This is a genomic window from Bacillus sp. NP157 (assembly GCA_018889975.1).
GTDB lineage: Bacteria > Pseudomonadota > Gammaproteobacteria > Xanthomonadales > Rhodanobacteraceae > Luteibacter.
On record CP076546.1, the window covers coordinates 2351408 to 2408296 of the forward strand.

56 protein-coding genes (2 of these 56 only partly in view) are annotated in these 56889 nt (G+C 60.8%); 20 read left to right on the forward strand and 36 right to left on the reverse strand.

The window, feature by feature from the left end:
• A protein-coding gene (locus KPL74_10845) for a type IV secretory system conjugative DNA transfer family protein (GenBank protein ID QWT22472.1) crosses the window boundary here: on the forward strand, positions 1-173 show its 3' end. It extends 1510 nt beyond the left edge of the window; 173 of the gene's 1683 nt are visible here — the last part of the coding sequence; its start codon lies beyond the left edge, outside the window; the stop codon is at positions 171-173.
• A gap of 10 nt (positions 174-183) precedes the next feature.
• Here KPL74_10845 and KPL74_10850 read toward each other — a convergent pair whose 3' ends face one another.
• The 4 genes from KPL74_10850 to KPL74_10865 form a co-directional block, all read right to left on the reverse strand.
• Positions 184-939 (reverse strand): DUF1311 domain-containing protein, encoded by a 756-nt coding sequence (locus KPL74_10850; GenBank protein QWT22473.1) that lies wholly within the window; start codon positions 937-939, stop codon positions 184-186.
• Between the two features lie 40 nt (positions 940-979).
• Positions 980-1726 carry a hypothetical protein gene (locus KPL74_10855; protein QWT22474.1) on the reverse strand — a complete coding sequence of 249 codons (747 nt, stop codon included), beginning with the start codon at positions 1724-1726 and terminating at the stop codon, positions 980-982.
• Between the two features lie 132 nt (positions 1727-1858).
• Positions 1859-2338: a hypothetical protein gene (locus tag KPL74_10860; GenBank protein QWT22475.1), complete on the reverse strand. Its 480-nt coding sequence runs from the start codon at positions 2336-2338 to the stop codon at positions 1859-1861.
• Positions 2339-2471: 133 nt separating this feature from the next.
• Entirely contained in the window at positions 2472-2882 is a 411-nt protein-coding gene (locus KPL74_10865; GenBank protein QWT22476.1) for a nucleotidyltransferase substrate binding protein, read from the reverse strand.
• 564 nt (positions 2883-3446) lie between these two features.
• Between KPL74_10865 and KPL74_10870 the strand changes: the two genes are divergently transcribed.
• The 4 genes from KPL74_10870 to KPL74_10885 are packed head-to-tail and all read left to right on the forward strand — an operon-like array spanning position 3447 to position 10010.
• On the forward strand, positions 3447-4928 hold the full coding sequence (locus KPL74_10870; GenBank protein QWT22477.1) for a type I restriction-modification system subunit M: 1482 nt from the start codon (positions 3447-3449) through the stop codon (positions 4926-4928).
• Positions 4925-6079: a restriction endonuclease subunit S gene (locus KPL74_10875; GenBank protein QWT22478.1), complete on the forward strand. Its 1155-nt coding sequence runs from the start codon at positions 4925-4927 to the stop codon at positions 6077-6079. Before KPL74_10870 ends, KPL74_10875 begins: the two co-directional genes overlap by 4 nt.
• A gap of 3 nt (positions 6080-6082) precedes the next feature.
• On the forward strand, positions 6083-9568 hold the full coding sequence (locus tag KPL74_10880; GenBank protein QWT22479.1) for a DEAD/DEAH box helicase family protein: 3486 nt from the start codon (positions 6083-6085) through the stop codon (positions 9566-9568).
• A 52-nt stretch (positions 9569-9620) separates the two neighbouring features.
• Positions 9621-10010 (forward strand): hypothetical protein, encoded by a 390-nt coding sequence (locus KPL74_10885; protein QWT22480.1) that lies wholly within the window; start codon positions 9621-9623, stop codon positions 10008-10010.
• Positions 10011-10033: 23 nt separating this feature from the next.
• Here the strand turns inward: KPL74_10885 and KPL74_10890 are convergent, their stop codons facing one another.
• A complete protein-coding gene (locus tag KPL74_10890; protein ID QWT22481.1) occupies positions 10034-13834 on the reverse strand; it encodes an SIR2 family protein in 3801 nt (1266 codons plus the stop codon).
• 122 nt (positions 13835-13956) lie between these two features.
• A complete protein-coding gene (locus KPL74_10895) occupies positions 13957-14286 on the reverse strand; it encodes a helix-turn-helix domain-containing protein (protein QWT22482.1) in 330 nt (109 codons plus the stop codon).
• Between the two features lie 162 nt (positions 14287-14448).
• On the opposite strand from KPL74_10895, the gene KPL74_10900 reads away from it, so the two are divergent.
• The 6 genes from KPL74_10900 (at position 14449) to KPL74_10925 (ending at position 20191) form a co-directional block, all read left to right on the forward strand.
• Complete coding sequence (locus KPL74_10900; GenBank protein ID QWT22483.1) at positions 14449-15216, forward strand: hypothetical protein; 768 nt, start codon at positions 14449-14451, stop codon at positions 15214-15216.
• Positions 15217-15228: 12 nt separating this feature from the next.
• Entirely contained in the window at positions 15229-15855 is a 627-nt protein-coding gene (locus tag KPL74_10905) for a hypothetical protein (protein ID QWT22484.1), read from the forward strand.
• Positions 15852-16196: a hypothetical protein gene (locus tag KPL74_10910; GenBank protein QWT22485.1), complete on the forward strand. Its 345-nt coding sequence runs from the start codon at positions 15852-15854 to the stop codon at positions 16194-16196. Before KPL74_10905 ends, KPL74_10910 begins: the two co-directional genes overlap by 4 nt.
• Positions 16197-16320: 124 nt before the next feature.
• Positions 16321-18651, forward strand: coding sequence for a YadA-like family protein (locus KPL74_10915; GenBank protein QWT22486.1), 2331 nt, complete (start codon positions 16321-16323; stop codon positions 18649-18651).
• 149 nt (positions 18652-18800) lie between these two features.
• Entirely contained in the window at positions 18801-19100 is a 300-nt protein-coding gene (locus tag KPL74_10920; GenBank protein ID QWT22487.1) for a hypothetical protein, read from the forward strand.
• Positions 19101-19414: 314 nt separating this feature from the next.
• Positions 19415-20191: a hypothetical protein gene (locus KPL74_10925; GenBank protein QWT22488.1), complete on the forward strand. Its 777-nt coding sequence runs from the start codon at positions 19415-19417 to the stop codon at positions 20189-20191.
• Between the two features lie 37 nt (positions 20192-20228).
• Here the strand turns inward: KPL74_10925 and KPL74_10930 are convergent, their stop codons facing one another.
• The 4 genes from KPL74_10930 to KPL74_10945 are packed head-to-tail and all read right to left on the reverse strand — an operon-like array spanning position 20229 to position 26232.
• On the reverse strand, positions 20229-23249 hold the full coding sequence (locus tag KPL74_10930; GenBank protein ID QWT22489.1) for a relaxase domain-containing protein: 3021 nt from the start codon (positions 23247-23249) through the stop codon (positions 20229-20231).
• Positions 23250-23302: 53 nt separating this feature from the next.
• Complete coding sequence (locus tag KPL74_10935) at positions 23303-25357, reverse strand: type IV secretion system DNA-binding domain-containing protein (protein QWT22490.1); 2055 nt, start codon at positions 25355-25357, stop codon at positions 23303-23305.
• A complete protein-coding gene (locus KPL74_10940; protein ID QWT22491.1) occupies positions 25354-25671 on the reverse strand; it encodes a hypothetical protein in 318 nt (105 codons plus the stop codon). The genes KPL74_10935 and KPL74_10940 overlap by 4 nt, the downstream gene beginning before the upstream one ends.
• Positions 25672-26232, reverse strand: a complete 561-nt coding sequence (locus tag KPL74_10945; protein ID QWT22492.1) for a prepilin-type N-terminal cleavage/methylation domain-containing protein — start codon at positions 26230-26232, stop codon at positions 25672-25674.
• Between the two features lie 425 nt (positions 26233-26657).
• Here KPL74_10945 and KPL74_10950 point away from each other — a divergent pair, with 425 nt between their 5' ends.
• Positions 26658-27962 carry a hypothetical protein gene (locus tag KPL74_10950; GenBank protein QWT22493.1) on the forward strand — a complete coding sequence of 435 codons (1305 nt, stop codon included), beginning with the start codon at positions 26658-26660 and terminating at the stop codon, positions 27960-27962.
• Positions 27963-28509: 547 nt separating this feature from the next.
• Here KPL74_10950 and KPL74_10955 read toward each other — a convergent pair.
• Entirely contained in the window at positions 28510-29157 is a 648-nt protein-coding gene (locus tag KPL74_10955; protein ID QWT22494.1) for a murein L,D-transpeptidase catalytic domain family protein, read from the reverse strand.
• A 484-nt stretch (positions 29158-29641) separates the two neighbouring features.
• Between KPL74_10955 and KPL74_10960 the strand changes: the two genes are divergently transcribed.
• Positions 29642-30505: a hypothetical protein gene (locus KPL74_10960; GenBank protein ID QWT22495.1), complete on the forward strand. Its 864-nt coding sequence runs from the start codon at positions 29642-29644 to the stop codon at positions 30503-30505.
• 48 nt (positions 30506-30553) lie between these two features.
• On the opposite strand, the gene KPL74_10965 is transcribed toward KPL74_10960, so the two are convergent.
• From KPL74_10965 to KPL74_10995, 7 genes are all read right to left on the reverse strand, one after another.
• Positions 30554-30787: a hypothetical protein gene (locus tag KPL74_10965; GenBank protein QWT22496.1), complete on the reverse strand. Its 234-nt coding sequence runs from the start codon at positions 30785-30787 to the stop codon at positions 30554-30556.
• 194 nt (positions 30788-30981) lie between these two features.
• Positions 30982-33441 carry a TraM recognition domain-containing protein gene (locus KPL74_10970; protein QWT22497.1) on the reverse strand — a complete coding sequence of 820 codons (2460 nt, stop codon included), beginning with the start codon at positions 33439-33441 and terminating at the stop codon, positions 30982-30984.
• The gene (locus tag KPL74_10975; protein ID QWT22498.1) at positions 33438-34004 is read right to left on the reverse strand and encodes a hypothetical protein; all 567 of its coding nucleotides are present in this window, start codon (positions 34002-34004) and stop codon (positions 33438-33440) included. The genes KPL74_10970 and KPL74_10975 overlap by 4 nt, the downstream gene beginning before the upstream one ends.
• 643 nt (positions 34005-34647) lie before the next feature.
• Positions 34648-34812 (reverse strand): hypothetical protein, encoded by a 165-nt coding sequence (locus KPL74_10980; protein QWT22499.1) that lies wholly within the window; start codon positions 34810-34812, stop codon positions 34648-34650.
• Positions 34813-34828: 16 nt separating this feature from the next.
• Positions 34829-35293: a hypothetical protein gene (locus KPL74_10985; GenBank protein ID QWT22500.1), complete on the reverse strand. Its 465-nt coding sequence runs from the start codon at positions 35291-35293 to the stop codon at positions 34829-34831.
• Entirely contained in the window at positions 35293-35970 is a 678-nt protein-coding gene (locus tag KPL74_10990; protein ID QWT22501.1) for a hypothetical protein, read from the reverse strand. Before KPL74_10990 ends, KPL74_10985 begins: the two co-directional genes overlap by 1 nt.
• A gap of 35 nt (positions 35971-36005) precedes the next feature.
• On the reverse strand, positions 36006-36299 hold the full coding sequence (locus tag KPL74_10995) for a hypothetical protein (GenBank protein ID QWT22502.1): 294 nt from the start codon (positions 36297-36299) through the stop codon (positions 36006-36008).
• 506 nt (positions 36300-36805) lie between these two features.
• Between KPL74_10995 and KPL74_11000 the strand changes: the two genes are divergently transcribed.
• From KPL74_11000 to KPL74_11010, 3 genes are all read left to right on the forward strand, one after another.
• Complete coding sequence (locus KPL74_11000) at positions 36806-37111, forward strand: hypothetical protein (GenBank protein ID QWT22503.1); 306 nt, start codon at positions 36806-36808, stop codon at positions 37109-37111.
• Positions 37108-37866 carry an HNH endonuclease gene (locus tag KPL74_11005; protein QWT22504.1) on the forward strand — a complete coding sequence of 253 codons (759 nt, stop codon included), beginning with the start codon at positions 37108-37110 and terminating at the stop codon, positions 37864-37866. The genes KPL74_11000 and KPL74_11005 overlap by 4 nt, the downstream gene beginning before the upstream one ends.
• 100 nt (positions 37867-37966) lie before the next feature.
• The gene (locus KPL74_11010) at positions 37967-39040 is read left to right on the forward strand and encodes a hypothetical protein (protein QWT22505.1); all 1074 of its coding nucleotides are present in this window, start codon (positions 37967-37969) and stop codon (positions 39038-39040) included.
• A gap of 66 nt (positions 39041-39106) precedes the next feature.
• Here KPL74_11010 and KPL74_11015 read toward each other — a convergent pair whose 3' ends face one another.
• The 6 genes from KPL74_11015 to KPL74_11040 all read right to left on the reverse strand — a co-directional run bounded on the left by KPL74_11015 (position 39107) and on the right by KPL74_11040 (position 42426).
• Positions 39107-39583: a hypothetical protein gene (locus KPL74_11015; GenBank protein ID QWT22506.1), complete on the reverse strand. Its 477-nt coding sequence runs from the start codon at positions 39581-39583 to the stop codon at positions 39107-39109.
• 30 nt (positions 39584-39613) lie between these two features.
• Positions 39614-40246 (reverse strand): AAA family ATPase, encoded by a 633-nt coding sequence (locus KPL74_11020; GenBank protein ID QWT22507.1) that lies wholly within the window; start codon positions 40244-40246, stop codon positions 39614-39616.
• A 173-nt stretch (positions 40247-40419) separates the two neighbouring features.
• A complete protein-coding gene (locus KPL74_11025) occupies positions 40420-41046 on the reverse strand; it encodes an ankyrin repeat domain-containing protein (protein QWT22508.1) in 627 nt (208 codons plus the stop codon).
• Positions 41036-41341, reverse strand: coding sequence for a hypothetical protein (locus tag KPL74_11030; protein ID QWT22509.1), 306 nt, complete (start codon positions 41339-41341; stop codon positions 41036-41038). The genes KPL74_11025 and KPL74_11030 overlap by 11 nt, the downstream gene beginning before the upstream one ends.
• A 117-nt stretch (positions 41342-41458) precedes the next feature.
• Complete coding sequence (locus KPL74_11035; GenBank protein QWT22510.1) at positions 41459-41920, reverse strand: spore coat U domain-containing protein; 462 nt, start codon at positions 41918-41920, stop codon at positions 41459-41461.
• Positions 41917-42426 carry a hypothetical protein gene (locus tag KPL74_11040; protein QWT22511.1) on the reverse strand — a complete coding sequence of 170 codons (510 nt, stop codon included), beginning with the start codon at positions 42424-42426 and terminating at the stop codon, positions 41917-41919. The genes KPL74_11035 and KPL74_11040 overlap by 4 nt, the downstream gene beginning before the upstream one ends.
• 447 nt (positions 42427-42873) lie before the next feature.
• On the opposite strand from KPL74_11040, the gene KPL74_11045 reads away from it, so the two are divergent.
• Complete coding sequence (locus KPL74_11045) at positions 42874-43596, forward strand: toll/interleukin-1 receptor domain-containing protein (GenBank protein QWT22512.1); 723 nt, start codon at positions 42874-42876, stop codon at positions 43594-43596.
• A 155-nt stretch (positions 43597-43751) separates the two neighbouring features.
• Here KPL74_11045 and KPL74_11050 read toward each other — a convergent pair whose 3' ends face one another.
• From KPL74_11050 to KPL74_11075, 6 genes are all read right to left on the reverse strand, one after another.
• Entirely contained in the window at positions 43752-44180 is a 429-nt protein-coding gene (locus KPL74_11050; protein QWT22513.1) for a hypothetical protein, read from the reverse strand.
• Positions 44177-44464 carry a hypothetical protein gene (locus tag KPL74_11055; GenBank protein ID QWT22514.1) on the reverse strand — a complete coding sequence of 96 codons (288 nt, stop codon included), beginning with the start codon at positions 44462-44464 and terminating at the stop codon, positions 44177-44179. The genes KPL74_11050 and KPL74_11055 overlap by 4 nt, the downstream gene beginning before the upstream one ends.
• 170 nt (positions 44465-44634) lie before the next feature.
• Positions 44635-45429, reverse strand: a complete 795-nt coding sequence (locus KPL74_11060) for a hypothetical protein (GenBank protein QWT22515.1) — start codon at positions 45427-45429, stop codon at positions 44635-44637.
• Positions 45430-45433: 4 nt separating this feature from the next.
• Positions 45434-45673 carry a hypothetical protein gene (locus KPL74_11065; GenBank protein QWT22516.1) on the reverse strand — a complete coding sequence of 80 codons (240 nt, stop codon included), beginning with the start codon at positions 45671-45673 and terminating at the stop codon, positions 45434-45436.
• 301 nt (positions 45674-45974) lie between these two features.
• The gene (locus KPL74_11070; protein ID QWT22517.1) at positions 45975-46610 is read right to left on the reverse strand and encodes a prepilin-type N-terminal cleavage/methylation domain-containing protein; all 636 of its coding nucleotides are present in this window, start codon (positions 46608-46610) and stop codon (positions 45975-45977) included.
• Positions 46607-47164: a hypothetical protein gene (locus KPL74_11075; protein QWT22518.1), complete on the reverse strand. Its 558-nt coding sequence runs from the start codon at positions 47162-47164 to the stop codon at positions 46607-46609. Before KPL74_11075 ends, KPL74_11070 begins: the two co-directional genes overlap by 4 nt.
• Before the next feature lie 655 nt (positions 47165-47819).
• Between KPL74_11075 and KPL74_11080 the strand changes: the two genes are divergently transcribed.
• Positions 47820-48740 carry a hypothetical protein gene (locus tag KPL74_11080; protein QWT22519.1) on the forward strand — a complete coding sequence of 307 codons (921 nt, stop codon included), beginning with the start codon at positions 47820-47822 and terminating at the stop codon, positions 48738-48740.
• Between the two features lie 21 nt (positions 48741-48761).
• Here KPL74_11080 and KPL74_11085 read toward each other — a convergent pair whose 3' ends face one another.
• The 5 genes from KPL74_11085 to KPL74_11105 all read right to left on the reverse strand — a co-directional run bounded on the left by KPL74_11085 (position 48762) and on the right by KPL74_11105 (position 55008).
• Entirely contained in the window at positions 48762-49628 is an 867-nt protein-coding gene (locus KPL74_11085) for an ankyrin repeat domain-containing protein (protein ID QWT22520.1), read from the reverse strand.
• 772 nt (positions 49629-50400) lie between these two features.
• Positions 50401-50688 carry a hypothetical protein gene (locus tag KPL74_11090; GenBank protein ID QWT22521.1) on the reverse strand — a complete coding sequence of 96 codons (288 nt, stop codon included), beginning with the start codon at positions 50686-50688 and terminating at the stop codon, positions 50401-50403.
• Positions 50685-51233: an adenine methyltransferase gene (locus tag KPL74_11095; GenBank protein QWT22605.1), complete on the reverse strand. Its 549-nt coding sequence runs from the start codon at positions 51231-51233 to the stop codon at positions 50685-50687. Before KPL74_11095 ends, KPL74_11090 begins: the two co-directional genes overlap by 4 nt.
• 194 nt (positions 51234-51427) lie before the next feature.
• Positions 51428-52255 carry a hypothetical protein gene (locus tag KPL74_11100; GenBank protein QWT22522.1) on the reverse strand — a complete coding sequence of 276 codons (828 nt, stop codon included), beginning with the start codon at positions 52253-52255 and terminating at the stop codon, positions 51428-51430.
• 128 nt (positions 52256-52383) lie between these two features.
• Positions 52384-55008, reverse strand: coding sequence for an AAA family ATPase (locus tag KPL74_11105; protein QWT22523.1), 2625 nt, complete (start codon positions 55006-55008; stop codon positions 52384-52386).
• 168 nt (positions 55009-55176) lie between these two features.
• Here KPL74_11105 and KPL74_11110 point away from each other — a divergent pair, with 168 nt between their 5' ends.
• Positions 55177-55806, forward strand: a complete 630-nt coding sequence (locus KPL74_11110; protein ID QWT22524.1) for a hypothetical protein — start codon at positions 55177-55179, stop codon at positions 55804-55806.
• A 21-nt stretch (positions 55807-55827) separates the two neighbouring features.
• Positions 55828-56532, forward strand: coding sequence for a hypothetical protein (locus KPL74_11115; protein QWT22525.1), 705 nt, complete (start codon positions 55828-55830; stop codon positions 56530-56532).
• Here the strand turns inward: KPL74_11115 and KPL74_11120 are convergent.
• A protein-coding gene (locus KPL74_11120; GenBank protein QWT22526.1) for a DCL family protein crosses the window boundary here: on the reverse strand, positions 56529-56889 show its 3' portion. 329 nt of this gene lie beyond the right edge of the window; 361 of the gene's 690 nt are visible here — the last part of the coding sequence; its start codon lies beyond the right edge, outside the window; the stop codon is at positions 56529-56531. The two genes, KPL74_11115 and KPL74_11120, sit on opposite strands and share 4 nt — an antisense overlap.

Consider the following 56889-nt stretch of genomic DNA (forward strand, 5'->3'; position numbering starts at 1 on the left):
AGCGCGCGCTGATGCTGCCGCAGGAACTGAAGGCCCTGGGCACCGACAAGGAGGTGTTCTTCTACGAAGGCATCCCGCACCCGGTGATGTGCGAAAAGATCAAGTACTACCAGGACAAGTACTTTACGTCGAAGCTGATGAAGAAGGTCGACGTGCCGCAGTTGGCGGTCTGATGGGAAATCGTCAACCGCTGTCTTTGCATCGCGTATCCATTGGAACACTGCCCTGCCCGGGCTTTCGGTCGAGGATGACGTACTTGTCGAACTTTCCTTCGGCACGCACGCCAGAAGCGCGATACCACGCCAGCTTTCCATCCTCGGCCGTGAGGTAGTCGGTGAAATCGCCGTAGGCCGGACAGGCGGGATAGCCACCGTCAGCGCTGTCTTCGGAGCAGAACCGCAGGAACAACCTGCCGCCGCGCCATTCGGCCTTGAACTGGCCCTGGCTGCCCAACGTCCGCGTTACGTCGGACCAGCTGCCTTCGATGTCCGGCGAGGTGTCCTTGATGTTGATTTCCGCGTAGTGGCCGAGGTTGCAGTCGCTGCGATAGGCCCAGTCACCGGCGAGGGGTGGCGGAGGAGCGGCCTTGTTGTCCTTCGGCCCAGCGGCAAGGCGCTTTTCCAGCTCATCGGCGCGGAAGCTGGTCTGCGTCGTTGTGCAGGTGTTCTTGACGACGGTGCCTGCGGTGATCCTGCATGAGGCGTCGCGCCCGGTGATCCACTTGCGCTCCTCTTCGCGCAGCGCTTTGCGGCCTGTGTCGTCGAGCGACTGCGAGAGCATCCTGTACACCGCGTTGAGGCGTCTGTCCTGCGCGTCGTAGGCGGCGTTCGTGTCTTGCGAGGTCGCCGCGGCAAACGCGGTATGCGCCATGGCAATGCCCACGATGCCGGCCAGCCACGCGCCGTGCTGGAGCATCCGTCCAGGCTTGAATGCTTTCATGGAAGCTCCTCTTCGCGAACTCTGGCCGCAGCCCGAACGATCAAATCAGAAAATCGGATCCCACGCACTCCGCACCGAACTCTGCGACCTCTGCGTCACTCAAGACAAGAAGATGCCTGTCGTCGTCGAGGCGGATGAACCGCTCTTCTCGCAGACCGGTAATCTTTCGCAGAATTGTCGTCTGCTGGGCATTCAAGACATTGATTGGATAGATACCCCGGACCTTGTCGCGGGTGTAAGCGCGATCGTCTCGATGCTTGCGGGTTCTCTGGAAGTGAAACCGTCCGAGTTCCTTCGCGAGCATGTTCTCGTAATGCGTCCTGACCTCTCCGAACGCGATACCAAGAGCGTAGTAGAACGACTTCGTCCCAAGGTCGGCGTCGAAACCAATGGTGTATCCAAGGCCGTTCACTTCATGCAGGTCATGGATGATGCCAACAAGCAAATCTTCCTGGATATCCCGGCCGATAACGGCAATGCTAAGGACCGCTATGTCCAGTGTTTCGTTGCAGGTGTAAAAAAGATCACCGAATCCATGCGCAGGGACACGATCGTCAAGCGTCTCCATTGCCGTAACAATTGAAAAATCTTCGATCTTGAAAAGATCCCTGATGACGTGCTTTTTCTTATCGCGCAGCCAAACCGCCATGCGGAGTTTCGTACAACCTAATCGCGCCACTATCGCTTTGACCCGCTCGAGAATGCTGCGTGTATCGGCTGTCTTCGGCCAGTCGTAGCTAACCAGGTATCGAGCTACTACAGGATTATTTTCGGTTGAACTTGTCATGGGATCTCGTACACGGCATCAAAGCGTCGATCCTGGCCGCATGCCAATCGCAGGCCGCCATGTCGACACCCATGCATTTCATCAGCTCGGGAAAGGCGGGTTGTAGGATTCCAGGCGCAGGAATACGAAGATTCATGAAGTCCAGGCATTCGCGACACGTCCCAGGTCGGCGCTGGCGAGCATGTGCCTCACGCTGACCGCTACGCCCTGTTTCAGGAAGCCACCCGTCGCGCCGTTGCCCAGGTTGATCGCTTCCAGTTCGTTCTTCCGTGCATCGGCCAGCGCAGTCCGAAAGGTCGGACCGAAGCGCTTGTCGAATCCGGTGTAGGCGATCCTGACGTGGAAGGTCCCTCGCTCGCCCATGTTAAGTGGCTCGGACCAGGTGTCCAATGCGACTTCTACCGTCTCGAATCCTCGGAACAAGTCCCACACGTACGTCAGCAACAGCGTGTCGGTCGCCTTGACCGGCTTCCAGTCGAGCATGCCCGGATAAAGGGGAAGGTCAGCCGTGGGCGCTGCGCTTGCGCCGGCCATCGGTAAGGCCAGGGCGGCACCCGCCGCTATCGAGCCCTTGAGGAACAGGCGGCGCCGCGCGCCGGCAGTGTCGTTCATGCCACGTCTCCTTGCCTGGAACGGTGGATGGGGTACTACTGCGCCGATGATGCCATGGTTGAACCCGCCACTCGAAAGACAACGGGGGAATTCGCTAGTCGGCGCCTAGCTGTAACAGAACCTTGTCCCGTTCTCATCCGGCCGCGCCCAACCGTGCAAGTAAGTGCGCGGCCTCGTCCAGGAAGTCGGGAATCCCCGCCACGACCGGCAATGCGACGTTTTCGGCATACGCTTGGCTTGCCCTGCTGCGCATGTCACGGTAGTTACGCCATGCCGGCCAGTCCTTTCTCAGCAGGCCGCGCTCGTTACCCGTGCGAATAAGGTCCTGGAACGTCATCTCGTCAAAGCCGGCGGGACTGGGTGAAGTCGTTTCGATATAGCGCTTGAGCATCTTGTGGCTGATCTCGTAAGTGAACTCGAAGCGCTGGATCAAACCGTCCCGGATCTGCTCATCCGACACATCCTGCTCGTAGCGATGCAGGCCCTCCCGTAGGCGGCCAACCGCGCGATCAAGCGGCGCAAGGTCCAGACTTTCCTTATTCACGCGTGCACTCCACAACATTCCAGCCGTTAGTGTCGTGCATCCGGAGCCGCTGCACGACAGCCGACCCCCGGCGGCTCAGCGGCAGCCGGCGCCATGAGCCGGTATCATGTACGACCAGCGTGCCACGGGCGGCGCGCACCGCACCTAAGTTTCGGAAAATCATGGCTTTAGCAGAAGACATCGCCTCGGCATCGGGGCATACGCCGTTCATGCGCCAGTAGGCGTGTAGGTTTCAGAATGCAGCTGCAAGGCCTTATTTTATAGGTCTTTTGGCTAGAGACCAGCTCAGTCTTGAATTCCATGGACACAGTATGGACACTGACTTATCGACCGCGACCGTCTGTTCGTCTCGCCCGCAGCGCAGTTGTGTCCACAAGGAAGGGTTCAGCGCCGGGTCGCGCGCCCGTCTACGGCTTCTCCCAGGCCCTTGGGTCCATTCCCTGGAAACCCGGTTGCGGTGCCGCCTAAGTCGGGACCGAATGGCTTAGCATTTAACCCAGCCGCCCTCCGGAGAGGAACTCGCCGCGGCGGACGCATTTTTAGCATTTAAGGACGCCCTACCCTGTGATGACCGGCACACTCAAATCCCAGATTGATCAAATCTGGAATGCCTTCTGGAGCGGTGGCATTTCGAACCCGATGGAGGTCATCGAGCAGATGACCTACCTGCTCTTCATCAAGCGGTTGGACGAGCTGCAGGCGGTGCAAGAGAGGAAGGCGAACCGACTCAAGCAGCCCGTAGACAGTCCCATTTTCGGCCCGAAGCAACAGAATCTGCGTTGGTCGGTCTTCCGCCAACTGGGCGACCCAACCACCCTCTACCAGACGGTGTCCGAGAAGGTCTTCCCCTTCATCAAGACCTTGGGCGGTGAAGGCGGCAACTCCACCTATTCCGCCCATATGAAGGATGCCCGGTTCACCATCCCTACCCCGGCCCTGCTCACGAAGGTCGTGGACATGCTGGACGCGATCTCGATGGACGATCGCGACACCAAGGGCGATCTCTACGAATACATGCTCGGAAAGATCGCGAGCGCGGGCCAAAACGGCCAGTTCAGAACACCGCGTCACATCATCAAGCTGATGGTGGACATGATGGCACCCAAGCCGTCGGACACGATATGCGATCCTGCCTGTGGCACCGCGGGCTTTCTGGTTGCGGCGAGCGAATACCTCCGCACACATCACCCTGACGAAATCTACGCCGATAAGAAGTCCGCGAAGCGCTTTAACGCCGACACCTTCCACGGGTTCGATTTCGACAGCACGATGCTGCGCGTTGGCTCGATGAATATGCTACTTCACGGCGTCGAAAATCCGGCCATCGAAAATCGCGACTCGTTGAGCGAGGGCCATGCCGGTGTCGAGGGGCAGTTCAGCCTGATCTTGGCCAATCCGCCGTTCGCCGGCAGCCTGGATCACGAGAGCACGGCCAAGGATCTACAGGCCATTGTTAAAACCAAGAAGACTGAGCTGCTCTTCCTTGCACTGTTCTTACGTCTGCTCAAAGCGGGCGGACGCGCAGCTGTGATCGTGCCTGATGGGGTGTTATTCGGTTCGTCCAAGGCCCATCATGCGCTCCGCCGTTTGCTGGTGGAAGACCATAAGCTGGACGGCGTCGTCTCCATGCCCTCGGGCGTCTTTCGTCCCTACGCGGGCGTATCCACTGCCATCCTGTTGTTCACCAAGACCAACTCGGGAGGCACCGACGAGGTCTGGTTTTACGACATGCACGCTGATGGCTACTCGCTTGATGACAAGCGCAGTCCGCTCAGTTCGGAAACTCATAATACGAACAATCTGCCTGACATACTTGCTCGCTGGCGCAATCGCGGGGACGATGTCGGGCGGTCTCGCTCAGACCAAAGCTTCTTTGTTCCCAGATCGGAAATCGCTCGTAGTGGCTACGACCTATCGGTTAATCGCTATAAGGTTGTGATTCACGAAGAAACGCAGCACTCGTCACCACAAAGCATCCTCGGTGACCTAAAAACTCTGGAGGCGGAGATCGCGAAAGGGCTGGCGACCCTTGAGGCACTCCTGTGACGTTCCCAACCGTATCGTTGGGTGATGCCGTTTCGTTCAAAGGAGGCGGCACCCCAGATAGAGAAAATACCGCGTATTGGGGCGGCTCGATACCGTGGGCGACGGTAAAGGATCTAAATGATGGCTTTGTTCTGCGTAAAACTCAGGAGTCAATCACGTCGGGCGGGTTGGCGAACAGCGCGTCAAACTTGATCCCAGCTGGGACAGTCATAATTCCCACGCGCATGGCGCTGGGAAAGGCCGTGATCACGGAGGTGGATGTCGCGATCAACCAGGACCTGAAAGCTGCGGTTCCGACGATCAACATAGACCCGCGCTACTTGTTGTGGTTCTTCGCATGGAGCGCACCGACCATTGTATCTAAAGGAAAGGGCGCGACAGTTAAGGGCATCACGCTGGATCAGTTGCGTCGAATGGAAATTCCGGTGCCACCGCTGGTCGAGCAGCGGCGTATCGCGGCAATTCTTGACGTGGCCGACGAAATTCGAGTGAAGCGCCGCGGAGTCATCTCCAAGCTCGATGAGCTACTCCAGTCTGCATTTTTGGATATGTTCGGGAACGTCGCCACGAATCCCAAACGTTGGCCGATGAAACGGCTCGCTGATCTCGGGGACCTAGATCGCGGCGTCTCAAGGCACCGCCCCCGTGGCGCGCCTGAGCTTCTAGGCGGAAATCACCCACTTATACAAACAGGCGATGTCGCTCGATCTGGCGGCTACATCCGAAAGTTCTCGTCTACCTACTCCGAGACTGGCTTAAAGCAGAGCAAGAAGTGGCCTGCGGGAACACTTTGCATAACGATTGCCGCCAACATCGCCGACACGGGAATACTTACTTTTGATGCCTGCTTCCCTGACAGTGTCGTTGGCTTTACACCGAATAGTGGAAGCAACGTAGAGTATGTGCAGGGGATGCTGAGCTTTCTTAAAAAGATTCTTGAAGAACGCGCGCCACAAGTTGCTCAAAAAAATATCAACTTGGCAATTCTTCGCGAACTACCCGTGCCTGCACCTCCGCTTGCGCTACAGAATAAATGGGCTGCACTAGCGATCGAGGTGGAGCGCGTGAAACAACGGCTTGCAGTTGCCGAACAGTCTGGTGAACGCCTTTTCGCGGCACTGCTTCGGAATGCCTTTGCAGGGATGCTCTGACCCGTGACGAATTTCCAGTTCCTCCACGCCGAGTTCAAGCCGCTCTTCGACCCGGCCAAGGGTGCGGAGCTACTGGTGTATTCCGATCCCCGCGCCTGCTGCATGCGCACGCGTCACGCGCTTGAACAGGCCGTGCATTGGCTCTATGAGAACGATCGCGATCTGCGCATGCCGTATGACCGCAATCTCAATGCGCTTCTGACGGACCGAGAGTTTGAAGCACTACCGCCTCCCGCGGTTTTGCAAAAAATGAGGTTGATCCAGCGGTTTGGCAACCAGGCCGTGCATACCAGCCAGCCCATCGGGCACCTTGATGCACTGAAGCTGGTTCGCGAACTCTTCCACGTGCTCTTCTGGGTGGCGCGCACCTACACACGGGCCAGCGACCCCAAGAGCATTACCGCCGACTTCGATGAGCGTCGTGTTCCGAAGCTCGTGCGCGCGGATGAGGCGATTGCGCTCACGAAGGACGAGCTGAAGAAACAAGAGGCTAAGTTCCAAGAGAAGATCGACGCGCAACATGCGATTTTGGAAGATCGTGAAGCCGCCATCGCCGCCCAGTCGGCGACCTTGGCGGAGCGCGAAGCCACCCTCGCCCGCGTCAACGCGGAGCTTGCCGCGGTGCGCGACGAGGTCGCCCAGGCGAAGGCGGCCAACATCGAGGTGCCGGACGGTCACGATTACGACGAGGCCGATACGCGTCGTTTCTTCATCGATGTGCTGTTGCGCGAAGCCGGATGGTCGGTCGGGGGCAACGCGTCCATTGAAGTGCCCCTCATTGGCATGCCGAACGAGGGCGGTGAGGGCTTCGCCGACTACGTCCTGTGGGGCGCCAGCGGCAAACCACTCGCCGTTGTGGAAGCCAAGCGAAGCCTGAAGGATCCCGAGATCGGTCGGCAGCAAGCCAAGCTCTACGCCGACTGCCTCGCTGCAATGACCGGCCAACGCCCGCTCATCTTCTATACCAACGGCAACCACACGTGGGTGTGGGACGACCAGCGCGCACCGCCACGCGAGGTCCAGGGATTCTACAGTCGCGACGAACTGGAACTTGCGATCCAGCGCCGCACCTTGCAAACGGACATCAGCGCGCTACCGATTAACAACGACATCGTTGAGCGCTCGTATCAGCAGCGTGCCATCCGTGCCATGACAGAAGCCTTGGCTCACGGGCGCCGGGCGGGCCTGCTCACGATGGCGACGGGCACGGGAAAGACCCGCATGTCCATCGCTCTGGTTGAGCTATTAATGCGCGCCAATTGGGTCAAACGCGTGCTGTTCCTCGCCGACCGAGTCGCCCTGGTCAACCAGGCGACGAATGCCTTCAAGGAACATCTGCCCGACTCAAGTCCGGTCAATCTCGTCACCGACAAGAACGGCCAGGGGCGCGTCTATTTATCGACCTACCCCACGATGATGGGGCTCATCGACCAGATGGACGGCGAGCGCCGAAAGTATGGGGTCGGCCACTTCGATCTCATCATCATCGACGAAGCACATCGCAGCGTCTATCAAAAGTATGGCGCCATCTTTCGCTACTTCGACAGTTACCTCGTGGGCCTCACGGCAACCCCGCGCGACGAGGTCGACCGCGACACGTATCACCTGTTCGGGCTGGAGACCGGCGTGCCGACGGATGCCTACGGCTTGGAAGAGGCGGTGGCAGATGGCTACCTCGTGCCGCCTAAAGCCCACTCCGTGCCGCTCGCGTTTGTCCGCGAAGGCATCCGCTACAGTGATTTGAGCGAGGCGGAGAAGGAGCATTGGGATTCCTTAGATTGGGGCGACCGCGCCGGCGAGGCCGAGGAGAACGGCGCGCCGACCGAAATCTATGCCTCCGAGGTCAATAAGCAGCTGTTCAACGAGGACACCGTCGACAAGATGCTCAAGCATCTGATGGTCAACGGCCTCAAGGTCGACGGTGGAGACACCCTCGGCAAGACGATCATCTTTGCCGTCAATCAACGCCACGCCGATTTCATCGCCCAGCGGTTTGATCACCACTACCCGCATTACAAGGGCGATTTTGCTCGGGTCATCACCCACTCGGTGACCTACGCACAGAGCTTGATTGACGACTTCAGCAGCAAGGTCAGCCGGCTGCCCCAGATTGCCATCTCTGTCGACATGCTCGACACCGGAATCGACGTCCCCCAGGTCCTGAACCTGGTCTTTTTCAAAGCCGTCCGGTCCAAGGTCAAGTTCCTGCAGATGATCGGGCGCGGCACGCGCCTCTGCCCTAGCCTGTTCGGCCCTGGCGTCGATAAGACTGAGTTCTACATCTTCGATTTCTGCGCCAACTTCGAATACTTCAATGAGAATCCACGGGGCGCCGTTGGTGGTGCGCCCGAGCCCTTAGGCAAGCGACTGTTCAAGGCCCGCCTCGACCTCATTGCGCTGCTCACGCCCAGTGAGGGCCGTCCGTCGGCCACGCCCTCGTCAAGTTGGGGCCCGGAGTCGGATTGGATAACGCTTCGGATCGAAACCACGGACGTGTTGCATGACGAGGTGGCCGCGATGAATCAGGATAACTTCATCGTGCGGACCGAGCGTGAGCACGTGGTCCGATTCGCGGAACGCGATACGTGGCAGGCCTTGGATGACTCCGCCCTCGGCGACCTTCGTATGCACGTCGCTGGCCTGCCGAGCGAGCGAGCCCCGGAGCACATCACGGCCAAGCTGTTCGACTTGCTGTGCCTCAACCTTCAGCTTGCCTTGATTCGATCGACGTCAGACTTCACCAGCAATCGGGACAAGATCGTCGATCTGGCCGCGGAACTGGAAGGGAAAGACGCCATCCCCGCCGTGCGCGCGGAGTTGGCCCTGATCCAAGACCTTCAAACGGAGGAGTATTGGAAGGACATCACGCTGCCGATGATCGAACAAACCCGACGCAAATTGCGGGGCTTAATTCAGTTCATTGAGCGCAAAGCCATCGAGCCGGTATATACGGTCCTCACTGACGAGATCGGAGAGGCCACCGAGGTCGTTCTGAAGGATTTCAGCACAGGCATTAACCTCGCTCAATACAAAAAGAAGGTTGAGGCCTACATCCGCGCCAACGAAGACCACATTACGGTCGCGAAACTCAAGCACAACAAGGCGCTAACCCCCACCGACTTGAGCGAACTGGAGCGCTTCGTTTACGAGTCCGACCCAGTGGAGAGCAGGGAGCGCTTCGAGTCCTGCTATGGCCATGGGAAGCCGCTGACGATGTTTATTCGATCGCTGGTGGGCCTTGACCGAAATGCGGCCAAGGAAGCGTTCGGACAGTTCCTCGACGCGAACCGATACAACAGCCTGCAAATCCGCTTCGTCGAGCTGATCATCGACCGGTTGACTCGATTCGGGGTAATGGAAGCCGGCCAGCTCTACGACCCACCGTTCACCAGCCTGCATCACGAAGGGCTCGATGGGACGTTCAGCGACAGCGATGCGAACACCATCGTGGACACACTTGCCGAGATCAACCGCCGGGCGGCGGCATAGCGATAGGTTAGCTTAAGGTCTGTTTTACTCCGAACTGCCAAGGAGCCAAGGAATGTCCCAATCCAAATTGGTATTTGAGATCGCGTCAGTGAAAGCATCGGGAAGCGCTTACCGAGATGGGCAGCCTTTAGATTTCCACGATGTGGAGCTTCGCATGTTGTCTATTAAGCCACTTCCTCTGGATGGGAATATTCCTCTCTCTATTCAAAAAGCATCCGGGCGACTCACGATGGGTGGAACATTCGCAGCAGTGACCTATTGGCATGGGGCTAGCGCACTTACAGTCGATATTCCGGTTGCGCCAGGTGCATTCGCTCGCATTCGTGACCATCGCGCGGTTGTGACGATCAATGTGACGCTGGACCGGCTGATTGATTCGTCGGAAACATTGATGGGTATTGCTACCAGCGAACTTACGTATTCCGAGCAAAAATCCCCGTGAGAATCGCAAGGCCCCTGTCACAATTAGCTGATCCCCGACTTATAGCGCCGACGGACTAACTCAGCCAGACGCGCATCGGCTTGGGCTCCTGCTTTCTCGCGAAGCGCTTCGAGCCACGCCTGTGCTGAATAGGGCCAGCTCAGCGCATCCTCACTAAGGACCTTCCACAACAAGGCAAGCAAAGCGTCAGCATGTCCAGCGACAATAAGGGCACGCTCCTCACCCTTGATCGTTCCCATTTCGGTGCTGGGCGGGACTTGATCGACCAGTGGAACGATGGCGTGCACTACCTCTGAAAAAAGTGGCTCGGGCACCTCGAACGCCAGTGCGACCAGAGCGCTCGACGACGCCGGGCCACGGATTGCTCTTTGTAATGGCCAAACATGCCTTAGAAAAGGAATGACGCGCTCCGCCCACGGCACCTCACGAGCGTTGGCCCAGCGCCCCAGTTTCGACAGCGTGTGATGGCGGAAAGGAGCGTCCGCTTGAATCAGAGCTTCCCGCAGTTCCACATCGCTAACGCGATGACAAGAACCCACCCGTGCGTCCGCGTCACCCCAGGCAATCAACAGCATTGCGGCAAGGTTTCGGCGATAGCTGGCGCGCAAGGCCATGTCCGCAGCCAGGATAAGAAATTCCGGCTTTAACAACGCAAATAATTCAGGTTGCGGCGATAGGGCCCGCGTGAAAAAACCAGACCAGAAGGGCCACTTCCCCGTGGCCTCCTCCGTCCTTAAAGGAAGAACGGACTCTTTCACCCAGTCTGGGTCAATACGGAAAAGCCACGTGAGGCGAAGGGTCGTCACAGCCAGTGCGCGTAACCCCTCCTCAGCTGGCAGTGCAAGCATTTGTTCCATTCGCACTTTCCAATCTGGTGGCAGCCCGCCGTTCGCCTGAGACGCGGATAAACGACTGTCTTTGAATAGCAATTCCGTGAATTTTCCCGCCGCGCTATTGATTGCATCGTCGATCCAAGAATGATCGGCTGCGTGTAACCGCGGCACACGTCCAGGTGACGATAAGGCTCCGATCATCGCCGCCCAGAAGGTTTCCAGAGCGCGGGGAGCCCATTTATCTGCAAATGTGATGTGAGCGCTGGCCCATTCCGCGACGTCCTCCGCAATGAGTCCTAGCGAATGCGAAGGAAGACGACTCAAGCGAGCCGCCGTCTGCCCCAGCAATCGAGTTTTTGGCGCCTCCTGGGTCTGCGCTCTGAGAAAAGAGGACCAGGCCGAAGACGCATCGCGCTCGCTCTTGGCGGCTAACGTCAACGACCTGAGCGCCCGCACGGGTCTTCGCTTAGCTAGCCCGGAAAACGATGCTCGCTGTTCACCAGCGGTAACATCCACGACATCGATGGTGGTAGCAACGGCCGTCAAATCTTCAATAGGAACACCATCTAAAACAGAGTCGTCGGTATTTCTTTCTATCCGCTGAACTTTTGAATGGCGCGGCCGCGCTGTGTATTGCACGGATTCCTCCGTCCATTTGGGGCACAGCAACTTTAAGCGAGCCAGCTCGGGGGCTACATCACGATCAAATTGGATGCCCTCTCGCTGCAGCCATGCCAATCGATTCAGGCGGTAATACGCGATCACCTCCTCCCTGTCCGATCGCTCCTGGAACCACGGCAAGTCTTCGTGGAGGATCCGGTCTTCAACAGAACGTCTCATATCCGCGTCAAACTCAGCCCACCTATTCCTGATGACGAAGAGCACGTCGCGCTCCTCGTTCGACACCCAGAACGTAGCTGAGTCTAGATTGGCGAGCAACAGCCAAGCGCGCTCTACCGACGTCAATTCGGTGCAGCTGGCGGCCCAGATACGCAATCGCACAAAAACGGCGTCCGGTCGTCCCTCCCAGCTCAAAACCTCGTGTTGTGACGCCTCGAAGTCGTGGCGGGCCAGCCGTAGCATCAGCTTCGTGAAAGTGGCTAACCGCCCGGTGAGCTTATAGCCACTCTCATCTAACTCTTCGCCCTCTTCGGGCTGCGTCGTATCAAAGTGGAAGTAGGGATGATCGGTAATTTCGCGCTCGAGCAGCACTGCGCGTTCGATCGACGCACGGAATAGACGGGTCGCCTCGGCTAAATGCTCTGGGGGAAATTCGAACGAAATGTAGGGTCGAGGATATTCCACGGACCCGTTGATTAACCGCCCGTCGGCCCATTCGGCAAGCGGTGTTGACCATGGTGCATGCGATCCTCGGCTCACGGAAATACTTGGCTCATACAGTCCGATGGCCGTGCGCAGAAGCCGAACACTCCACCCCTCTCGACTCACCTGCCCGATTATGTCGTGATACCGCGTATCAATATGGTTGTTGCTGGGGGAATGTGCAGCCAACACGAGTCGCCACGCGTCCCGAACCACCGGTAGGAACCGTTCGTGACGATATGTCAGAGTCCATTCGACACGGGTGCGGACGTAGGCATGCAGGGCGGGATACCCTGCCGCCCACCACACGGCGGCAGGGTGGTGCGCGACGCTTTCGAGCCACGCAGCCAAAAGACGGAGCCGTGGTGGTAACTCGGCAAATTCGGGAACTCCTGACCAGGTGAGCCTGGCGCTGTGTCCCAAGACGGAGGAACGCTGATCAGAGAGTGTGGGTGCGAAGGCATCCCAAGCTTGGTTCGGCACTGGGCGGTCAGCGTAGTAGTTGTCGGGATCCATGGGAGCCGGCTCGGGATCGCTATCCAAATGGAACGCGTCGTAGGGATCCGCGTGCTCTTCACCAGGATGGTTGTTGGCGAACCTCGCGGGAGTCGCGTAACGCACATTGGGATCAAATACGAACAGCCACTCAGGAGGGAGTTTGTGTGCGCCCGAAACCAGGTAGCGTGCCCCACCTTCGGACGATGCGATATGAGCGACCATCCCGCGCTCGTAAGGTGCCATTGCGCCGGGACCACCGTTTGCCCTTTCAATCAACCGCTCGTGCCACCCGTCAATATCCCGGGCGCGGTCGGCCCACGCGGAAAGTGTCGTCCAGAGCGCCTCAAAGCCCTGGAACGCCATCGGCGTTGCGCCGCGGTGGCGCCACTGCGCCTCTGCCTCATCGGGAAATCCTTCGTGAAACGCATAGATTCGCTGTTCACCTGCATTAAGGCGACCGAGAGCCTCGAGAAGATACTGCACCGGTGGATCGTCGGCCGAATAACCGACAAAGACGACGATGTAGTGCGTCAATAGCGTCTGGATATAACGCGTGGCCCACCCGTCGGATAGATACGCGTGGCCAAATTCAGCACTTGAAAGAACGAATTCGTCGTCCCTCGCGCCCTGGTAGTCGTCAGTGACCACGCCGTGCAAATGGACGATTCCGTGAAAGTCGATCGGGCGTCGCGGATCGGGCAGATGAGGCGGCGCCCAAGATGCCACACTGTCGTCAGCCTCTTCAAACAGTAGATCGAAGTTTGTCGTGACCAGTCTGGTCGTTCCACCGCGCGTCTTAGAGAGCGCCAGCAGTGACTCGTGCGGATGGAGTGCGTAGTCAGACGTAGGCTTCAGTGCCTCGGCTACAACGCGCCGGACGTCGGCAGGCTCGAATTCTCGTTCAAGCAGTCCGAACAGCCGATCAACTGGGATTGGTGATGCAGGCTTCCCTACTTCGGACTCGCGTTGCGATGCGTGGAGCAAGCGGCGTGCGGGGCTGTTCTGAGCTGACCCCAAAGCATTGGCGACACGGTTGGCGAGCGCTACAAAGCTCGGAAGCTTCGCCTCAGCCATGGACACGCCAGCGCCACAGAAGAACAGGACTTGACCGGCATCGCGGGCCTGTAGCAGCTCGTCAGGAATTGATGGGCCGTTAGCGGTGAAACGCATAAATTCCTCGATGTATGGCGAGGCGACGCCGTATCGATGGATGCTAACAGTCGACTCAGGTGGAGATAAGCCGCCGAGCAAAGGTCCGATGCTCAAACCGTTTGACGCTCGTCGGGGTGTTGCTAGCGCTTGTTCCCTGCCTTCGTCCGCTTGTCCACAGCCCGCTGGGCCCTAAGCAGTCCCTCGAATACCTCCAGCCAGGTGCCCATCGTGCACCCCGCCGCAGCGGCCCATTCCATGATCTGGATGGCGTCCAACCGGATGATCCCGTTCTCGGCCGCCGACACATAACTCTGGTTGCGTTTGAGCCGCTCCCCGAAGGCCTCTTGGGAATATCCGGCGCTCTTGCGCAGATGCCGAAAGGACGCCCACAGCGCTGCACTCTCGGGCAGATAGGTGGTTTTTCGAGCCCGTAACGACGGCTTAATTTTTGGGGCACGCTGGGTGGCCATGCACGGTCCACGACTGGAGACCCTGCCACGCTAAAAGACCCGCTTAAATACTAAGTCCTTTGGTGTTTACCCAATGTTTGGGTAAAGCACGTTAAATTGTGGCCATGGCTGCACGGCCGCTCGCTGGGAGCGGCCTGAGGGCAGTCATCTACAGGGGGACGTATGGGACACCGAGGCGGCATTGCCGGCTTATTCTTCATCGCACTGGTGGCGGGGGCGCACGCCCAGACCACCGAGCCGGGGTTTTTTCACCGTATGGCCGCGGCGGCCAAGCAAGGCGTCAACGATGTCGTGCATCCGGGCCAGGCCCAGGAGGAACCCATGTATGCGGTGCGCACGTCAGGCGCCCGGTCTTTCGAGGGTCTGTTCAACGGCACGCAGCGGCCGGGATACTCGCCCTCGATTGGCTGGCCGCGGGCGGCCGTGGCGTTCGACCGCTTTGGCCGCAACGAGCCCTGTTGGCAAGGTCATGTCCTTATCTGGATCGACGCCCATACTTCGACCCGGGAGGACTTCACGGTCTGCTCGAGCCCAACCATCGCCGTGCGGGATGCGACGGGACAGCTCGTGCAATACGACTCGGGGAAGGCGGATGCCCTGGCCATCGGCATGCTCAACCAGTCCGCCCCCGATCGCGCCAACTCAGGCGCGCAACGCACCACTGGCCCTATCCCTCCCCTGCACCCGTTCAAGCTGAATGTCGCCGACACCTCACTGGAGCAGCGCGGGTCGGCGGCTGTGCCCAACAGTCTCGGCGCCGGCATCGACACCTCATCAATGAACGACCGCTACATCGACATGCTGACGCGGCTTGCGGTGATCTCCGGTTACATCCAGCCCGAGGACTTCGCCAGCCGGGCATCCGGCATCGTCGATGCACGCATGTGGGTGGTCGGGTTCGATCCGAACGGCAACCTCGATCGTCACTGACCAGGATTCCTCATGTTGATCATTCCGCTGTTGGTCGTCTTATTCGCAATGCTTGCCGTGGCGCTTTTCTTGACGGGGCGGCGCCTTCTCCGCGGACCGAGCCCGGTTTACCGCAAGCAAGCGCCCATCGCTGCACGCCCCAACTACAACCTCAACCAATGGCGTGCCGCGGCCAGTGAAGGGCAGGTGCTCCAACGGGCGGTCGACGAAATGCAGCACCACTGTTCGATGGTCCACCAGCTCACGGACTCGTGGCTAGAGGCCGCTAATCAGAACGCCCTCGATTTGGCCCGCTTCACAGCGAACGTGGCGGAGGCGGCCCGACTCCGCGACATCTTGGAGCCCGAGTGCGCCGGCGTTGTGGATGAGCTGCGCCAACTTGAGGCCGTCGGACTTCGTCATGCAGAACTTCGTGAGCGTCGCCTGCAAGCGCGCGCGATGATGGAATGGGCGCAGCGCCATGAGGAGGCGCTGCGGGCCGAGCTGGCTGCCATGGCAGCACACGAAGGTGAAAGCGTCGACGTCCTCATTTTGCGGGCCAACGGCGTTGCGCCCACGACCACGCTCGCCCGCGTGGAGGCACTCCTGCCGGAGTTCACGGCCGACCACATCCCCGACTTTCGGAGCGTCATGGCATGAGCGACTTTTCCCGATTCACGCCCGCTCAGGTCCATGAGCACCTGAAGTTCAACCAACGCAGCGTTCGGCTGCAGCCGCAGATGTTTGACACGGCGCAACGGTCGAGCTTGGACCGTGCCGCTCGTCTGAAGACGGAGATCAATGCCGAAATCCGCGCGTTCGAGGCGTGGCGGGCGACCTTTCTGACGCCGCGCCGCGACATCTACGCGTCGGCCGATGCGGATACCTCCGAAGCCCTCGCCTCGGCCCATCGGGCGATGGAGCGGTTGCAGCGCGCGTGGAATGCCGTTCAGAAGGTGGTTCCCAGGGTCGGCGAACATTCGGACCAGGATCACGCATAGTGCCAGCAGTCGACAGGACCGGGGAAGCACAAGAAATGGATCAAAAATAATGGGTTAGGTGGATTGCGCGTCGCCCTTTTCCGATCAACGGTGGTTTTAGACCCGCTTTTGAATTGGAGCCCCCATGCCCTTCCCCGTTACCCGCCCCACGCTGCTCAGCGTCGCTCTGGCCGCGCTTGCCGTTCTGCCGGGCGCCGCCTTGGCGGCCGCCAACGACCCTGCCTCTCAACAACAGCTTGCCACTGTAGCGTCGGCGCTTGGCGGTGGCGCCGTCTTCAATGTGGCCACCGGCACCTTCCAGCTGCCCAGCTACGCCGTGCTGGGCGGCAACTACAACAATGTCGGCGACGCCCTGTCCGCTTTGGGCAACGCCACTCAGGCGCAGGCCAGCCTCGGCACCTACACCGGCAACACCAGCTCAAGCCCCGTGTCGAAGGGAGCCTTGTCGCTCGGTTGCAGCCAGTGCGTCACCAGCGGCTACACGCAGGCCAACAGCTCGATTGCCATTGGCGCCGGCCCGAGCACCGACGAGACGGGCAGCTACAGCAACACCGCAACCGCGGAGGGCAAGGGAGCCATTGCGATCGGAGGCGATGCTCAAGGCGACAACGCCATCGCGTTGAAAGGCACCGCGGGCGGAATCAGCTCGGTGGTCATGCAGGGATTGACCGACGCGAACAGCGCAAGCGCTGTAGCAATCCAGGGATCGGTCACGAACAACGCCCGCGGCATTGCCATCGGAGGCCAACTGGTCACCGGTATCGGCGGGGTGCAGGTGGGTTCTCTGGGTCATGTTGCTGGCAATGGCATCGGCGTGGGCTCCAACGTCAATGCCTCCACCGGTTCCCTCGCGGCCGGTGTGGGCGCGCGAACGGATGCCAATGCCATCGACGGAAGCAACGGCGTGGCCGGCTTGATGGCGCTGGGTAACAACGCTCGTTCCACGAATTCATCCACGGTCATCGGCGACAACGCGTCCAGCTTGGGCTTCCAGGGCTTGGTGCTGGGCGCAGGCGGTGCGAGCATCAGCGCCAACGTCATCAATGGCGCGGCATTGGGCTTCGGAGCCAAGCTGCTGGACGGTGCGAACAACAGTGTGGCGCTCGGGGCCGGCAGTCAAACATCCCGCGCGAATGTCCTCGAAATCGGCGGTGACACGGGCGCCGGCCGTCAGATCAGTGGCCTTGCGGCCGGAACAGAGGCGACCGACGCGGTGAACGTAAAGCAGCTGGACGACGCCATCGGCAGCATTCAAATCGGCGGCGGCGTGCCGTGGATCGCATCGACCGACGCGACCCCAGCAGAGGCGCTGGGCCAGTCGGGCACCGCCCTCGGTGCGGGCGCCCAAGCGGGCAATACCAGCACCGGGTTCAACACAGCCGTCGGCGTCGGCGCGGTGGCTGGCACACTCGGCTCGGCTGACGATGCCAGCGGTGGTCAAGCGACCGCCCTAGGTGCGAACAGTAAGGCCACGGGCGCGCAGTCGACGGCGATTGGCCAAGGTGCGCAAGCCACGGCATCGTTTGCTACCGCCATTGGTGCGGGCAGCGTGGCGGCCGAAGGCGGCACCGTGAGTTTCGGGTCGGCCATTGTCAAGTCGCGCCTGGTCAACCTGGCGCCCGGCATCGCCGACAGCGACGCCGCGACCTTGGGCCAACTGTCGCCGTATGCGGCGGCACTGGGCGGCGATGCCGTCTTGAACCAAGGCACCTTCACCGCACCCACCTACTCTCTTTCTGGCGGAACCTTCACCAACGTCGGCTCGGCACTCTCCTACCTCGACAATCGGATTACGGGGCTCCCTTCGTCGGGCGATGGCGCTACAGGTCCGGTCGGCCCGCAGGGTCCTGCTGGACCAACGGGTGCAACGGGGGCAACCGGCGCCACTGGGGCCACGGGCCCCGCAGGCACAGGGGATGGCACCGACGCCTTGGCTGTGCATTACGACAGCACGGATAAGTCGGGCGTCACGCTGCAAGGCGCCGATGGCACCCAGATCCATAACCTCGCTGCCGGCACCGCGAGCACCGATGCGGCGAACCTCAGCCAGGTCCAGGCCGCGCAAGCCGCGGCGGTCACCCAAGCCGACAGCTACACCGATGCGCAGGTCACCAACGCCATCAATCAAGCTAAGAGCTATGCCGATGCGGGGGACCAGCGGACGCTGGGCCAAGCCAACGCCTACACCGACGCGCGGCTGCATCAGCAAGACCGCAAGATCGCCCAAGCAGGTGCTGTGGGCAGTGCCATCGGCATGTTGGCCATGGGCGTCCAGGGCATCCAACAGAGCGATCGCTTAGCGATGTCCATTGCGGGATACAAGGGACAGTCCGCAGTGGGTGTGGGGATCAACCATGTATCGGAAAGTGGCCGCGTGAGCGTAGCCATTGGCGGAGCGTTCGCCTCGGGCGGCTCGGCCATCGGCGCGAGCATTGGCATCGGCCTGGGGCATTAAGCGGCTGTGAGCGCCAAGGACGACTACTTCAAGTTTCTAGCAGAGCTGATGGCGTGGGGTGCCCAGGAACGCCCCACCGACGCCGATGCTGATGGGGCGGACGCCGATCCATCGATCAACACTAAAGCCCCGATCGCAAAGGACCTACCATGTTGACCACGCTTGCGTTCTTCGTTGCCCTTGCGCCCTCCTCCGGCGCGCAAACGCGGGGCCCCGAATGGACGGGTCAGACCGTCGACGTGCGTGGCTCCGTCATCGCCATGGATGGCACCTGCCGGCAGCTTCAGCTCGACGATGGACGAGGCCGCTTGTGGGCCTGTTACGTCGATGCCGACAAGGCGCCTGGGATGCTCGCGCGGGCGCACGTCCACGGCATGGTCCGCGACACGCGGTGCACGCGCGTAGGGAGCCAGTGGTGGAGCATACCGGTGGTCGCCGGCGTGACGTAGCGACGCTCTCTACCGGTTGATCGCCTCAGGATGACCATTCGGCAGAAATGACCGGGACAAATCGCTTAGCTGGCAGCGCCCGCTTTCACCGGTGTGCCCCGACGGGCGGCTCCCTTGCTTCTTATCCGTTTTCATCCTAAAAACGGATAACTATCGGCATCGACCTCGTGAGTGTCCTAAGCCTGGGCGGCACTGACCGCCTCGATGATCCCCGAGTAGTGCCTCCAATCGAAGACGTCGACACAGCAACACGTGCATAGCGCGACGCGATTACACTACGGACTTGATTGTCATACTGTAGCTAAGGAGGGTGCATGGAGCGTTGTTTTGTCATTCAGCCGTTCGACGGTGGTGATTTCGATGCGCGATATGATCAGGTGCTCAAGCCTGCCATCATCGCGGCCGACCTAGAGCCCTACCGCGTTGATCGAGATCCGGGAGCATCGATACCCATTCAGGAGATCGAGGACCAGATCCGGGCCGCGAGGATCTGCCTGGCCGACATTTCCCTCGACAACCCGAACGTTTGGTTCGAACTCGGTTTCACCATCGCGGCGGAGCGCCCTGTGGTGATGATCTGTTCCGAGCACCGCCAGACGAAATACCCTTTCGATGTGCAGCACCGGAATATCCTCAAGTATAAAACGGGCACCCCGCAGGACTTTAAGGATCTTCAGTCGAAGATTACGGAGCGTTTGACAGCGCTACTTAGGAAGGAAGTAACCCTCCGAGACGCCGCCGCCGGAATATCTAAGCTAACGAAAGTTGATGGCCTTGAGCCACACGAGATGGTGGCACTCGCAGCAATCGGTGAAAACATCTACTCGTTGCAGGATTCGGTCACCCTTTATGTCATTCGGCGCGACTTGGAGAAGGCCGGTTTTGCCGCGTTCGCAGCGGCGCTAGCTGCGAAGGCCTTGGTCGCACACGGCCTTGTCTCTGAAGCCCAGCAACAGGACCGCGAGGGCGACATGGAAACGGTTTATCGTTTTACCGAAACCGGCTGGGACTGGTTAATGGCGAACAAGGCCAAATTCGCGCTCAGGAAACCAAAAAGGGACGCCGCCGCGCTCGGCGACATCCCGTTCTGACATGTGCACTCCGTTTCCTGAGGAGCCCACGTTTAAGCTAGCGGTCGACGCCGCGCCGACGCTCGCTTGGTTCCAGCCCCTGCGCTGATCCTTGGCTCCTTACCCGGCTGGTGATCTGCTCGACCCACGCCTTTACGCGAGTGACGTAGGCGTCCAACGGAGCCTTAGTCTTCGGCGGAGAGGCATTGTTGGCCGCACGCCGCGCCTCAATGCGCTCGCGCAACGACGACCCCGACAGAATTGCCGCAACCTCCCTGGCATCCGCCTCCTTACCCCGTTCGAGCGCGGCGGCGATGGGGAGTGGGGTCGGCGTCTTAACCGCAAGGCCCGACGACTCAAGCGTCGCCGGGCGCTCACGCGCGGACAGGCGAACGCCCTCTTCCGTGGCATTCAGCGCCAGGCGATCCATGCCATAGCGGTCAGCGATCATCTCGAGGTCGTCATGGGCACCATAGATCTTGAATCGGTTTTTCATCCGGCTGAAGCCGACCAATGACAGCTGCTCGTCGGCCATGCCGGGGTTAGCCAGCTGGTAGACCTCGGACACGCTCGCGCCCTGGGCTTTATGCACTGTCGAGGCATACGCCGGCACAAAGCAGTTCCCGCCCTTCAATTCCTCCGTGTTCCAACGAAGCAGACGCCCGGATTGTCCGACGATGTCAGACTCGATGACGGCCTCGACATCGAACCCAATACGCTGTCCCTGCCGGACCGATTGGACAACACAGGTGTCGCCATTCACCACGCCCAAATCTCGCGACCGCCGGGTAAAGGTCAAACGCTCACCTATGGCGACCTTGATGATCTCCGCGTTCGGAGCAGTTACCGCGTAATCGACAGCGCTGAGTTGACCCGATTGCTTCAGGCCCGCGCGCAAGGCCTGGTTAAGGGCCTCCACATCTTGTCGGCTGGCCCCCAACACCAGCTTGTCCTTCATCGGCGCACGGCTGGCCAGCACGTCGTGCACCAACTGGTCCATCGCCTTCTTTTTTGTGTCGTGGCCATCCAACTGACCCTGGGCCTCGAGCTTGCTCCAGATCTTTTGCCCTTGTTCGGCTGCAGCCCGCCGCGAACGAGCGCCCGGCGCGTTGCTGGGCAGTTCGTAAAACAGGTTCGCGGTGTCACGGTCGGACCGGGCTGACTGTCGGCGAATTTCCGTCAGTTCCGCAGCGCCCTCGGCTTGTGCCAAACGCAAACCGCCGCCCCAGTCCACGGGTTGGAGCTGCTTGGGGTCGCCCATGAGCACGAGCTTGCCCTTGGCCGCATCGACATGCTGTTGCAGCGCGACCAGTTGCTCAGTGCCAACCATGCCGGCTTCGTCCAGCAAGAGCACCGACTGCGGCGTGAGGCGAAGCGTGCCTTTATCGATCTGGGTCAACAACGATGCCACCGAAACACTTTCCACCCCCGTTTCCGCTTGCAGTTTTCCCGCCGCTTTCCAGGCGGTGGCCACGCCGATGACGTGCTGGCCATTGGCCTGCCAGGCATCTACGGCGGCCGCCACACTCGTCGTCTTACCGGCCCCTGCGCGTCCGACGAGCACTGCCGTGCCGCCAGAGCCGCTCGTCAAATAGCGCACCGCGTCCTTTTGCTCATTGGACATCTGGAAGCCCTTGCGCGCCTCCAGGTCCGTAATGGCTTGCTCGGTGATGGGAACCTCGACCCGCACCGTCGCGTCGTCGCGGCGGGCTCGCGTGCGGGTCACCAGTTGCTGCTCCAGGTCCACCACCCAGCGCGCGGCGTAGCGAACTTCCGTGTGCTTGCGTCCGGGTGACGCGCTGGCACTGCCCTCGGGCTGGCGAAGCGGGTCGATGTGGACGAGCTGACGGCTCCGGCTCATCCGCTCAAGGAACGCGTCGGCCTCTTTTTCGACGCCGGCGAGATCGAGCTGCCCCAGGTGCTCCTGAGCCAAATGGAAGAGCAGATCCTTTCGGGCAAATACCGCGGTATTCGTATGCAGCTTCTTGAGCAATGCCTCGTCATCGACGGCACCCAAATTGAAGCTGGGTCGGCCCTTCAGTTGGTCGGCCCGCGTCGGCAACTCGGGATGGGCTCGCGCCATCCCGTCAATGGCTTGCGCCCACAGCTGGGTCAACTCCGCGTAGGTCGGTTCGTCTTTCGATTTACGTGTGGCGAGCGTCGCGGCTTGAGCCGTGGCCTCTGGATGCTCGGCCATATAATTAAGCAGGGCGCTTCGCCGCTTGGAAAATGCGTCCCGCATCGACTCAGGAATGCCCGCGACGCGAAGGTAAACCTTTCCGGTTTCACGCCCATCGACGTCCACGTCAGTCACTTTCTCAACGCCGTAGCCCAACGCACGAACCTGATGCGCCAGCTCTGCGCGATACAGCGAGCCCGCGGTCATTTTTTGCTCGTAGAGCGCCTCGGCGTCGAACGTCGACCACTGGCCGTCCTTGCCCTGGGCCACACCATAAACCAAACAATGCGAATGCAGTTGGGGATCCCACGCCGCCGCCCCGTCCTGCACCACCTCCTCGCGGCCCGCGAAATGCGTGTGGCGCGAGACCACCAGACCCGCCACCGGCATCTTATCGACGCCGCCCTTGCCTCGTCGCGTTTCTACTTGCCGCTCGACATACGCCAGCGCCTGTTCCACCGCCCTGTGGTGCGCCTCGAGCAGTCGCTCACGCTCTTGCGGCGGCGCCATGGCATAGAGCAGCGAGAAGGTCTTTTCGCTCGAGAAGGTGAGGTCGAATCCGACGCGGTGGCCTCCCTCCCATTTACCGCGTGGATCACCGTTGCTGTCGAGCACGGGTAACCCTCTCTTGTCGAGCTTAGGTTTCCACCTCGCCTCTTCTCCTGCATTGCGGCAAAGCGGTGTCGTGCCATCGGGCGCGAAGCCACGGGCAAGGTGGTCCATAACGCCAATGTCGACGTCGCCCTGTAGCATGAGGACGGTAGCCCCCTTGCCCGTCCAGCATGAGGACGAGTGGGCTTGGCCATCCTTTCCCACGTAATACTCGGTGGCTTTGAGGTAGGCCAGCACCGCCGTGCTCGAGGATTGGCCGGTGGCGCTGATTCGAGTGATGGAGAGCATATGGTCGACCTCAGGTGGTGTTACATCACCTTTGATCGGAATTTATCAGCGCGCTAGGCCTCGGGCGCTGCAGTCACATCACGCTTCGCGGCGTTTTTAGCCGCCAGGTATTCCCGCTTGTCGAGACGGCGAATTTTGTGATGCGCGGGGACCACGTCGGGTGACTCAAGCGCTTCGGCCGGTGCATCGAACACCTGGCCGACCGACGCGTCATCCACCAACGGGCCGTTGTGCCCAACCGTCGCATCGGGCGCTTCCGCTGCCGGTGCTGCGACGCGCGCCTCGTCGGCCAGACGCCCCAGCAGCTCCTGCTCGGTGCCCATCTCCGGGCTGTGCTCCCCCGCATTCTTGGGCTGCGTCGTCCAGGCGGCGGCCCGATGCGGCGTGCGACGTTGTTGCAGCACCACGCCAGGGACATCAATCATGGGCAAATCGGGACCCAACCCCGCAACGAGCATACGAGAGTAGAACCCATGGGGGAATTCGAGCGAGCGCTTGGTTGTCCGAGGACCTAGCAGCTCCGTGAGCTGATACGGCTGGACCGACGAACGCCACTCTTCGTGAATACTGGAGCTTTCGCCGCTACCGCTTGAGTTCACGGCAAGGATAGAGACGCGCTCCTTCCCCATCAGCTCGGCAATCGTGTCGCGGGATTGGCTCGGCTGAAGGCGACCCACAATGTGGGTGCCGATCATCGACCCCAAGCTATTCTTTGTGGTCGAGCCCCAGACCTCCTCGATTTGATCAAGCGTCTGGCAGCCGCCGACGAAGACCACGCCCTTGCTTCGACCTCGCTCTATCAATTCGGCAAACGGGATAGCGCCGAGGGACGGCAGTTCGTCCAGCACAAAGGCGAGCGTGCGCCCGTGCTCATCGTCCGGCAGTTCCGGGCTAAGCACTCGTGGCGTCAACAGTCGAAGCACCGCTCCATAGAACGCCTGGTTGAGTTCCGCGTTCGGCCCCGCCTGAAGCAAGATTTGCCGGTGGGGACCTGCGTAACCATCCGACGCCCACTCGCGGAAGCTGATGCTGGGTAATCGCGCGCCATCGGTTGAATGAAGCGTGGGCCAAGCCGCCGCCAGGTCAAACAGCGGTTTGCAATACGACGTCACACTACTCAACACATTGTCGGCCTGCTCCCCGTCGTTGCTTACAAGCGCATGGGCGGACGGGTGATGCTTCTCCAATCGCTGCGCCATGGTCTTGCGGTCGGATGCCAATCGGCGTGCCAGCTCACCCCACGTCCACTGACGAGGTAGCTCGTTCTGAAGCGAGATCAACACTCCTTCAAGGATGGATTTTGCGGCATTCGTGAAATACGGATTGCCGTCATCAGACGGCACAATGGCCGACGACAAAATTTGGGCATCGGATGCACTGCGGCAGTCGGCGGCAATGTCCCAAATGAGGGAGCGGGAGTCCCATGGCGAGAACAACGAGACCGTGCCATTCATTCCCAAGAAATACGAGGTGAAATCCGATTTGACGTCGTAGATCAGCGCCCGATGACGCTGCTCGATCAGCTGCTGCACCAGCGGAAGGATGGCCTGCGTCTTACCAGAGCCCGGGGAGCCATAGAGCAGCACGCCGCGGGTCCAGCGCTGCTTCGGCAGCCAGACGCCGCCCAGGTGCATGAAGCCTCGCTCACCGTGACACTCCTCCGCACTGACGCGCGTCAGCTCCGCCTTGGCGTCGGCCCCTTGCAGCAGTCGTGGCCCGGCCAGATGGCGCGTGCGGGACACGGGGACGAGGCCGGCCTTGAAGCGCCACGCCGCGGCGACGAGGGCCACCAGCAGGGCCGGCGCCAGACGAGCATGGAGTGCAGCCACCGCGCGGCCGTCGTAGGCTGGGTTGTCAACGAGCGCGTGACTGTGCGGCGCTACATAGGACAGCAACACCGACGGATAGGCGAAGATCTGGGACAACAAGCCCCCGGGCGGCACCTGCGGCGACCAAGGGAGCGCCCACCATTGGGCCGCCGACAGGGTCACATCCACCCCGACGAGCGCCACAAGCGCGGACAGGAATGCGAGGTCCAGTCGAATGAACGGCACGCTGGGCGCGTGGTTCGCCGGCGGCTTCGAGAAGAGCCAGATTGGGCGGGTCATTGGCGGATCCTCGACTCCCCGGACCAGAAGGCATCCATCCCGACGTTTTGCGTCCGGTGCCGCCGAATTCCCTCAAGCACGTCAATCACGCTCACCCCACGCTCGTCTCGGGCATAAGGGTCAGCTCCGTGCTCCAGCAGATAAACCGCGATGGTCCATTGCACGGTCAGCACCGCCACCAGAAGTGGGGTTTGACCGGCCGTGTTGCGCACATCGACAGCGGCCCCGCGTGCAACCCACTGACGGACCGACGTGAGATCGCCTGCTGCGGCCGCGTCGTGCAGTGGTTGCGAGGGCATTTCAACCATCGTCATTCAAGCCCCCACAAACATCATGGTGACCTGATTTTGCTCGTAGCATTTCTGCACGATCCAGGACGGGTCACTCAGGCCATTAATCGCCACCGAGGTCCCCGAGACCATTACGTAGCCGGGGCTGAACTGTGGGGCGACCGCGGTTGCGAGGTGCGCGCAGACTCTGGACGGGACGTTCGTGTAATTGACGGTAAACCCAAACGTCGTGTTGCCAGGCAAGTAATAATTTCCGCCGATGGTCACGGGTCCAAATGGGCTGGTGAGCGACGTTCGACCGTCCAGCATGTCCGCAGGCGGGACACCCATGGCGATCGCCGCTGCCGTGGATATGCCGTGGTAAGGGTTGGGGCCGAAGAGGCCATAGGTCGAACGGAAATTGGCAGTGATGGTCTCGAGGTGGGTTGCTTCATGGTCCGCCCGAATGCCGTCGCGCACATACGGATACACGATGAACGCCGCGATGGTCAGCAACGTGAGGACGCCGAGGACCAGCAGTAATTCGACGAGGGAGACGCCGGCCTGGCGAGGCGGCGTGCGGGCGGCGTTGACGGGGCGGCGCATGGCGAGAATTCCTACGGGGACTAACCACCGTTGATCGGAATATGGCGATGCGCAAGGCCCCGGGAGTGGAATAGTTACGAGACTTCCCGGGTAGACGGCTAATGCATTTGACGACCTAGCCGTGCACAACATCGGCCTAGGATGGCATTGGACTGGCAAGACCCGAGAGATAAGCCCCGAACCGCGGTCGAGCCACGACGGCGAGGGGTCAAGGGGCAAGACGCAAGACCGAGTTTATCGGCTATAGAAGCGCTGGCCAACTGCTGAGCGGATCTCTCGTCTATTCTCGTTTTCTGGCGCAAACTCAGGGGAGCAAGGCGGCTCCCGTCAGCCCCGTCCGAGCCATACTTGCGACGCTCTCGCTTGCCTGCTAAAAACGCGTGAACCTTGCCTAACCGACTCCGATCGTCCTTACAGGGATCCGTATGTCTGACGTCAATCTACCCGCCGTGCTCGAAAGCACGATTCCGGTGCTTGATCAGCTCACGAAAGCTCTCAACGTGCCCCGTGGCATCCTTGCATCTGATGAGGAAATTCAAACCGCCTGGAGTAATCTGCCTGGCGTGCTGAAGAAAATCCCCGCCGCCCTGCGAACAGAAGGAATGGTTCGCATGTGTGTTGCTATCGCGTCAGGCCTATTCGATAGCGCGATCAACTACATTTGGAATGCTTCGGTCATCGAGCTGCGCGAAAAGGTTAAACGCTTCGGTCTCCCCGTGGTTGCACAAATAACTGGAAAAAATGCGTTTGATGAAGACGCGCTTGTGGATTTCAAAGATGCAGAGCTGCTGTCACTTTGCCTCAAGCTTAATCTCATCACCGAGGACGGCTTCTTCTTCCTAGACCAATGCAGAGACATTCGAAACAATTTCTCCGCCGCCCACCCGGTCGTCGGAAAAATCGATGACCATGAATTCATTGGCTTCGCAAATCGTTGCGCGAAATACGCTCTCGGAAATGAGCAAAATCCCGTCGGCGTCGATCTTTCGGCGTTTGTAATAGCGATCAAAAGTGGAAAATTCTCAGATCAGCAGAGGGAGCAGTGGGCGCATAGAATCCAAAAGACTCACGACGCGCAGCAATATCTTATTTTTGGTTCGCTCCATGGAATGTATAGTGATCCAACCAGTAACGAAGAGGCGCGTGTCAATGCGCTTTCTATTGCCGCAGATTTCTCGACAAAGTTCGCACCCAAGGTTCAATCGGACCTAATCAACCGACACCATGATTACATCGCAAAGGGTGATGAGCAGCGCCACAAGGCGTCGCAGCAGTTCTTTGAGAAGCTCGGAATGCTTGCACTCCTCGGCGAGCACGAAATTCACTCATTAATGTCGAACGCCTGCAAAAGGCTGCTGGGCGTGCACCAGTCGTATGACAATTTTTACAACGAACCCCCCTTCGCAGAGCGACTTCTGCAGTTGGCACAGCAGACGGCAGTTCCAAATACCGTCAAGCCCGAGTTTGTCGAGACTGTAGTGACCGCCGGGACCGGCAACCAATACGGCGTCTCCAACGCAGCACTGGGCGCATACGAGAAGATGATCAAAGGTTTTTCGCCAAGCGAGGTCGAGATCATGCTCGGACTCCCTCAGGCTAACGGCATCATTGGTGCTCGCCTAAACGCCTATGCGTCGTGTCGCGACAGATTCAAGAAGCTTGTGGCGCTCATAGACCCGAGTTCGGTGCCTGCAAAAGCTGCCGGGGCTTATGCGTTCTGGACTAAATAACACTAGAATTTGGTCGATTAATTTCACGATCTAAGATACCTCGAGATTTTTTGCGGGAGTGTGGCAAGGCATCTCAGTCAGATCTTTCCCATCGAAAATCGCAAACGTGGCCACGGGCTCCGCGCACGACTGGGTGCGGTCGCGCGGCCGCCCACCCGAGGCTCATCGCTCGATGTCCAAATGCTCTTCGGCGCAGGGCGAGCAAGCGCCCTAGCCTTCCAGTCGGGCTCGGACGCCGCCGAGGCAAACTCCGCCCGTGGTTCGGGGAGCCAGGAGATCGGCACCCATACGCCGCGCCGGTCGCCCAGTGGGGTGGCCGCAAGCGACCCGTTGGACAACGCAAATTGCGTCGCCAACGCGCACTCCGCCCCCGAGGGTCGCGGCGTCAGCTGGAGCGACCCCACCGCCTCCAGGAAATGCAGGAACTCACCTAACAGGTGAAGTCCCGCCACGCCGGCCAAGAGCGAGCCCAGTTGCGCCGCGATTGAACTGGTCAATTCGTGGTCCTCCAACTCGTCCATGGGGATGAAGAAGTGTGTGACCGCGCTCATATGGTGTCTCCAGGGGTGCACGCGTCGTGGGTCGCGAACGCTCGGCGCCATTCGTTAGGTAGGACCCAAGGTTGGGGGTTCAAGGCGGCACAGTGCGGGATGGGAAGCCCGGGTCCGGCGATGTAAAGGTAAGCGCCGGTCAGCGAGCCCCAGCGTCGCTCGAGGGTCGGCAGGACGATCGCGCTCACCGCCGCACATCCGGCGCTGTGGCCCACGTGCTGCGGTAACACATAAGCCGCTGGATGAAGGACCACATCGCGGGCGAAGGCGTGGGCGTTGGTCAGTGAGAGCCCCCCGAGGCGATAGCTGCGCCCGTGCGCTCCGATGTAGGCAGCGCCAATGCGGTAAAGCCCGAGGGAGGTCATCCCGGACCCCTCCAGGTCACTGAACTGCGTGGCGTGCCCGTCGCGCTTGGGGTCGGACCCAAAACCGTGGGCGACCTGCGTTTGCAAAACCAAAACAGGGTTGGCTGGGTCCGACAGGTCCAGCACCCACAATCGCGGCGCAAGACTCGGCTGCGACATGTCCGCCACCAGCAGGTGGGTGGGTGGAAACCCTAAAGCCCCGCAAACAGCGGACGCCCAGGCTTGCCTGGCAATCGCTGGCGGAAGATCCGGGACGCGGGAGAAATCGGGAATAATCATGGTAGTTCTCTTGGGGTGATATTTGCTTCCTTACGATCCACGTTAAGCGATCTCACCGGATGCGCAAGGGGTCGCGGAAGGGGGCTGCAGACGCCTCACCTACCTTTCCCCCCTATTCCAGATCAGGGGGCAACTCATGGTTTTGCACGGGCGCAAAACCGCACTACCCTTGGGCTTCACTGACGAGGAGCCGACGGATGGCGCAACGGGGATCAATCACCTATGACAGGAAACCGGGGTCGCGATTTGGCACGACCACCTACTACCTGGCGACGACGAGCGATGTGGTTCGCTTTTATCTTTTCGAGGAACCCAAGGAGGGGTCACCTGGGACCTACAGCTTGATCGACCAGTTGGACCGGAGCCGCCTGCAAGGCGCCGGTGACAAAGCCACTGCAAAGGAGTGGGCCAAACGGCTCGGTCTAACCACCTATATTTACGTTCGCGTATAAGCGTTCGTCGCCAAGGGCACAGGGAGTAGGAAATGGAGCGCAGGGAAACGGCGGTCGTTGCCGCCAATATGTGGGGGAGCAAGGAATACCAAGCACGGGCTCGGGAGGCAGTCCCGATCCTGGTGCGGCAGGCCCTGGCGGGGCAGCCTATTTTCTATCAGACCTTGGCGGCCGAATTGGGGATGCCAAATCCCCGAAACCTCAATTATCCGCTCGGCAGCGTCGGCCAGACCTTGGTCGAACTGGGTCAGCAATGGGGTGAGCCGATTCCTCCGTTGCAGTGCCTCGTGGTCAATCAACAGGACGCGACGCCCGGTCAAGGCTTCGGATGGTTCATGCCAGACCCCGAGGGTTGGAAGCGGATGAGCCCTATGGAGCGTCGTCGAACCACCGAGCAGGTGATGCAGCAGATCTATGCTTATCCGAAGTGGTCCGCCGTGCTTGCGGCGCTCAAGCTTGAGCCGGTCAAGAACGACTTCGGCGACTTGCTGAAGCAGGCGGCAAGCATGCGCGCGGGTGGCGAAGGCGAGGCGCATAAGCGATTAAAGGACTACGTTCGTCTGCATCCCAACGTTGTGGGCGCCAAAACGTGGGGCCGTCCGGGCCGAGCAGAGGAACGCCTGCCCTCCGGCGACAGCCTGGACGTGTTCTTTGATGCCGGGGCCGAATGGATAGCCGTCGAGGTCAAGCCTATCGGCTCGGATGAGCCGGACTTGGCCCGCGGGCTATATCAGTGCGTGAAATACACCGCAGTGCTTCGGGCGATGGTGGTGGCCGACCAAGTCAACGTCGACGCGCGTTCAGTGCTGGTCATCGAGGGTCTGCTGACGCCCCGCCTACGGCTACTGAAGACGATGCTGGGCGTATCTGTCATTGAGGGGTTCCGCGTCCCATAAAGAAAGGGCGGCACCATGGCCGCCCTGCTCTTTACACCGTTCATGTCTTTAGCGGTCTCGACCGCCGCGCTCTTTGTTGTCATCGGCTTGCGCGCGGCTGTTATCCCAACCAAATGCACGTGGCGCGCGAGACGGCGCCTCGCGCTCCGGCACCTGCCGGCTTTGCCGTCGGGCATTGATCCGGTCGGCCAATGTGCCGGCCGCAATCTGCCCTTCATCCTGCGCGCGGTCCAGCCGCGCAGGTAACTCTTGCTTCAAATAATTTCGATCGAGGATGGACATTTTTTACTCCACAGTAGTAGTAGTTGCTGTGCCTAGCCGCCGCGCGCGGCGGCTGGATGGGACCTCGGGTTTACGTGGGGTTGGCTTCTCCGGTGGTCCGACACGATAGGGTTCGGGATGCGGCGCGCGGTCTGTCTTCGCCAATTGCTGCAACTGGTCCGCGAGCTGCGTTTTGATGTAGCGACGATCAATGGTCATGCGGCCTCCTGGTTCTGGCGGCGGTCTTGAGCCGGCTTCTTCTCCGGATATATGGGTTTGAGATCAATGATGTCGCGCCGCTTGACGCCAGCGCGCTGAATCATCGCTAAGGCCCTATAATTGGGTGCTAAATAAGCTGCAAGTTCGCTTGGCGAGAACAGCGTCTGCTTGACCCACTGAGTGCCCACCACCAAGTCCGGAAGGACATGATGGTTGACGCTAATCCGCCCGCTGGATGCTCCCTTGATGACTTGGCGATGTGAACCCGACTCACGCAAGGCGTCGCGAAGGACGTGTTGGTGGTAGGCAGCATTCGGATGAGCCACATCGAGTAGCGAGGAGCGCTCGAACCGGTCTGACGTAGCTTCCAAATTGATCCCGGTGGCCCGAAGATCACTTACCAAAAGCTCAGACTCTCCGAGTTCCCTAGCCATCCATTCGATGGTCATGGGCGAGGATCGCAAGCAAATTTTCGATAGGAAGCTGGCAAGAAACCCCCTTGCCTGCGCCTCGCCGCCGAGCCGCACGATGAGATTCTCGACGGTCTGTGTGGCCAGGCAAAGGATAAGTCCGAGCGACCTGCCAATCGGAGCAATCGCCATCTCCGGAGCGCCAATGAGATCTTGGCATTCATCGACCAGCACCAGCACTTGGGTCTCGCCCGTGCCTTCTTTGTCCCAAAAAGGGCGCTCGCCGCGCCGACGAATTCCTGCATATACCCGCTGTTTGATGAGATTCGCGGCGATCATGCCTGCTTTGCCGTAACGCACTTCAGGTAAAGCCACGCCGCAGCGCTTCCCAAAAAGGACTTCGGAGGGATCGTAACCCGTTTCGATCTGGGTCCAGCGCAGCAGGTCACGGTGCTGGAAAATAGGACTAAGCCACGACGACACGGTGGCAAAGATGTTCGACTTGGTTTTGTCGTCCATGTTTGCCAGTTCATCGGAGAAATACACCAGAGCATCGTCCAGCAGCGAACCGGTGTCAGCGTCGTCGTGAAATGCCGCCAGCGTCAGCAGCGCGTCCATTCCGTCTTCAGGCCTGGCTTGCGCGAGCACCAGAAAGTCGCGTGTGGTCTGAAGGGTCCATGCGGCGCGAGACCGGCTGGCCATCTCAGCCAACTCGGTTCGCGGAGCAGTCCGCAGATCACAAAGCGCCCGCTGCACTACCAACGACGAAAGCAGAAGTGTCCTACCGCTTGAATTCCAGAAACTGTCCTCACCTGTCGCCTTGTTAGTAACGATGGCTAAAATAGCCTCGACCACCTCTTCCGGCATCAGCCCTTGGATGAGAGCGATGTCCATTCCTGGCTGAATCAGCGTGTAGTCCGGAAGGTCGGATAACTCGAAAGGAAGTGAGCCTTTTGCGTCCATGACGAGTGCCCCGAGCGGCGCTCGATTCAGCCGGAGCAAGCCGCTTGCGACAGGCCGAAGCAACCCGGAGGTCTTGCCGGAATTGGTCTCACCAAGGCAGAAGATGTGGGTCGAACAATCGTATTGCGTAAGTCCCATCAGCAGACCGGCATCGGGTGCATAGCCGTCTTGCTTCTGAGTCGCAAGGCCGGTGGCGCGACCCAACTCTACGAACTGGGTCTCATCCCGGGCGGCCCGCTCCGCTTGGACTTTGCGGGCATCAATGTGAGCAGTTCGAAGCAGCCCGGCGTTTTCCGACGAGCCATACCGCAGGTCTTGCTCCCGCAACACGTCCGCACGCGCCTTGTAGTCCTGCCACGCCATCAATAGCGGTAGCGAGCAGCCCAGCACCCAAGGCGCGACCGCAGGCAAGAAGGGAAGCCATCGCGACAGAGCGAGGCTGACGAGTGCTGCCACGGCAACGCCGCCGACCAGTAGCGCGGCCTGCTTGAGGCTTCCTTTAACCTGCCCCGCCGGGGCAAACAGGCTGATCAACAGCACGGCGGCCACCAGCGATCCCACTGGAAGCAGCAACGCCGAGGGGCCGCTCGACCACAAGCCGCCGCGGTCCATTCCGGTGAACGCACCTAGGATGGAACCCCATAAACAAGGCAACAGCCCGCCGAGGAGTGCCACCATAACCATACGGCGCGCGCCCATGACCGAGTGAATCGCATACAGCACTGGCAGTAAGGCCAGCACGGCGGGCACGGCAATGAACGAACCGAACTGGGTGAGCGATGCGAGAATCGGCACAAGCATCACCAGCAGCGGTTCCGCCGAGCTTGGAGAGCCCCAGTTCATGTCATCGAGGGCATGAATTCGGGCCGTCACGTGGCGTCCGCCGGGAAGGCCGTTGAAGCGCGGGCGCGCATCACGAAGATCCTCGCGCACAGGAACCATCGCACCTGTGTTTGTGTCCACAACGTGGGAGGGCACGTCCCATCGGGTAACGAGTTCGTCGACGCCCTGCTGGCTCTTTTCCCACAACGCATCCACGGGAATTAACGACCGCAGTCGGCGCATATTCTTGTGCAAGCTCATTGCATTGCTCCAGCAGTTAATTGGGCGGCGGCTGCGTCTTCATCGGGCCCGGGGCGTTCCCCGCACTTGGCGACGATGCCCCTCTGAAACTCGCCTGGGTCGATGCCGGTGCCTCGAGCGCCGTGCCTACGTGCCAGCGCACACTGCTTGGCCAGTTCGGGGTCGAGTGAGGCGACCGACGCGGGAGCGCTCACATGGGAGAACCCCAGGTGGCGCCATCCATTCGCCAAGCCGGTGGCGCCCGCGAGCAGGGCCTGGACGGCAATGCAGAAGGCGAGGGACAGACCAAAAGCCAGGATGGCCACCCGCGGGGTTAGCAGCACGCGGAGCTGATTCACGCGGATGCGGCCAACGCGGACGTCGTCCGTCGAAGCGCCCTCGACCTTGGGCTCGTTCACCAGTCGGTCGGCCTGGGCCGCCCAAAAGTTAGCCGGCAGTTGCTGCGCATCGGGGGATCCGACGAAGAGGCACCCGAGGCGATGCAGCAGGGCGGAAGGGAACCAGCCGAAGAAGCCGAGCAAGCGCATCAGTCGGGTGGGGGCTGACGATGAAGCGGAGGTCATGGTGTTTTTCCTTGGGGATAGTTTGTTGTTGATCGGAATTCCACAGCGCGCAAGACCCGTTCAGCGTTTTCTCTTGAGCTGAGTGCCAAAGGCATCCAAGGCATGAAGCGCGTTCGCGCCGTAGGCGTCCAACGCAGCGTCCTTGGTCGTGGTGCGGTCGGGCCGCTGCGCCATTGCATGGCGCGGTGCCACGCGGGGACGCGCGCGTGGTGCGACAGCAGGCGGTTCCAGTGCCGCGACGGACGGCGCCGCGGTGATGGGCTTTTCGACCACGGGAGCCACGGACACGGACGGGGCGTCGACGGCGACCGCAGGAGGGACCGATGGTGGACGCACCGCAACCTGCGCAACTGCCGCCACCGGCGTTACGACTGGAGCCATCGCGGTCACGGGAGCGACCACCTCGGACTCAACTGAAGCGCGGGGTGCGGGAGCCGCGCGCGACGTATACGTATGTGCGCCCCACGCCACAAGGGCGACGGTCGCTAGGCCGCCCCCGACGCGCCATGCGATACCGCGCGACACGCGAAATCTCCAGAGGAAGCGCTGGCGGAGGGCCGGCCACTGGAGGGGTGCGCGCGTCGGCTTCGGGGTCGGCTCACTCAGCTCGGGAGCGGGCATCCCGTGCGCGACGGACACGCGCTCAGGATTGGGTGTTGCGATGGAAGTGGGAGCCAGCGGCGGCAGTGCTGACGAAGGGCTGGCGGCGACCGTCGCCCATCGGGGCGGTGCTGCGGGCGATGCCGTCGCGTGCGTCGGCACAGGGATTGCCTGCGGCGGCGCCACCGCGGCGGCGTTGGTCATCCAACGTGGCTTGCTCTCGCTCACGACCGCGGCTCCTGGTAGTAGTCCGAGCCGTCGAGGTAATCGTGGCTCTTAGCCCGCGCCCTGGGCCGCTTGTTGGTGACCCACTCGAAGCTGGGTGTCAGCACAATCGCCAGCATGGCGAGGTCGTAGGGCAGGAAAACCAAGCCGGGCGACCACCGCATGAGCACCTGGGCCGCCAATACAACAGCAGTAACGGCCGCCCCACATGCTAACCAGGCCACACCGCGGACCCATGGACCCCGCGGCGCGAATGTGCCGACGCCGCTGCAAAAGGCGTCGACCCAGACCAGCGAGAACCCGAGCGAGAGCAGAGCCAAGAGCCCCACCTTGACGGTGAGATACGGCATAAAGGCATCCACGCCGGCGACCGAGAGCGCCGCAGTCATGGCCAACAGCAAGAGCACCCAGCCTCGGTCGGGGCGCTCATAAGTGAAGTAGCCGGAGCCGAAGCGAATGTCCATTACTGGTTCTCCTTGTCCGCGCTCGTGTGCGGCACATCCGGCACCGGCGACAGCTCGAGCGAGGGCGTGGCGCTGGCGCTCTTCTCAATCAACGTGGCCGTGGTGTCGGATTTGAGATCCGCGCGCAGCGTCTGGACGAGCCAGGCCCGTTGCGTGGGCGTGCCGCTGACGGTCAGCGTCACCGGCTCCGCACTTTCGTCGGCGAGCGCGGCGGCTTTGGCGAGGATGCCGGCGGTGGTCGGACCACGGCGGGCGATGTCCGTCGCCAGCAGCTGGATCGTCAGGCGGTCCAAGGCTTGGGCGTGCTCCGTCTTGCCGGTGCTGTCCGTGGCGGATACGGTCTTCGTTTGCACCTGCGCGACCAAGCCACCGTTGCGAGCCTGCTCGGCCAGCGCGTTGGCCTTCTCCAAGCCCTGCTTGTAACCGACGACGCCTCCCACGACTGCCCCCGCCGCGCCACCGATCGCGCAGCGTTTGATACTCAGGCCCGAGTGGGTCAGGAGGCCGCTGACGAAGCCCGCGGCGCAACCTACGGCGCCGCCGACCATGGCGCCATGCGCTACCGACGTGGTGGTCGCGTCGTTGGACGGATTGCGCGGGCCGATGCCCACGGAGGCGCAGCCCGAAAGCGCAGTAGCAAGGGCGGCGGCGAGTAAGACAGAGGATTGGAACTTCATGACGGGGGACTTCCTTTGAGGAGGGAGATGCGGGGTTACAGGGAGGGTTGGCGCGGAGTGTTGGCCTGAAGCTCGGCAAGCGAATCGAGGTTGTCGGCGAGCGCGTCGATGAATTCGACCTGCTGCTCGCGAAGCTCTTTGCACACCGCTTTGAACGCGTCGTCGAGATGCTTCTCGAGCGCGCGAAACGCTTCCCCTTCGGTGAAGTGCGTGAGCACGATTTGCTCGACCGCTTTCGTCGGCGACATACCGAGGCCGAGCGCGTAGGACCGAAGGGCATCGGCGATGTGCTTGGGAAGATTGACGTGCGTGCGAAGGGCAGCGGGCATATGCGATCAACAAAATGGTAAGGACACATTTGTTGTTGATCGGAATCTGGCCGCGCGCAATGGGGTGCTCAATCACCTGCAGCGGGATGAGTAAAAAATGGCGTTACGTTGCGGGTTGCAGCGGTTGCGAAAAACGCGACTCGTCGTTTTTTGGTGACTGGACGGTCACCGGCTCGGGCTTTTGGTGCGCAAGGCGCGTGGCCTTACACCCGCCGAAGGCGGTGGCGACACCTTGGTGCGTCTGGTGTATTGGTTCCCGCTAGACCCCCTAAGCGAAACCACCGATCAAATTGAAGAGCGCCTTCCGACCAACGAACCCCAGGCTTCCCCCTCATTCCTTTGCACAGCCCCACCCATTTGCGTGCGCTCCTCCCTGCCACTCGTTCCGCCGCGCCCCGCTCTCGACCAGCGGCTCATCGGTCGAACGTGAATCGCGCGCCAACCCCTGGCGCCCCTCTGGTTTCCGATCAATAAGAGACGTGTCTCCCTTGTTTCGGAAAGCACCTATGCGCCCCAAAACCATTTCTCGCAGCGCCTCGGTCAAGGCCTGGCACGCCGCCCACACCGGGCTCACTCACCGCCGTTTGCGTCTGGTTGTCCCGTCGGCCGCCGCGCAACACGCTCAAGACATTGCTGACCTGCTGGGGGTCAGCCGCTCGGCGCTGCTGCTCCACCTGTTGCATACCGCTGGCCCGGCGACCGCAGCACTTCGCACCGCTATCAAGGAGACTGCCGCGCACTATGGCGTTGGCATCTTAGTTCGCGATAACGAAGGCAAAACGATCCGTGCTCGTTCCGGGGGCGGCCGATGAACGCGCTCGAGGCGTTCAAGGAACGCATGAAGGGGCTCCGCTTGCCGCGCTCAACCACCCCGCCCTGGCGGACCCTGGCGCTCATGCAAGCCCAGGGTGCGCGGTGCGAATATTGCGGTGTAGCGGTGACGCTGGATGGCCCTTGGGGAGCCCAGCGAGCCGTCGTCGATTACCTTGTGCCCGAATGTCACGGCGGCTCACCACTCCCCGGCAACGTGGTCCTAGCCTGCGCATCGTGCCAGAAAGCCAAGGGCGATCGGGACTGGTTGGACTGGCAGCGAGGGCAAGACCCGGATGCTCTGATGGCGCGCCGACTGCACGCATTGGGTAGCGCCTGGAATCATCTCCCGAGGACCACCGTCGGCTTCAAGACCAAGGGCCCAATTGAACGAATGCTCGCGAAGCGCTGGGCTTTTCCGAGAGCCACCGTGGCCGCTTGTTGCACGACCGAGGGAGGCTTAGTCGGCATGCTTGGGCCCGTGCCCCCGCACGTCTACCTTATCGTGCGCCAGCACCAAGCAGCCAACCATGGGGCCGGGGTGTGGTGCGTGGAGCGCGAGGCGTTCCTGAAATGCGCCTGGGCGTTGGTCGAGAGCAACGCCTGGGTGAAGCGGTTGACCCTGGGCGCGTGGCCGGATGGCACGCCTGGGGAAGACCCCGAGGGTGCGTTGTGGTGGGCTGTGGTTCGCAACATTAACGACCTGGTGCGCCGGCGGATGATGTTCCCGGCACAGCACGGGGACTCGCGCCAGTGATACGCTTTGGCTTCACCACGGTAGGGGATATGGGTCACCTACGTCGAACGATCGGCCTCTAGTGGTCATCCGTGGCATTGACCGACTACTGGGCTGAAGAATGGATACCCCGAGAAAGCGCAAACCCGCGGATGCCTCAGAGCACGCACTCGATCGACTAGTCGACAACGCGTTTGAATTCCTGGCCGGGTCACTCAGGGCGCTCAAGAAGAACCCGAAGCGATCTGTCATTGAATTCTACACTGCCGTGGAGCTGTTCCTGAAGGCTCGGTTGCTCTGCGAGCACTGGAGTTTGATCGTCACGAAAGAGCCGGATCGCGCCCAATTTCTTAGTGGCGATTTCAACTCAGTCACCTTCGATGAAGCATGCAATCGGTTAAGAAAAGTTCTACAGCAGGGTATCTCTGAGGATGCGAAGAAGGCGTTCAACGTCATTCGGCAGCACCGAAACCGAATGGTGCATTTTTTCCATAGTGACGATTTAGAGAATATCCGAACAAAAATCGCGCTGGAGCAATTGCAGGCTTGGTGCCATCTGAATCGACTGCTGACTGGAGAATGGGCCACTGCCTTGCCCAAAACCGTTCCAACTCGCGCCGCTTTAATCGAGCGGACACTTGTTGATCACCGTGGATACGCCCAAGCTCTATTCGACCAGCTGCAGCCGGTGATTAAAGAAGCCCAAGCGAACGGCGCCAGCTTTGTCGCTTGCGTATCTTGCTCAATGAATGCAGCGGAAGTGACCAAGACGCGTGACTGGCTTCGCAGCTACTCGTGTCGGGTGTGCAAAGGGGACTGGTCCGAGCTGGACATGGCGTGTCCCAGCTGCGACACCGGAGGGACTCTCATGGCATACGAGCCTTTCACCTGCAATGAATCGTCGTGCGGCCACACGGTGGACGTTGACGAACTCTACGACGCCCTCGATGACGATCCGTCGACCTATGACAATTACTTAGACGCAGTGACCCCCGCGAACTGTGATGAGTGCCAGGGCCATCAAACGGTCTGCGCTTTTCGCGAGGAATACCTGTGCGTAAACTGCTTAAGTGTATTTGAGAGTCTGTCCGCATGCGGATGGTGCGGTGAGTTCGGAACTGAGCCCCGAAAGCACAGCGAATGGTCCGGATGCGAGCACTGCGACGGCAAGGCTGGGCATGTTAGAGACGACTAGATTTGGAATCAGCTGCAGAAACGTCTAGGTTCTTGAGTCCAGGACCAATCCTAGCAAGACGATGAGTCAACCCGGCCGCGACCCGCTCTTCACGGCCCACTTGGCCATAGCGACCTTCCGCTTGATCGTAACGGCACTTGCCGCCTTGCTGTCGCTCATCTGTGGCTTTGCCACCGCACTTGAGTATTCGTTCGGCAGCGACTCCAACGTCTTCCCTTTAGCAACCAGCTCGTGAAGTGCGTAGTCTGCCAGCCGCAAGAGCGCACCGCCCCAGGCCGCCGGATTCTCTGAATGCGCTTGAATTGACGCGATGAGTGCCCCGGGCACCCCGATCTTCAGCTGGTGATGCGACTCGCCCTTTGGCGCCCGCAGACGCCGCGATTCAAGAATCGTCTTCTGCCCCGGCTGCTTCGCGCTCACGAAGTGGTCAAACGCAGGCTTCGCGGGTGCGGTCACCCTCGGCCGGCGCGCAGCATCCGCCAGCCTTTTCATATCTGGTTTTTCTGCCGGCGATTTGCGGGGTGCGGTCTTCTTGGGGGGCATAAGAAAGATATTTATCGAGTTGGGGGAAGTTTACGCAGCGACCGGAGCTTTGGGCACGTCGTTGCCGGTTTCGGGCGCAGGGTCCGACAGCACCGGGGCCATCGCCGCGCAAAATTCGTCGCGGGCTGCGGCGGCCCAACGGCTTTTGCTGTTGCCCGGACAAAACAGGGTGGTGCCGGCCGACAGCGCCTGGGCAAGGGCTGCGCGGTCGCGAAAGTAGGCCTGGCCCGGGAATTGGTCCGCCAGCAGCCGCGCCTGGTCCGCACGGTCCAAGCGAACGCGGTTCGGAACGACCACCGCCAAGCGGCCGGCTTGCTGCAAATCTTCGAGTGCTTGAAAGAGCAACACATGGCTGGCTTGGTCGCACAGCGTGGGCATGATTAAGACGTCGCCCGGTAAGCGACGTGCCCGACCGACAACGCCGGGTGAGCAGTCATGCACAACCGACTCGAAACCTCGCGACAACGCCGGCAAGATGGCGAAAGGGAGCACATGCCCCGCTCGGCGGGCGAGCGCACCAAAGGCAAGGGCCGCCCCACCGCTCTCGTCGTCGTCGACTAAGAGCACTCGCTCCCCGCGCGACGCGAGCAAACCGGCAAAGTTGAGGGCGAGCGTCGTTTTGCCGGAGCCGCCCCGGGCGCTCACAAACGCATAGTCAGTCATAAGAGCAACCTTTGAGCGCTTTCGAGAGCGACGACCGCAACGCATCCAGCCGCTTCAGAGCCCGCTTGGGCGCGAGATCCATAGCGCTGCCCTCCGCATGGGCTGCTCGACGACGACGGCAAACCGCGCGACGGTGTGGGGCGGCGCGCTGACCGACCGCTACGCGCATCGACTCATGCCTGGATTGCTTCATGGCTTGCTCCGTCCAAAGAGTGTTTTGCTGCGCCGCGCGTGTGGTGGGCCACCACGGGTTGACGACGAAACTTGCCGCATCCGCCTTGGGCACGTGCCCGTTCGAGCAGGTCACGGCGCCGCAAGGTGCTTTGCGCCGCCGCTATTGCGGCGGCATAACGATCTGTGTAACGAGCCCCCGACAAAGGGTCGAGCCGCAGCGACTCAGGGTCCATAAGCCATTCCACATCGTTGTCGCCGGCAGGGTGGGGGTCGAAGCAACCGACATCGTCAAACGCGCGCTGCCTCACAGCAACCGCCAGGGCGCGCGGCATCGTGTCGGCAACCGCCGACGGGATAAGTCCCTTCGTGTCCCGGTGATCGAGTGCCGCGCCGGCCTCCAATAGCCGGGCGCAAATCACCTCCAACGCGTGGGCCTCGCGAGTGCGCATTGTGTGCAACGCCGCGCTGTAAGCAGCCACGCACACATGCAGCGCGGTCCTCTCCCACAGCTGGCTCGGAAGCCGTCGGTTGGGGTCCGCTCCTGCCTTAAGTAGGGCGGCGACCGTCGAAAGGTCCGCCTGTGCCACGGCAAGGTGAAGCGCGTAGCGTTGCGCATTAGTGGTCATGGCGCACCCCGCGGTGCGCACCCAGGCGCTGGTAAATCGCGGCAACCTCGGCCTCGCTCACGCCGCATCCGTCGGTCTCCAAGTGGGCCAGGTAGCGGACCATGTCCTTGGCGCGCAGCTGAAGCTCAGAGACGCGGTTGTCATGGAGCATGTAGCTCCAGCTCGTATGAAAGCGCGGGCTCGTGTCCAGCTCCCAGCGCTGGGCATCGGTCAGCTGCGCGCGTTGTGCTGTCAAGAACGCACGGGCCTGGTCGTCGGAATAGCGTGGGGTCTTGAGTGGGGTTGTGACCGTCATGGCGATTTACCTGCTTAGTTTCTATTGGGGTGGTTTATGCTTCTACATGATCACGTTAACGCGTCGGGGGCGGATGTCAACGTGTTCTGGAAACTATTTTGCGTGCCTGCAGCGCCCTCAGTAAACGACGCGCACCAGCTGCTCGCCGCGATAAGTGCCGCTTCCCGCCCTCTGCCCCGCGGGGATGCTCCCGACCACCTTCAGCGTCACCGGCGTCCTGCCCTGCCCTACCGCTCCGACGCCACTCGTGCTGTTCCACGCCCGGCCGGTCGGCGACGCCAAGGTGTAGGCGAGCGTCGTGCCACTCGGGCTGTGTAACTGCGGAACGCTGTCGAGGTAGACCATGACTGGAGTGCCTTTGGTGCAGGTCAAAGAGATGATGCCCGCATGGGCAGTTGCTGAAGCTGCAGCACCGTCAGATCGATAGTCGGCAAAGCTCAAGGGTTGGGTCGCGATACTGCAGCTGTCCACCACCGTTGCGCTGATGAGCAGTGTGCCGGTGACGGTAGTCCCGCTGGCGCCGAAGGCAACGGCCGACAGCGCGCACAGGGCAAAAAGACGAGTGACGGGGCGACTCACGGCTGCGCCTCCGGGTGCTTTACCTCGCGGGCGTTCTCCTCTGCCCGCACCGAACGCTTAGGCTTGGGTTTTTGACGCGAAGCCCCGGCGCCGGCCGCTGCCCGGCGGTCTGCCTCGACCGCGGCGAGCACCACCTTTAACGCCTCGAAGGCTTCTTCCCGGTGGCCAAAGGTCTTCGGTTCGAGTCGGGCGATGCGATAGTAGCGGCGAAGCAAGAGGGTGAGCTGATGGTCGGCGTCGTAAAGGGCTTCGCAGTGAGCGAGGGAACGGCACGCCTGGTTGTAAGAGTGAGGCCAGGCGCGGCTCGGTGACCGGGCGGTGCGGGTCACGCCGCAGTCCTCGTCGTCGGACGGATACCAGCGGCCACCGCGGTCAGAGCTGCCTGCTGGATGTTCGATGCGAGCTGCTCGGCGTGCATGCGTTACGAGGGCCTGAAGGGCGTTAACCAGCGCGTCGGGGTCGGCTTGGAAAGCCTTCAGCACGTCACGTTCAACTTTGTGGGTCATGGCAGATTCCTTTTGCGGTTGAGATATTGGGGTGTTTTTTGCTTCCCCATAACCACAGTAAGCGATCTCGAGAGCCGCGCAAGGGGGGTCGAAGCAGATTTCTCGTGACTGCAGAGCGCCTGCAGCGGTAAGCGAACGCGGGGCTTTTCTTTCACTTCTTCATCCCATTGGGCCGTTGGCGCAGGCGGCAGCGGTGCTGCCGTGCTTCGCCACGATGACAGGCTGGCTGTGCCCCCAATCTGAAAGCCTGGGCCCAGTTCGGTGGCTCGCGGCGCTTCTGCACCCATAAATTGTCACGGTAAATGCCGTCGCAGACACGCACGATTTGGCGCAAAATGATGTGGAGCCGAAGGTTGCCGTCTGATTCAACTGATCGCTTTGGACCAAGTGGCCAGGTCGCTTGCTCACTGACCTGCTCTGAATGTGTATCCATCAAAGGAATATGAAATGGCGCGATGCACGGCACCAGTAAGAGGACATAGCTCGGCAGCCGCAGCTGCCGAGTGTCCCGCATGTCGTTACCGCACTCGGGGTTACGCTAGCTACGGTGGAGGAGGCTCTTACTCGCCGCCAGCGTATCCGTCGGGGAGCACCGGCGGCAGCCGCAGCGCCAGCAGCGGTTCCGGGGGAGGTGCGAGGCCGCGCTGGTCGAAAGCAGGTTCATCACTTGCCTACACGCCCGCCCAGGTCATGTCACTGACGCCCATCCGGGAAACAGTCGAGAAGCGAGCGGCAGAGCAACCGGACCTTCGTGACGTCTTCCTCTGCCACGCTTGGGATGACCGGGACGGCGCTGCAAAAGAGTTACATGGATTGCTTGTAGCAGCGGGCGTAAAAGTCTGGTTCAGCGAGACAGACCTGGGTCTTGGCGTTCCAATGATGCGGGCCATCGACAAAGGTCTTGCGAATTCGCGAATCGGACTCGTCCTGGTGACCCCTGCGCTCTTGGCCCGCCTCCCGACGGGAGGTGTCGCGGACAAGGAACTTTCGGCGCTTCTCGCCGGCAACCAGCTCATTCCCATCGTGCACAACACGACCTATTCAGAGCTTCGTAACGTCAGCCCCTTGCTGGCTTCCCGGAGCGGCCTCGATACTGCTGAGGATTCAATGACCGTGGTCGCCGCGAAAATCGCTGAGATAAGCGCAGTAGTCCCCGCGCAAATGCGGTGACCGGAGGACCCAGCGCAAGGATCTGCCCTTTAGCCATTGGCTTAAACGGCGGCACTGCCGCCGTGCTTCACCGCTCGGGGGCGGGACTTGGCTTGCTTTCTCTCCCTCCCGAATGGGCCGGGCGCGTAAGCGGCCGGAGAATCCAGACGTATTCTTCAGCCCGCGGTGCGCAGCTCTCGTTCCAGCAAAGCGCGAATGACATCGGTCAGCGTCCACTGCAGCTCTGCCGCCCAGTTCTGGAGCGTCGTCCGCTCTGCAACCGCCAATGGCACCATCAGCACCACTCCGCCATCGGTCACACCCCTGGGCGCAGCCAAGCCTTTCACTCCACGGGCTAGCCCCCGGCGCACAAAGACCGACACCGCCGCGTTCCGAGAAGCGAAGCGTGTCGCTGCAGCGGTCAGGCGCACATAGAGGTCACCCGAGACCGTGACTTTGAGGTATTGGGTTTTGGCGGGCACATCGGGCTCTGCGGTGGCTGGGCGCAAAGCCTGACGTGCTATAGCCGCATAGTCAAATTCTGGGGTGACTTTTGCGTTGCCTAGAAGCCACCGTGCGGTGGCGGACATGTCAATTTCAGTCATTCGGCTCCCTCGCGAGCTTTTTTCCACTCTTTGCTGAGCTTCTTGTATCCGCCTGCGGAGCCGTCGACCGTGAAAACTAATCCGTCAACCTCGATTTGTTCGCCGGTGATGGCCGACTTGGCAGTGTGGTTCGCGCACCATTCCGTGCCCCAACCTAAGCTGCTTTCTTTCGTGAATCCGGTCGGCTCGGCCGATACGTCGAGGTAATTGGCGACGAGACCAGGGTTGAGGCCCATCGAGACGAGGGTGCTTGGATCGTTGATGACGCGTGTTTGAATGTTCATACGCTTTCCTATTGTTGTTGGGGTGTTTATTGCTTCTGCTGCACATTCACGTTACCGCGTTATAGACAGCTGTCAACGTGATCTGCGACTTATTTCTTGTGCCTGCAGCCAGGCTGCCGTGGCGGCGGATGTTTGATGCAAGGCGCGGTGCACCCCTACCACGCTGCGCTTCAAATGCCCGGAAGCGATACCCCCAATGCTTTGGCGTCCCGTTTCACTTCTTCGGGTGTCCGCCCTAGCTGCTCCGCCAACCTCCCAAGGCTCGTGCACCCTGCATCGATCAAACGGGCCAGCTGCTGCCGGCGCTCGAACGACGCGTGGAAAATGGGCAGACCCAGGAACTTGGCTGCGTCGCGAACATGGCGCTGTGACAGGCCGAGGCGCGCAGCGACGTCGGGCGCGCTGGCTCTCTGGCGAAGAAGTTCAGCCACTTCGTTCCGTTGCACTTCTTCACTTTTCGGCGCCGGCCGGAGGGCCCCACGGTCATTGATGACCATCCCCACCGGGATACCCATGCGCTTTGCGATTTCGGAGCCGGTCAAGCCCTGGCGGTAGAGTTCGTCCACCTGCTGCCGGCGCAGCGCCCGGCGCTCGCTGACGCTCAAGCCTCCCTGCTTAAGCGCGTTCTGCCGACGCCACGCTTCAGCGCCGCCCTTGGCATGCCGAACGGGAAGCCCAGCTGCTTTGAAGTGCGCCACCACGCGGCCGTAGGCAACCCCCATTAGATCCGCGGACTCACCGACGGTCTTCCCCTGGGCATGGCACCATGCTGCCCGGTCTTGCGCAACGGCGGGCATCGACTGCTGCCCCATGTGCCGAAGAAGCGAATACCGCCCATCTCCTTCGTCCCGACCACCCGTCACCAGGTCGGTGAACGCCCACTTCTCCTCTTGACCGGTGAGGGAGAATCTTCGAGACAGGGCTATGGCCTGGAGGTCCTGAAAAGTGGCGTGGCGCAACAGCATGCCATCAGCCCTGTTGGCCGATGGCGATGGCGATCCCATCGAGTTCGTCGGCGACGGCAGCGAGATTTTCGCAGCGGATGATGTCGCTGGCCCACTGGTTGCCGACTGGGTTAAGGGTCCATCGCGGCATCGGCTCGCCACAGCCATTGCTGGCCGCGGCCATGCGGTCTCGGTCGCTCGCAGGTGACAGGTCATAGCCGAGTTTCAGTGCTGCATTTTCGAGAGTCGAGCGTGCGTAGTTCATGTGCGTTGTCCTTTTTTAATGGGGTGGTATTTGCTTCTTTTACAAATTCACGTTACAACTTTTCGAATGACTGTCAACGTGCTCTATAAGTTATTTTTCCAACTGCAGCACCCAGGGATATTCAACTCGACGTGATCCGTCATTTTCTCTCCAGCACTTTGATCCGCTGGCCCAGGGCCCCAGCGGCGCACCTTTGCTCTGCTCCTAGCCCACCGCTCTTGCTCTTCTCACCTCATCTCCAAAAGGCCGGGGCGCTGGCGTGCGTCCCATGCTCTCAACCCCTTCAGCCCCACCTCGCAGCTCAGGCACTCGGCGTCACCGGGCCCATCTTCGCGCCGTCTATGACCTCCACCGCCACGGCATGTCCTCCGTCGGTGCTGCAGGCAGCCCCTATGGCGCCAACGTCCGCAACCGCCAGGCCATCCACGCGCACAGTGACTGCGCCTTCCCGCAACGCGCTGGCCACGCGTATGCATACCGCGCCAGGGAGGGCTTGCAGCGCGATGGAAAAACCGCCGGCAGGGGTCACTGTGCCATCGGCATCCGTGCGGGCAATCGGTCCGATGCTCCACGCCCCCCATTGCGTCGCGTGGTTGCCGTGTTGCTGCAACGCGGGCGCCGGGTGAAGCGCGGCGATGGTTGCAGGGTCGGACAAGGCACTGAAGTCATAGGCGCCTTGCTGTTGCGTGGCCACCTGGGCCTCCAGGGCACGCACGGCCGTAACGAGGGCAAGCGCGTCGCGGGCGGCGTTGCCTTGGAAGCCTAATGCCCAGACCCCGAGGGCGAAGAGCGTCGCTCCCGACAGGGTCAGCAGAACTTCGACGAGTGTGAAGCCGCGTTGGGGCATGGGGCAGAATATGTGGGAGGAACCTCTACCCTTGATCGGAAAAGCGCATGCGGCAAGCTGCCGGCGGTTCGCCTGCAGCGGGGCGATCACAGTCGAGGTCGTTCTGTGCGCGCTGTAGGGTCTTCCCCGAGCGCCTGCTGAAGCGTCTGCGCCGACCGCTTCGCTTCGGCATGACTCTCAAGAAGAGCCCTAATTTTCGGTTCATGGCAGAGCACTGCAGCAGTCCTGCCATCGTGACTCTCAAAGCTTCCGTCCGCCCCGTGCTTGAGCAGGTCGGGCACGGCAGACGGGTTAAGCATCGCGGCGAGCATCAGGGCGGTGAGGCCCCGGTGGTCGGTCGTATTGACATTGGCGCCAGCCTCGACGAGGAGCGTCCGCACGACGGAGTTGCACGACAGGCCCAGGTTCGTGGCCTCGTGCCGCCGCGCATCCGCGCCAGCCTGTAGCAGAAAGTGAACGTGCTGCGCAGAATGTCGGCTCGCCAGGTGCAGCGCAGACATCGGTCCCGCACCGTCGTCGAACTCAGCGTTCGGATCCGCCCCGGCCTGCAGCAGTGCAAACACGGCAGGTCCACCGGTTGAACTGCTGCACGCGGCAAAAAGTGCCCGGTCGAGTTCCGCTTGCGAGAAAGGAGTTGTGGTCATGAGGATGCCGTTGATGGGGTGTTTTATGCTTCGCTTATTTCAACACTACAACTCTCCGGGCGCTGCGCAAGAGGAGTCGAAGTAGATTCTTCGTTGACTGCAGAGCGCCTTCAGCCGTAAGCGCGCACGGCGGTTCTTCTCATAACCCCTCCCCACCCCATTGGGCCGTCGGCCCAGGCGGCAGCGATGCTGCCGCGCCTTGCTCAAACGCTCAGCCTGCTCTGCTCTTCCCCCCTCCCCAAAGAGCCGGGGCGCTGGCGCGCGCCCCGGGGCTGTTGCTCCTGGCTGCGGCTTTTGCCCGTCGCTCTTGCTTTTAAAAACAGAAAAGAGAAGACGTGCGGCGAAGCCGCGCTCTACCGTCCGGCTCTTTCTTTCTTAAGCTTTAAGATCTAAAGCTTTACGTCTTGGGGGCCAAAAAACGGCGTCAGAATGCGGGCTCCAGAGCATTCACGTATCTCGCATACACCCCCTCACGTATCTCGCATACACCCACCTACGTATCTCGCATACACCCTTTCGATATCTCGCTCCCACCCTCTACGTATCTGGCATACACCCCCACGAATAATTCGGCCGGAAGGGACTTGCGCTTTTCTCGGGATCGCTTATACCAATTGAGCAGGGGACTGGTCTTCTGCATCAGCAGGGTTTCAGCATGGCCTTCTCCCCGAATATTCACGCACAGAAATCGCACACCTCGTCCGCTCGGACGACGTCCAACGTTCCCCGTGTGCGACATGCACAACCCGGGCTTCCTATCGCGTTTGTCCGCGGCTCGCTGTTCGGCGTGAATGATCGCTTTAAAGATCCAGTCGAAGGCCAGGAACTTTGCGTCGACGGCGCGAGCTGTTTGCACTACTGGGGTCCGCGACTAAACCAGACCCACTCGCTGCTTTGGCAAGTCATCGCTTCGTTGTGGATCGACGGCAAGTCCGCTGGCGCCGACGAAGACTACGTTCGGGTCACTAGCGCCGACTTACTACGAGCGATTGGCTGGCGCGACACCTCGACGCGCTCCCGGCGGTGGCTGTGGGACCGACTGGTCGAACTACAGACGGCCCGACTCGAGCTGCAGACGCCGCGTCACCGCTACAGTGGCTTGCTGCTCACAGAGGTCTATCGCGACGAAACGTCGCCCTCCGCGCCCCTAACCTTGCGGGTCAACCCTCGCGCAATCGACCTCTTAAAAAACGAAGTCGTGCTCACAGACTTCTCGCGGAAGCTTGAGCTGACGGGTAAGCAACTGGCGCTATGGTTGCACGACTTCATTTCAAGCCAAAGCAACGACACATTTATCCCTATCCCCGTCAGTAAACTCCACGCGCTTTGCGGGTCGAAGCAGGCGCTCGCCCAGTTCCGGCCCCGGCTACTTCAAGCGGCAGCTGAGCTGCAGGTGACAACGAAGCCGCTACTTAAAAGCTTTAGTGTCGATAAGGCAGACCGTTTCGTTTACTCAAAAAGCCAGACACGAGTATTACTGCTCCCCGCCGCCGCGGGTATTGCGCAGATGATGCAGGCGAAGACCGCCGCCGCGGTGAACCAGGCACGGGCACAACGGGCGACGGTAGCCCTCTAAGCACACTCTGGATCGTTTCCGTCATAGGCGATGCGCATCGCACGACGGCGATGCGGTAGCACGCAAATCGCCGCTTAAGCACTTCCTCAATTGGTCTGCTTCTCTATAAGCCCAAAAATGCTTTCGGATTCGTGTCTTTGCTTCGTTCGACCCGCGCAAACAGCCAAGCGGGGTCCGTCGCCTTCCGCTTGCGTCGACGAAGAATGAATGGTGATCAGCGCCATGATTCAGAAGCCACGCTGCAATTCTTGAAAGCCCATAAGAGCATGCAAGGTGCAATGCATTAGGGCCGTCTGACGCGGAAGCGCCTGGCTCCGCACCGTTTTTGTATAACGCTTCAAGCACCGCAACGATTCCGTCTTCGTGTATTTCACTGATCCCATGTTCGTGTGTCTGTTCGCACGTGCTGATGAGGGACTTCAAAAAAACTATAATGCCGTTATGCGCTACTTTCGTGGGCACACAGAGTTCGACAAAACCCTCCGAATAGAGATGAGCAAGAGGGGCCAGTTCTACGGCGAGCCGCCCAGTCGGCTCTTCGTCGTCGGGTAATAGCGCATACATTGCCGCCTCTGACCTTGCGATTTCACAATCAGACAACGTTCCAGAGTCTCGCAAAAAGCTGACGTGACCAAGGATATTTTCGATTAAGCCTGGCCAGTTCGGGATTCGCTCTCCCGGGAATTTCTCAATGGCAAGCGACAGACAATTAAACGCTCCTCTCCTGGCAGCCAGTGAAAGAACGGAATCAGGGTATCCCTCCTCGCAAAAAAAGTCACATGGAAGATCGCGCTCGTCATATAGCGTTTCAAGCAGGCTCGCGTCATCTAAGCCAACGACGCCATTCAAGATGTCCAGCCAATAGATGTTGTTCGAGAAGTTGTTCATAAGTTGATCCTTCGTAGTAGCAAATAGGTTTTAGGAGTTGATATTTGAGATTGGGTGAGCACCCTTGACGCTCCATTCGTTCGCCTCGAGATCTCTTCCCCTGCATGTAGCCAGTCGTGGATCCCTTTGAAATGCAGATCCGACTTAGAAGTTGGCGCATCACAACGCCACCGCAAGCCGGTAAACATCGGCCTGCCAGTCATTCAGCAGCACAGGCCGCCGTGCATACGTCACCACCGACGCATCAGTTGCGAAAGAGCTGCTGCCGACGCCCTGACTTCCCGTGGGCAACGGTGCCACTCAAAGAACCGCACACCCGTCAGCGTCAGCGTATTGATGCAATTCACCTCAAGCCCCTCCATCGGCTGCGCATGCAGCACCCGGTTGGCAAATATTTGTGGCGTGGTCATCGCACAGCACAAAGGGTCGATGTCATCGCCTCCGACGGTGATGCATTTCAATGGGGACGGATTTGAATCGGTGCGCGTGCGGTGGGCCTCTGCCATCTGCGCGAGTAGCAGCCCACCGGCGCCGCAGGCGGGGTCATACCAGCTGCCCTCATCACCCTCAAGCGGGAGTTTCGCCGGTGCTTTACCGCCAGTCCTGCCGTTAAGTTGCACAGATCCGGCGGGGTAAAATGCTGCCCTAGCTCGTCACCCTGACTTGCAAGCAGTGCGCAATGCACTTGACAAAGAAGATCTGCAGATGGCATCTACTGCACCAGTCGCATAAACAGTGTGACGGCCCTCGCCGCAAACGCTTCCTGCTTTTGTCATCCCGCGACTGGCCAGCCTGCCGCTTGCCAGCAAGCGACGTTCAGAAAAAACTCCGGCTCTTTGCCCGTCCGTGAGCGCACGACCATACGATGAAGGCCGAGGACAGTTTCGAGCGCACGCCAGAGGAGTAACGCCATGGCGTCTCGATTGCTTCGGATCGCACCGGCCTTTGGGATGCCGGTGACCGCCTTGAGTAGGTCCGCGATTATTGTATTGATCTGCCGCGTCGGCGGATCCGCCGCCCTGCTCGTTTTTGCGATGCCGCCTTTGCGTTGGCGCTTCATGCCGACACCCCAAGTCGGTAAACGCCCGCCTGGCCTTCATTGAGCAAAATAATCCGACCCTTAAGCTTGCCCTCGCCAACAAGGCGCACCAGCATATCCCTCGCACCCTCGCCATACGCCACCAGCACAGAGGGCGCTCCAGCGGTGCCCACCGACTCACCGTCGATCGTCGCGAACTTCAGTCGCCCCTTGAAGAACAGGACCGCCGTGGCGTTGGGGTGCTCCCAGATTGACCGGTGGAACATCTGGGTCTCCGTGCGGGCGAAAATCAGCGCCAATGCGTTGCCGTGCTCGGCCGTCTTGTTCAACCACTGATCGCATTCCTTACCGTAAGGCGGATTCACCCAGTAGAAATCCTTCGGATTCCACCAGCGATTAAACCCATCTTTCACTTTATTGAAGTGTCGCGTGGCGGTGTCCCACGGACGCGTCATGGGGCTGCAGGGGTCGACGTCCGGCATCCGCACCGACTGGATGGCGTTGATGATAAAGCGGGGCGTCAGCCAGGTTTCCTCGCCGACGGTGCGCTCGTGGCAGAAGCCCATCCTCTTCTTAGGGTTGCTCTGGTTGTTCATAAGTTCGTCCTCGTGTTGGTGTGAGGACGAGTCTCCAGAGGATCAGCGAGTTGGCTCGACGGTGATCCCAACCTCTTTTTTATGAGAAAAGCACTTGGCGCCTCCCCAACGGAATGCTTAAAGCAAAAAAAACCCGCAGATGCGGGCTTTATCCTATGGCGGGGTCACAAACGGTCAGGCTTCGAACGACCCGTTCTAGGGCTGCCCATCACAGCATCGTAATCCCTAGCATGCCTCTGCGATCCGCCGTGTCGCACACTCTCCAGTGACGCCTCGAGGACGGCCTCGGCGACATCAGCCCACGGCTTTCGGGCATCCAAATCGCGCCATGACATCTGAGCGGCCTGCGCAGCGGACAACATCTGGATGCGAAGCCCCGCTCCCTTGCAGGCGGCCAAGAACTCGGACTTGGAGAGATCGTTTGCCGCAATCAATGCAGCAAGAAGCTCTCCGTCCCCATCAGCAATAAACGGATACGTTTCATTGAAGAATCGCTCCAGCGCTGTCGTCGCAGCTGCGCGCCGTTTTGCCAGGCCGTTCATGGGCTGAGGATTTCTAGGCCTCTTCGCTTCTTGGCCTGCCAAGATGCCGGGAAGCTCGTCCGACGCCCAGCGCCACAAAAATGTGGGTGGGCGCGAAACGTTATTGAACTTACCACCCGTGCTCATCTCACTGCGCCAAGACCCACCCAGGGCCGCGATCAAGCCAGCATGCAGGGCCTTGAGCGACCTTCGGACGTAGCAAGCGGCCGTAATATCGAGCACCCAGTCATCTTTTTTAAGCCACTTAAACTGCGCACGAAATGCGACGTCCTCGAGCAGCGCTCCGCCTTTGATACGTGCCGCTGCGGTGGCATTCTTTCCCTGTGCCGCGGCGAGCGCATCCAGCCGCCGGTTCAGCGCTGCGGCAAACGCTTCGCCGTCGTTTCGGCCTGCGCGAAACAGATCGGCTATGACCAGAGGAAGACTATCCAAGACGCTTTCATAGGGCATGGGGGCTCGCTTAAACACCGGATGGATTGACGATGGTCGCCGCGCGACGATCGATGTGGGCCAGCGCCGCCGGAACTGACGACCCGGCCGCATTACACGCCTGCGCCGATAAAGGCTGCTTCACAAGCCTAGTTCCGCACTCGGTTTTGCAACAGGTCAAGGGCAGCGTCCAGCTGCACCACGGCCCCTACAATGGTCCTAACTGTGGCGCGGTCGAACTCGCCGCCGCGCTGGGCGTCGTGGACACCGGCGTTAAGGTAGCCCCATTCAATCGAAGCGCCATTGACCCCTAACAGCGTCGCTAGAGCTGCCCGGGCCTCGTCGAGTCCAGGACGATCCGCCAACCCGCGAAGCGCACTGCTGAGCTTGGCGCACTTATTGTTCAGTTCGAACGGCGCGCCCGGCCCCGAGATTTTCAGGTCAATGCGGCCGTCACCGTGCCGTCCCAGCCACTTCCATAGCCGATCGGTCAGACTTTCCAGGGCGGGTCGACTCTGCTTGAGGGCATCGCGCTTGTCGTCTTGCCCGATGGCCTGCTCGGCCAAGAGCACATAGTTTTTTGTCGGCGGGTCCGTGTCCACCCTCAACTCATGCTCGCCCAAGTGAGGAAGGAACTTGATCACTCGGACTTCGTCTCTAACTCGCTGCGCGCCCAACTCCTGCTGGATGCGCAGTAAGAACTCCTCTCCATGAGAGGTCAGAATGACTTGCTTCCCGTCGAGTGCGCCGTCTTCAAACAGCGTTCGCCAAATGCCATTGCGGTGATCGTCGTCGATGGCGTTGACCGCGTCGTCGAAGATCACCACCGGACATCCCTGCTCCATGTTTTTAGCCAAAAGAATCGCTAAGCCCAGGCACCGGATGTGTCCCTCGCTCAGAATCTGTAAGGCGTCGTAACGTAGGCCAGGCTCGCCGACAAACTCCAGTTCAATCTTTTCGTTTTCGGCAACGGGCAGCCACAACTCGCTCAGCAGGTCCCCCGGCGGGTCGTCGCGATTGAACCCGTTATAGAAGTCGCGCACTCGGCGTCCGAGCCCCTGCAATAACTGACCCGGTAGCTGAGCCATAAAGGCTTTCAGTTGAACGAGGAACGGGTCGTAGGCGGCTTTGATGCGCTGGTGGAACGTGACTTCCGCCACCTCTGCGGCAGCCTCCGCAATCAGCTCGCGATTCTCATCCTCGAAAGCATCGATCAACGCTTTGGCGTCGTTGAACCAACGAAGGCCCTCGTTACGCAGCGTGACAAGGGCCGCAATTTCCCGCTCAAGCTCCTCGAGCGTGTCGCGCTCCGTCAACAGCCCGGGACGTTCACCGGCTGCCTGTTGTGCCTGCGCGTCCGCACGTTCGATGCCGGACGCCCAGTCCAACAATGCACACCACGCGGTGCGCGCGTCGTTCAACCACGGCCCCAGCCAGGTCCCCTCGGGGCGTTCAGGCAGCTGGGGAAGGGCCGCCACCTGCTCTGGCTGGGCCGCCTGAAGCACCCGCCGCATCAGGCCGTGCAGTGATCGATGCTCCTCGGCAACCAGCTCACGTTGCTCCGCCTCCTGCAGCTGCAAATCGGCCAGCTCGCCAAGCTGCGCCAAACCCGCGCGCGCGCGCTCGTAAGGGTCGTGCGCCACCTTATCAATAGCGGTGCCGCACGCCGGGCAGGAGGTTTGATTAGCGGCGGCTAGATCACGCACGGCTTCATAGAGCTGCCGGTAGGACACGTCGCTGGTCCGAGCCTGGAGCTGCTGCGAAAGTAGCTTCAGCGACTCTTCCGCCGCTAAGGCGCTCACCAGCCGCGCCTCGCATTGAGCGCGCGTGATGCCGAGCAACGCGTTAGGAGGCGTGTCGATCGCGGCTCGGACAATCGATAGGCGCCCGGGTAGCGGATCGGCGCCCATCAGCCAAGCACATGCTTCGTCGTAGGTGGCACCTGCCTGGATCCGCGGGGCTAACGCCGCCTCCTGCTCTTGCCATCCCGCTAGTGCGGCATCGTAATCCCGAACGATCTGCTCCGCCGCGGCCAGTGCAACACGTCGGGCCTGCAAAGCCAGGTTTTTCCGGCCCTGAAGATTAAGGTTTTCATCGAGATCAGGATTGAACCCGCGGACGAAGTCGTTGAACTGATCCACGCCGAACAGGGTAGCGATCAATTGCCGCTGGTCCCCAGGGGTCCGAGCCGCGATTCGCGCAAAGCCCTCGATTCGATTCTTTTCAATGAAGCAAAATCGAAAAGCTTCCTCGCTTGCTTCGACCTCGACCGATTGCCCCTGATCGTCATGAGCAACGAGGGCGGGAGGAACGTGACGACGTAACCGCGCGTTATGGCAGTAGGTGCGCTGGTCGATGCGCTTGCTGTCCGCTTCATTGATATTGCCCAATAGGGCCCATTCCATGGCCTCGCACAGGCTGCTCTTACCGGTGCCGTTGGCCCCGTAGACCAAAGTGATGGGACGCGAGAGATCGAACGTCCCTGGACTCATGAACCCACGAAACGGCCCAACCTTAAGCTCGTGGAGCCGACGGAAAGCTAGGGCTTCCGCAGCCGCCTCGCCCAGCTCGGGCAAGTCGACCGGCTCCGCGTCCAGCTCTTGCACAAGTAGAGGAGCCAACCGCGCTGATCGAGCGCGACGAGCCGTTCCGAGCCGCGCTAATGTCGCGAGATGACGCCCGACAATGCGGGCGACCCGCCGGACGTCGCCCGGCACCGCCGGCTCCGCCAGCGACGCCATAAACCCGTGATATTCCGATCGAACCGTCCCCATGGATCCGTCCTAGGCGTCATCCAGCGATGCCTTACTCTAACGTCTTCTCGGGCACCGCGTCCCGCTCTGGCGTCTGGAGCGCAACCAGGATCGATCCTCGGATCGAGGGAGTGGCACGGACCCGAATCTGCCCGTATGGTGGTCCCAACTTCCGCTGGCCCCGCCCCAATGATTGACCTCCTCCAGCATTCCGACGCGTTTCATGAGCGGCTCGATGGCCTACTGGGCTCCGCCCCTCCCCTTCAAACAAACCTTCCGCGGCACCTTGCCGCCGCGGCCAGCGCGGTATTGTCGCTCGAGCACGCGTCTGCGGCCCGGCAGTGCTTCGCGAATGACCTTCCGCAGTCGGCCACAGCGCTGCTCCGGCTCCAATTCGAAGCCATCGTTCGCGGGGCCTGGGCGTTGCATGCTGCGGCAGACGATGCCATAACGCTTCTGGACGGACCACTGAACGAAGAGAGCGACGAGCGAGCCCGAAAATTGCCCGGAGCAACGGTGATGCTGAAGGCCCTTGCCGAAAAGGCGCCGGTGGGATTGGTTGAACCGCTCCGTCAGTTCCACTCGGTCGCCTGGCACGGTTTGAACTCTTACGTGCATGCCGGGATCCACCCATTGCAACGCCGAGCGAGGGGCTATCCCGCCGAACTAGCGGCGCAGCAAGTGCGTAGCAGTAACGGGCTCCTGCACCTCGCCTACCGGCTCTTGGCCTCACTCACAGGCAGCGCCACTGCAATGCATCACGTCACACACGCATGGCATGAATTCGACGCATGCTTGCCCATAACGCCCGCCCGATAAGCACATGACAACCGACCGCATATGACCGATGCCACTGCCATCGACCGATTTCGGGATCGCATCGATACCGAGCTGCTCCCGACGTTCTGCAACGACGCTGCGCGTCGATTCGACACCGCAGGCTTCGCTCGCTCATCGATCACGATCGCAGAGTTCGACGCCAAGCATTTCCTGAGCGCCATAGATGCCGGCCTGGTGTTGGACATTGGCGGCGGTCGTTACCGAGCACCGCGTAGTGAAGCGAACGAGCAATTGTTCTGGGAAGGCACAAGAGCCACTACCCCTCGCCCGCTTACACTCTGGCTGGAACCCGTGATTACGATCGGCGCCGTCGCTCGCCTGCAATTCAATTATGGATGGCCCGCTGAAGACCTGGGCATGCAATCAAAAGGGTATGCATTCGACCTGATGGCCTACGATGGCGACCAGGTTGTCATCGCTGGGGAGGTCAAGAAGAGCAAACGAGAAATTGACCAACTGCTGGCACACTTTGAGGATTTCAGCCGGTCGAGCCCTGATCCGAAGCTATCAACGAAGGACAAGCGGTTCAACTCGGCTCAAAAATGGCGGGCCCTGCTCGCTAATCAGATCCCCATCTTCTGGGCAATAGGGCCCGACGATTACACGCACCCACTACGCATGGAGTATGGCGCTGATGGGTCAGCGCGCTTCCGTGCCTCGAGCAATGAAGCGCTCCTGCACAAGTCATGCAGCCCACTAGTCTAAATTTCCTGGAAATCCCACGCGACCCGGGGCTTCGGTAAACCTAGATTCCCGGCCTGAGAAATCACGCGAAGTTGCGCGTGCTCTCGATGATATGCCGCCCAACGGGAAGCTACGTCAGGATCTTCAAAAAATGCGATCGTCCCACCGTGGGATCCAACTCGGACCACGCTTGGATCAATCCCATTGATCTCAGTGAAATCGCGTAGGAGTTGATCGAAGGTCAGCGGAGCGACGTGATCAACGTGCGCGTTGATCGCCGTCAAAGGCATACCTGTCACCGGACAAGCCGCCGTGAGCGGCACCTCACGATCACGAAACTCGAAGATTTGAGGTTGAATCGTCTGCCGAGCGGCAGCC

Coding starts and splice junctions, on each gene's coding strand:
- KPL74_10955 (QWT22494.1), bottom strand. CDS start 29,157: ATGATTATTCCCGATTTCTCCCGCGTCCCGGATCTTCCGCCAGCGATT.
- KPL74_11065 (QWT22516.1), bottom strand. CDS start 45,673: ATGAACTACGCACGCTCGACTCTCGAAAATGCAGCACTGAAACTCGGC.
- KPL74_10910 (QWT22485.1), top strand. CDS start 15,852: ATGAGCGACTTTTCCCGATTCACGCCCGCTCAGGTCCATGAGCACCTG.
- KPL74_10935 (QWT22490.1), bottom strand. CDS start 25,357: ATGACCCGCCCAATCTGGCTCTTCTCGAAGCCGCCGGCGAACCACGCG.
- KPL74_10850 (QWT22473.1), bottom strand. CDS start 939: ATGAAAGCATTCAAGCCTGGACGGATGCTCCAGCACGGCGCGTGGCTG.
- KPL74_11000 (QWT22503.1), top strand. CDS start 36,806: ATGCGCCCCAAAACCATTTCTCGCAGCGCCTCGGTCAAGGCCTGGCAC.
- KPL74_11020 (QWT22507.1), bottom strand. CDS start 40,246: ATGACTGACTATGCGTTTGTGAGCGCCCGGGGCGGCTCCGGCAAAACG.
- KPL74_10970 (QWT22497.1), bottom strand. CDS start 33,441: ATGAGCTTGCACAAGAATATGCGCCGACTGCGGTCGTTAATTCCCGTG.
- KPL74_10960 (QWT22495.1), top strand. CDS start 29,642: ATGGAGCGCAGGGAAACGGCGGTCGTTGCCGCCAATATGTGGGGGAGC.
- KPL74_11055 (QWT22514.1), bottom strand. CDS start 44,464: ATGAACATTCAAACACGCGTCATCAACGATCCAAGCACCCTCGTCTCG.
- KPL74_10985 (QWT22500.1), bottom strand. CDS start 35,293: ATGGACATTCGCTTCGGCTCCGGCTACTTCACTTATGAGCGCCCCGAC.
- KPL74_10855 (QWT22474.1), bottom strand. CDS start 1,726: ATGACAAGTTCAACCGAAAATAATCCTGTAGTAGCTCGATACCTGGTT.
- KPL74_11045 (QWT22512.1), top strand. CDS start 42,874: ATGGCGCGATGCACGGCACCAGTAAGAGGACATAGCTCGGCAGCCGCA.
- KPL74_11010 (QWT22505.1), top strand. CDS start 37,967: ATGGATACCCCGAGAAAGCGCAAACCCGCGGATGCCTCAGAGCACGCA.
- KPL74_10950 (QWT22493.1), top strand. CDS start 26,658: ATGTCTGACGTCAATCTACCCGCCGTGCTCGAAAGCACGATTCCGGTG.
- KPL74_11090 (QWT22521.1), bottom strand. CDS start 50,688: ATGAAGCGCCAACGCAAAGGCGGCATCGCAAAAACGAGCAGGGCGGCG.
- KPL74_10945 (QWT22492.1), bottom strand. CDS start 26,232: ATGCGCCGCCCCGTCAACGCCGCCCGCACGCCGCCTCGCCAGGCCGGC.
- KPL74_11100 (QWT22522.1), bottom strand. CDS start 52,255: ATGCCCTATGAAAGCGTCTTGGATAGTCTTCCTCTGGTCATAGCCGAT.
- KPL74_11030 (QWT22509.1), bottom strand. CDS start 41,341: ATGACGGTCACAACCCCACTCAAGACCCCACGCTATTCCGACGACCAG.
- KPL74_11015 (QWT22506.1), bottom strand. CDS start 39,583: ATGCCCCCCAAGAAGACCGCACCCCGCAAATCGCCGGCAGAAAAACCA.
- KPL74_11075 (QWT22518.1), bottom strand. CDS start 47,164: ATGACCACAACTCCTTTCTCGCAAGCGGAACTCGACCGGGCACTTTTT.
- KPL74_10975 (QWT22498.1), bottom strand. CDS start 34,004: ATGACCTCCGCTTCATCGTCAGCCCCCACCCGACTGATGCGCTTGCTC.
- KPL74_11115 (QWT22525.1), top strand. CDS start 55,828: ATGACCGATGCCACTGCCATCGACCGATTTCGGGATCGCATCGATACC.
- KPL74_10885 (QWT22480.1), top strand. CDS start 9,621: ATGTCCCAATCCAAATTGGTATTTGAGATCGCGTCAGTGAAAGCATCG.
- KPL74_11110 (QWT22524.1), top strand. CDS start 55,177: ATGATTGACCTCCTCCAGCATTCCGACGCGTTTCATGAGCGGCTCGAT.
- KPL74_10905 (QWT22484.1), top strand. CDS start 15,229: ATGTTGATCATTCCGCTGTTGGTCGTCTTATTCGCAATGCTTGCCGTG.
- KPL74_11095 (QWT22605.1), bottom strand. CDS start 51,233: ATGGGCTTCTGCCACGAGCGCACCGTCGGCGAGGAAACCTGGCTGACG.
- KPL74_10990 (QWT22501.1), bottom strand. CDS start 35,970: ATGAAGTTCCAATCCTCTGTCTTACTCGCCGCCGCCCTTGCTACTGCG.
- KPL74_10895 (QWT22482.1), bottom strand. CDS start 14,286: ATGGCCACCCAGCGTGCCCCAAAAATTAAGCCGTCGTTACGGGCTCGA.
- KPL74_11080 (QWT22519.1), top strand. CDS start 47,820: ATGGCCTTCTCCCCGAATATTCACGCACAGAAATCGCACACCTCGTCC.
- KPL74_11060 (QWT22515.1), bottom strand. CDS start 45,429: ATGCTGTTGCGCCACGCCACTTTTCAGGACCTCCAGGCCATAGCCCTG.
- KPL74_10925 (QWT22488.1), top strand. CDS start 19,415: ATGGAGCGTTGTTTTGTCATTCAGCCGTTCGACGGTGGTGATTTCGAT.
- KPL74_11105 (QWT22523.1), bottom strand. CDS start 55,008: ATGGGGACGGTTCGATCGGAATATCACGGGTTTATGGCGTCGCTGGCG.
- KPL74_10930 (QWT22489.1), bottom strand. CDS start 23,249: ATGCTCTCCATCACTCGAATCAGCGCCACCGGCCAATCCTCGAGCACG.
- KPL74_11005 (QWT22504.1), top strand. CDS start 37,108: ATGAACGCGCTCGAGGCGTTCAAGGAACGCATGAAGGGGCTCCGCTTG.
- KPL74_11025 (QWT22508.1), bottom strand. CDS start 41,046: ATGACCACTAATGCGCAACGCTACGCGCTTCACCTTGCCGTGGCACAG.
- KPL74_10860 (QWT22475.1), bottom strand. CDS start 2,338: ATGAACGACACTGCCGGCGCGCGGCGCCGCCTGTTCCTCAAGGGCTCG.
- KPL74_10940 (QWT22491.1), bottom strand. CDS start 25,671: ATGACGATGGTTGAAATGCCCTCGCAACCACTGCACGACGCGGCCGCA.
- KPL74_11050 (QWT22513.1), bottom strand. CDS start 44,180: ATGACTGAAATTGACATGTCCGCCACCGCACGGTGGCTTCTAGGCAAC.
- KPL74_10995 (QWT22502.1), bottom strand. CDS start 36,299: ATGCCCGCTGCCCTTCGCACGCACGTCAATCTTCCCAAGCACATCGCC.
- KPL74_11040 (QWT22511.1), bottom strand. CDS start 42,426: ATGACCCACAAAGTTGAACGTGACGTGCTGAAGGCTTTCCAAGCCGAC.
- KPL74_10920 (QWT22487.1), top strand. CDS start 18,801: ATGTTGACCACGCTTGCGTTCTTCGTTGCCCTTGCGCCCTCCTCCGGC.
- KPL74_10900 (QWT22483.1), top strand. CDS start 14,449: ATGGGACACCGAGGCGGCATTGCCGGCTTATTCTTCATCGCACTGGTG.
- KPL74_10915 (QWT22486.1), top strand. CDS start 16,321: ATGCCCTTCCCCGTTACCCGCCCCACGCTGCTCAGCGTCGCTCTGGCC.
- KPL74_11085 (QWT22520.1), bottom strand. CDS start 49,628: ATGAACAACTTCTCGAACAACATCTATTGGCTGGACATCTTGAATGGC.
- KPL74_10965 (QWT22496.1), bottom strand. CDS start 30,787: ATGTCCATCCTCGATCGAAATTATTTGAAGCAAGAGTTACCTGCGCGG.
- KPL74_10890 (QWT22481.1), bottom strand. CDS start 13,834: ATGCGTTTCACCGCTAACGGCCCATCAATTCCTGACGAGCTGCTACAG.